This is a genomic window from Pseudomonas sp. UF-293 (assembly GCF_058245595.1).
This window is the reverse complement of sequence record NZ_JBSICA010000006.1, coordinates 56,578-114,248: the sequence shown is the minus strand read 5'-3', so window position 1 is coordinate 114,248 and position 57,671 is coordinate 56,578. Positions and strand designations below refer to the sequence as shown.

The 57,671-nt window shown below is 60.3% G+C and carries 49 protein-coding genes and 1 pseudogene (2 of these 50 only partly in view); 28 read left to right on the top strand and 22 right to left on the bottom strand.

Annotated features, from left to right (window positions below; translation table 11 throughout):
* The 7 genes from AC4IHP_RS09445 to tauD all read left to right on the top strand — a co-directional run.
* Positions 1-1,044: the final stretch of a Tex family protein gene (locus AC4IHP_RS09445; protein WP_460122899.1), read on the top strand. Its footprint begins 1,281 nt before the window's first position; 1,044 of the gene's 2,325 nt are visible here — the last part of the coding sequence; its start codon lies off the left edge, out of view; its stop codon occupies positions 1,042-1,044.
* Positions 1,044-1,427: a PaaI family thioesterase gene (locus AC4IHP_RS09440; RefSeq protein WP_024011182.1), complete on the top strand. Its 384-nt coding sequence runs from the start codon at positions 1,044-1,046 to the stop codon at positions 1,425-1,427. Before AC4IHP_RS09445 ends, AC4IHP_RS09440 begins: the two co-directional genes overlap by 1 nt.
* 245 nt (positions 1,428-1,672) lie before the next feature.
* A complete protein-coding gene (gshA, locus tag AC4IHP_RS09435; protein WP_460122895.1) occupies positions 1,673-3,256 on the top strand; it encodes a glutamate--cysteine ligase in 1,584 nt (527 codons plus the stop codon).
* A 208-nt stretch (positions 3,257-3,464) separates the two neighbouring features.
* The gene (tauA, locus tag AC4IHP_RS09430) at positions 3,465-4,442 is read left to right on the top strand and encodes a taurine ABC transporter substrate-binding protein (RefSeq protein WP_460122892.1); all 978 of its coding nucleotides are present in this window, start codon (positions 3,465-3,467) and stop codon (positions 4,440-4,442) included.
* A gap of 16 nt (positions 4,443-4,458) precedes the next feature.
* Complete coding sequence (gene tauB, locus AC4IHP_RS09425; protein ID WP_490831556.1) at positions 4,459-5,253, top strand: taurine ABC transporter ATP-binding subunit; 795 nt, start codon at positions 4,459-4,461, stop codon at positions 5,251-5,253.
* The gene (gene tauC, locus AC4IHP_RS09420; protein WP_490831555.1) at positions 5,250-6,083 is read left to right on the top strand and encodes a taurine ABC transporter permease TauC; all 834 of its coding nucleotides are present in this window, start codon (positions 5,250-5,252) and stop codon (positions 6,081-6,083) included. The genes tauB and tauC overlap by 4 nt, the downstream gene beginning before the upstream one ends.
* A 140-nt stretch (positions 6,084-6,223) precedes the next feature.
* Complete coding sequence (gene tauD, locus AC4IHP_RS09415; protein WP_490831554.1) at positions 6,224-7,066, top strand: taurine dioxygenase; 843 nt, start codon at positions 6,224-6,226, stop codon at positions 7,064-7,066.
* Positions 7,067-7,226: 160 nt separating this feature from the next.
* On the opposite strand, the gene mgrA is transcribed toward tauD, so the two are convergent.
* The 3 genes from mgrA to AC4IHP_RS09400 form a co-directional block, all read right to left on the bottom strand.
* Positions 7,227-8,264, bottom strand: a complete 1,038-nt coding sequence (mgrA, locus tag AC4IHP_RS09410; RefSeq protein WP_460122880.1) for an L-glyceraldehyde 3-phosphate reductase — start codon at positions 8,262-8,264, stop codon at positions 7,227-7,229.
* A 72-nt stretch (positions 8,265-8,336) separates the two neighbouring features.
* On the bottom strand, positions 8,337-9,656 hold the full coding sequence (locus AC4IHP_RS09405) for an LLM class flavin-dependent oxidoreductase (protein WP_490831553.1): 1,320 nt from the start codon (positions 9,654-9,656) through the stop codon (positions 8,337-8,339).
* A gap of 1 nt (position 9,657) precedes the next feature.
* Positions 9,658-11,883, bottom strand: a complete 2,226-nt coding sequence (locus tag AC4IHP_RS09400; RefSeq protein WP_490831552.1) for a TonB-dependent receptor — start codon at positions 11,881-11,883, stop codon at positions 9,658-9,660.
* A gap of 203 nt (positions 11,884-12,086) precedes the next feature.
* Between AC4IHP_RS09400 and AC4IHP_RS09395 the strand changes: the two genes are divergently transcribed.
* Positions 12,087-13,124, top strand: coding sequence for a LacI family DNA-binding transcriptional regulator (locus tag AC4IHP_RS09395; RefSeq protein ID WP_490831551.1), 1,038 nt, complete (start codon positions 12,087-12,089; stop codon positions 13,122-13,124).
* A gap of 38 nt (positions 13,125-13,162) precedes the next feature.
* Here AC4IHP_RS09395 and AC4IHP_RS09390 read toward each other — a convergent pair whose 3' ends face one another.
* The 4 genes from AC4IHP_RS09390 to epsC form a co-directional block, all read right to left on the bottom strand.
* Positions 13,163-13,564 (bottom strand): type II toxin-antitoxin system HicB family antitoxin, encoded by a 402-nt coding sequence (locus tag AC4IHP_RS09390; protein WP_039756416.1) that lies wholly within the window; start codon positions 13,562-13,564, stop codon positions 13,163-13,165.
* A gap of 59 nt (positions 13,565-13,623) precedes the next feature.
* Positions 13,624-13,806, bottom strand: a complete 183-nt coding sequence (locus tag AC4IHP_RS09385; protein ID WP_460122868.1) for a type II toxin-antitoxin system HicA family toxin — start codon at positions 13,804-13,806, stop codon at positions 13,624-13,626.
* Positions 13,807-14,035: 229 nt separating this feature from the next.
* Complete coding sequence (gene betT, locus AC4IHP_RS09380; protein WP_490831602.1) at positions 14,036-15,997, bottom strand: choline transporter BetT; 1,962 nt, start codon at positions 15,995-15,997, stop codon at positions 14,036-14,038.
* Positions 15,998-16,419: 422 nt separating this feature from the next.
* On the bottom strand, positions 16,420-17,346 hold the full coding sequence (epsC, locus tag AC4IHP_RS09375) for a serine O-acetyltransferase EpsC (RefSeq protein ID WP_024011175.1): 927 nt from the start codon (positions 17,344-17,346) through the stop codon (positions 16,420-16,422).
* Positions 17,347-17,536: 190 nt separating this feature from the next.
* Here epsC and AC4IHP_RS09370 point away from each other — a divergent pair, with 190 nt between their 5' ends.
* The 11 genes from AC4IHP_RS09370 to AC4IHP_RS09320 all read left to right on the top strand — a co-directional run bounded on the left by AC4IHP_RS09370 (position 17,537) and on the right by AC4IHP_RS09320 (position 29,024).
* Positions 17,537-18,529, top strand: a complete 993-nt coding sequence (locus AC4IHP_RS09370) for a D-cysteine desulfhydrase (RefSeq protein ID WP_490831550.1) — start codon at positions 17,537-17,539, stop codon at positions 18,527-18,529.
* A 283-nt stretch (positions 18,530-18,812) separates the two neighbouring features.
* Positions 18,813-19,613: a cystine ABC transporter substrate-binding protein gene (tcyJ, locus tag AC4IHP_RS09365; protein ID WP_016772199.1), complete on the top strand. Its 801-nt coding sequence runs from the start codon at positions 18,813-18,815 to the stop codon at positions 19,611-19,613.
* Positions 19,613-20,278 (top strand): cystine ABC transporter permease, encoded by a 666-nt coding sequence (gene tcyL / locus AC4IHP_RS09360; RefSeq protein ID WP_016772200.1) that lies wholly within the window; start codon positions 19,613-19,615, stop codon positions 20,276-20,278. The genes tcyJ and tcyL overlap by 1 nt, the downstream gene beginning before the upstream one ends.
* A gap of 4 nt (positions 20,279-20,282) precedes the next feature.
* Entirely contained in the window at positions 20,283-21,032 is a 750-nt protein-coding gene (gene tcyN / locus AC4IHP_RS09355) for an L-cystine ABC transporter ATP-binding protein TcyN (protein WP_460122863.1), read from the top strand.
* A 457-nt stretch (positions 21,033-21,489) separates the two neighbouring features.
* Entirely contained in the window at positions 21,490-22,254 is a 765-nt protein-coding gene (locus AC4IHP_RS09350) for a hypothetical protein (RefSeq protein WP_490831549.1), read from the top strand.
* Positions 22,255-22,518: 264 nt separating this feature from the next.
* The gene (locus AC4IHP_RS09345) at positions 22,519-23,760 is read left to right on the top strand and encodes an SfnB family sulfur acquisition oxidoreductase (RefSeq protein WP_460122857.1); all 1,242 of its coding nucleotides are present in this window, start codon (positions 22,519-22,521) and stop codon (positions 23,758-23,760) included.
* Positions 23,761-23,787: 27 nt separating this feature from the next.
* Positions 23,788-24,981 (top strand): SfnB family sulfur acquisition oxidoreductase, encoded by a 1,194-nt coding sequence (locus AC4IHP_RS09340; protein WP_490831548.1) that lies wholly within the window; start codon positions 23,788-23,790, stop codon positions 24,979-24,981.
* On the top strand, positions 24,981-26,372 hold the full coding sequence (locus tag AC4IHP_RS09335; protein WP_490831547.1) for an LLM class flavin-dependent oxidoreductase: 1,392 nt from the start codon (positions 24,981-24,983) through the stop codon (positions 26,370-26,372). The genes AC4IHP_RS09340 and AC4IHP_RS09335 overlap by 1 nt, the downstream gene beginning before the upstream one ends.
* A gap of 84 nt (positions 26,373-26,456) precedes the next feature.
* Entirely contained in the window at positions 26,457-27,266 is an 810-nt protein-coding gene (locus AC4IHP_RS09330; RefSeq protein ID WP_490831546.1) for a MetQ/NlpA family ABC transporter substrate-binding protein, read from the top strand.
* 2 nt (positions 27,267-27,268) lie between these two features.
* Positions 27,269-28,390 (top strand): methionine ABC transporter ATP-binding protein, encoded by a 1,122-nt coding sequence (locus AC4IHP_RS09325; protein WP_490831545.1) that lies wholly within the window; start codon positions 27,269-27,271, stop codon positions 28,388-28,390.
* The gene (locus AC4IHP_RS09320) at positions 28,380-29,024 is read left to right on the top strand and encodes a methionine ABC transporter permease (RefSeq protein ID WP_039756400.1); all 645 of its coding nucleotides are present in this window, start codon (positions 28,380-28,382) and stop codon (positions 29,022-29,024) included. Before AC4IHP_RS09325 ends, AC4IHP_RS09320 begins: the two co-directional genes overlap by 11 nt.
* A gap of 172 nt (positions 29,025-29,196) precedes the next feature.
* Here the strand turns inward: AC4IHP_RS09320 and AC4IHP_RS09315 are convergent, their stop codons facing one another.
* On the bottom strand, positions 29,197-31,956 hold the full coding sequence (locus tag AC4IHP_RS09315; protein ID WP_490831544.1) for an RHS repeat domain-containing protein: 2,760 nt from the start codon (positions 31,954-31,956) through the stop codon (positions 29,197-29,199).
* Positions 31,957-32,545: 589 nt separating this feature from the next.
* On the opposite strand from AC4IHP_RS09315, the gene AC4IHP_RS09310 reads away from it, so the two are divergent.
* On the top strand, positions 32,546-32,902 hold the full coding sequence (locus AC4IHP_RS09310; protein WP_434767353.1) for a DUF6124 family protein: 357 nt from the start codon (positions 32,546-32,548) through the stop codon (positions 32,900-32,902).
* Positions 32,903-33,006: 104 nt separating this feature from the next.
* Positions 33,007-33,636 carry a class I SAM-dependent methyltransferase gene (locus AC4IHP_RS09305; protein WP_490831543.1) on the top strand — a complete coding sequence of 210 codons (630 nt, stop codon included), beginning with the start codon at positions 33,007-33,009 and terminating at the stop codon, positions 33,634-33,636.
* 90 nt (positions 33,637-33,726) lie between these two features.
* Here the strand turns inward: AC4IHP_RS09305 and AC4IHP_RS09300 are convergent, their stop codons facing one another.
* From AC4IHP_RS09300 to AC4IHP_RS09290, 3 genes are read right to left on the bottom strand one after another with little or no spacing between them, the layout of a single operon-like run.
* Complete coding sequence (locus AC4IHP_RS09300; RefSeq protein WP_490831542.1) at positions 33,727-36,780, bottom strand: efflux RND transporter permease subunit; 3,054 nt, start codon at positions 36,778-36,780, stop codon at positions 33,727-33,729.
* Entirely contained in the window at positions 36,777-37,841 is a 1,065-nt protein-coding gene (locus AC4IHP_RS09295; protein ID WP_039756393.1) for an efflux RND transporter periplasmic adaptor subunit, read from the bottom strand. Before AC4IHP_RS09295 ends, AC4IHP_RS09300 begins: the two co-directional genes overlap by 4 nt.
* On the bottom strand, positions 37,838-38,941 hold the full coding sequence (locus tag AC4IHP_RS09290) for an efflux RND transporter periplasmic adaptor subunit (protein WP_423521718.1): 1,104 nt from the start codon (positions 38,939-38,941) through the stop codon (positions 37,838-37,840). The genes AC4IHP_RS09295 and AC4IHP_RS09290 overlap by 4 nt, the downstream gene beginning before the upstream one ends.
* 222 nt (positions 38,942-39,163) lie before the next feature.
* On the opposite strand from AC4IHP_RS09290, the gene AC4IHP_RS09285 reads away from it, so the two are divergent.
* On the top strand, positions 39,164-40,324 hold the full coding sequence (locus tag AC4IHP_RS09285) for an AAA family ATPase (protein WP_490831541.1): 1,161 nt from the start codon (positions 39,164-39,166) through the stop codon (positions 40,322-40,324).
* Positions 40,325-40,428: 104 nt separating this feature from the next.
* On the opposite strand, the pseudogene AC4IHP_RS09280 reads toward AC4IHP_RS09285, so the two are convergent.
* The 9 genes and pseudogenes from AC4IHP_RS09280 to AC4IHP_RS09240 form a co-directional block, all read right to left on the bottom strand.
* A pseudogene (locus tag AC4IHP_RS09280) lies at positions 40,429-40,544 on the bottom strand (glutamine ABC transporter substrate-binding protein); the annotation flags it as partial.
* A gap of 439 nt (positions 40,545-40,983) precedes the next feature.
* Positions 40,984-41,781, bottom strand: a complete 798-nt coding sequence (locus AC4IHP_RS09275) for a MetQ/NlpA family ABC transporter substrate-binding protein (protein WP_016772222.1) — start codon at positions 41,779-41,781, stop codon at positions 40,984-40,986.
* Between the two features lie 167 nt (positions 41,782-41,948).
* Positions 41,949-42,881: a sigma 54-interacting transcriptional regulator gene (locus AC4IHP_RS09270; RefSeq protein WP_460122811.1), complete on the bottom strand. Its 933-nt coding sequence runs from the start codon at positions 42,879-42,881 to the stop codon at positions 41,949-41,951.
* Between the two features lie 51 nt (positions 42,882-42,932).
* The gene (locus tag AC4IHP_RS09265; protein ID WP_007918704.1) at positions 42,933-43,514 is read right to left on the bottom strand and encodes an alpha/beta hydrolase; all 582 of its coding nucleotides are present in this window, start codon (positions 43,512-43,514) and stop codon (positions 42,933-42,935) included.
* A 286-nt stretch (positions 43,515-43,800) separates the two neighbouring features.
* Positions 43,801-44,202, bottom strand: a complete 402-nt coding sequence (locus AC4IHP_RS09260; RefSeq protein ID WP_003220570.1) for an ExbD/TolR family protein — start codon at positions 44,200-44,202, stop codon at positions 43,801-43,803.
* Between the two features lies 1 nt (position 44,203).
* The gene (locus AC4IHP_RS09255) at positions 44,204-44,929 is read right to left on the bottom strand and encodes a MotA/TolQ/ExbB proton channel family protein (protein ID WP_042608544.1); all 726 of its coding nucleotides are present in this window, start codon (positions 44,927-44,929) and stop codon (positions 44,204-44,206) included.
* A 45-nt stretch (positions 44,930-44,974) separates the two neighbouring features.
* Positions 44,975-45,784: an energy transducer TonB gene (locus AC4IHP_RS09250; RefSeq protein WP_490831540.1), complete on the bottom strand. Its 810-nt coding sequence runs from the start codon at positions 45,782-45,784 to the stop codon at positions 44,975-44,977.
* A 271-nt stretch (positions 45,785-46,055) separates the two neighbouring features.
* Complete coding sequence (locus AC4IHP_RS09245) at positions 46,056-46,211, bottom strand: hypothetical protein (RefSeq protein WP_490831539.1); 156 nt, start codon at positions 46,209-46,211, stop codon at positions 46,056-46,058.
* On the bottom strand, positions 46,212-48,572 hold the full coding sequence (locus AC4IHP_RS09240; protein WP_490831538.1) for a TonB-dependent receptor: 2,361 nt from the start codon (positions 48,570-48,572) through the stop codon (positions 46,212-46,214).
* Positions 48,573-48,737: 165 nt separating this feature from the next.
* On the opposite strand from AC4IHP_RS09240, the gene AC4IHP_RS09235 reads away from it, so the two are divergent.
* Positions 48,738-49,682: a LysR family transcriptional regulator gene (locus AC4IHP_RS09235; protein ID WP_490831537.1), complete on the top strand. Its 945-nt coding sequence runs from the start codon at positions 48,738-48,740 to the stop codon at positions 49,680-49,682.
* Positions 49,683-49,860: 178 nt separating this feature from the next.
* Positions 49,861-51,477, top strand: coding sequence for an alkaline phosphatase family protein (locus AC4IHP_RS09230; RefSeq protein WP_490831536.1), 1,617 nt, complete (start codon positions 49,861-49,863; stop codon positions 51,475-51,477).
* A 107-nt stretch (positions 51,478-51,584) separates the two neighbouring features.
* On the opposite strand, the gene AC4IHP_RS09225 is transcribed toward AC4IHP_RS09230, so the two are convergent.
* The gene (locus AC4IHP_RS09225; protein WP_490831535.1) at positions 51,585-52,505 is read right to left on the bottom strand and encodes a TauD/TfdA dioxygenase family protein; all 921 of its coding nucleotides are present in this window, start codon (positions 52,503-52,505) and stop codon (positions 51,585-51,587) included.
* 181 nt (positions 52,506-52,686) lie between these two features.
* Here AC4IHP_RS09225 and AC4IHP_RS09220 point away from each other — a divergent pair, with 181 nt between their 5' ends.
* A complete protein-coding gene (locus AC4IHP_RS09220) occupies positions 52,687-53,607 on the top strand; it encodes a LysR family transcriptional regulator (protein ID WP_038860809.1) in 921 nt (306 codons plus the stop codon).
* 100 nt (positions 53,608-53,707) lie between these two features.
* Here the strand turns inward: AC4IHP_RS09220 and AC4IHP_RS09215 are convergent, their stop codons facing one another.
* Positions 53,708-54,721, bottom strand: a complete 1,014-nt coding sequence (locus AC4IHP_RS09215) for an ABC transporter substrate-binding protein (RefSeq protein WP_490831534.1) — start codon at positions 54,719-54,721, stop codon at positions 53,708-53,710.
* Positions 54,722-55,117: 396 nt separating this feature from the next.
* Here AC4IHP_RS09215 and AC4IHP_RS09210 point away from each other — a divergent pair, with 396 nt between their 5' ends.
* The 3 genes in view from AC4IHP_RS09210 to AC4IHP_RS09200 are tightly spaced (at most 14 nt apart) and all read left to right on the top strand, a layout consistent with a single transcriptional unit that may run on beyond the window.
* Positions 55,118-56,716, top strand: coding sequence for an ABC transporter permease (locus AC4IHP_RS09210; RefSeq protein ID WP_490831533.1), 1,599 nt, complete (start codon positions 55,118-55,120; stop codon positions 56,714-56,716).
* The gene (locus tag AC4IHP_RS09205; RefSeq protein ID WP_460122781.1) at positions 56,713-57,528 is read left to right on the top strand and encodes an ABC transporter ATP-binding protein; all 816 of its coding nucleotides are present in this window, start codon (positions 56,713-56,715) and stop codon (positions 57,526-57,528) included. The genes AC4IHP_RS09210 and AC4IHP_RS09205 overlap by 4 nt, the downstream gene beginning before the upstream one ends.
* Before the next feature lie 14 nt (positions 57,529-57,542).
* On the top strand, positions 57,543-57,671 hold the 5' portion of the coding sequence (locus tag AC4IHP_RS09200; protein WP_490831532.1) for an arylsulfatase. Its footprint extends 1,482 nt past the window's final position; 129 of the gene's 1,611 nt are visible here — the first part of the coding sequence; it begins with the start codon at positions 57,543-57,545; its stop codon lies off the right edge, out of view.

The window sequence follows — 57,671 nt, the reverse complement described above, 5'->3', positions numbered from 1 at the left end:
GCCAAGGAATTCCCCGATCTGGACGTGTCGATCCGTGGCGCCGTGTCGATCGCCCGTCGCCTGCAGGACCCGCTGGCCGAGCTGGTAAAAATTGATCCGAAATCGATCGGTGTCGGCCAGTACCAGCACGACGTCTCGCAGCTGAAACTGGCGCGCGGTCTGGATGCCGTGGTCGAGGATTGCGTGAACGCCGTAGGCGTGGATGTGAACACCGCCTCCGTGGCCTTGCTGGCGCGGATCTCCGGTCTCAACGCAACGCTGGCGCAAAACATCGTTGCTCATCGTGACGAACACGGCGCGTTCAAAACCCGTGCAGCGCTGAAGAAAGTCGCGCGTCTGGGCGAAAAAACCTTCGAACAGGCCGCCGGTTTCTTGCGCGTGATGAACGGCGACAACCCGCTGGATTCGTCGGCGGTGCACCCGGAAGCCTATCCGCTGGTGCAGCGCATTGCCGCTGAAACCGACCGCGACATTCGCTCGCTGATCGGCGATGCCGCGTTTCTCAAGCGTCTGGATCCGAAGAAATTCACCGACGAAACTTTCGGTCTGCCGACTGTCACCGACATCCTGCAAGAACTGGAAAAACCCGGTCGTGATCCACGTCCGGAGTTCAAGACCGCCGAGTTCCAGGAAGGCGTCGAGGACCTCAAGGATCTGCAACTGGGGATGATCCTTGAAGGCGTGGTGACCAACGTTACCGCGTTCGGTGCGTTCGTCGACATCGGCGTGCATCAGGACGGTCTGGTGCACATCTCGGCGCTGTCGGAGAAGTTCATCAAGGACCCACGCGAAGCGGTCAAGGCCGGTGACGTGGTGAAAGTGAAGGTCATGGAAGTCGATATCCCGCGCAAACGCGTCGGCCTGTCGATGCGCATGAGCGACACTCCGGGCGAGAAGGTCGACGGCGCCCGTGGCTCGCGTCCGGGCTCGGCACCGCGCCAGTCTTCGGGCAACGCGCCGCGCAAGGAAACCGCCACCGCCGCGCCGGTGAACAACGCGATGGCCTCGCTGTTCGCCAACGCCAAACAGTTGAAGAAACGCTGATGGACATGCCGGCCGGGCTCGTCGAGAGCGCGTTTTTCAAGCTGTTGGGCTGTCGCCTGCACAGTCTCGAAACCGGGGTGGCGCAAGTCGCCCTGGCGCTTGAGCCCGAACTGCGCAACCGTGGCGGCAAGCTGCACGGTGGCGCGCTGTTCAGTCTGGTCGACATTGCCATGGGCCTGGCGTGTTCCAGCAGCCATGGCTTTGATCAGCAGAGCGCGACCATCGAATGCAAGATCAACTACATCCGCGCCGTCTCCGACGGCGAGGTGTTGTGCACGGCGCGGGTGATTCATCCGGGCCGGCGCACGCTGGTGGTCGAAGCCGAGGTGATGCAGGGCGACAAACTGGTCGCAAAAGCACAAGGCACCTTCGCTGTCCTGTAGATGTTGCTCATCATTTTGAGTTAATTTCGGCGCAACGAATCCTGTAGGAGCTGCCGCAGGCTGCGATCTTTTGATTTTGTTTTTCAACAGCAAGATCAAAAGATCGCAGCCTGCGGCAGCTCCTACAGGTATGTGTGCGGCTGACAGGCTAGAAAACCAGGCGATAACGCCAGTTTCAACTTCACCCTTGTAGACCGTCCTGCCCACCCCCATATTGGGGCGACTGACGCGTGAAGGAATCCAAATTGAGCGAACTTCTCAACCGCCGCCTGGCTCTGCTCGGCGAGCGCGCTAACCTCTCTCTGCTCAAGCAGTGCCTGCACGGTATCGAACGTGAATGCCTGCGCGTGACCAGTGAAGGTCGCCTGGCGCAAACGCCGCACCCCGAAGCCCTGGGTTCCGCGCTGACCAACGAACAGATCACCACCGACTACTCCGAGTCGCTGCTGGAATTCATCACGCCTGCCCTGCCGGATCCTGCCGACACGCTGGCGAGCCTGGACAAGATTCATCGTTTTGCCTACAGCAAACTCGGCAACGAGTACCTGTGGAGTCCATCGATGCCGTGCCCGTTGCCGGCCGAGGAAGACATCCCGATCGCCTATTACGGCACCTCCAACATCGGTCAGCTCAAGTACGTCTATCGCAAGGGTCTGGCCCTGCGTTACGGCAAGACCATGCAGTGCATCGCTGGGATTCATTACAACTTTTCCCTGCCGGAACAGCTCTGGCCATTGCTACGCGAAGCCGAAGGTTTCGTCGGCACTGACCGCGACTTCCAGTCGGTGTCCTACATCGCCCTGATCCGCAACTTCCGTCGCTACAGCTGGCTGCTGATGTACCTGTTCGGAGCCTCGCCGGCGCTGGACGCCGGCTTCCTGCGCGGGCGTTCGCACCAGCTCGAACAGCTCGATCCGGACACGCTGTATCTGCCGTACGCGACCAGCCTGCGCATGAGCGATCTCGGTTATCAGAGCAACGCCCAGGCCGGCCTGACACCGTGCTACAACGATCTGGCGAGCTACACCGACAGCCTGCGCGAAGCCGTGGCCACGCCGTACGCGCCGTACGTGGAAGTCGGCACGCACAAGGATGGCGAGTGGGTGCAACTCAACACCAACATCCTGCAGATCGAAAACGAGTACTACTCCAACATCCGCCCGAAACGCGTGACCTACACCGGCGAGCGGCCGATCCAGGCGCTGATGGCGCGCGGCATCCAGTACGTCGAAGTGCGCTGCCTGGACATCAACCCGTTTCTGCCGATGGGCATCGACCTCAGCGAATCGCGCTTCATCGACGCCTTCCTGCTGTACTGCGCGCTGAACGACAGCCCGCTGCTGACGAACACTTCGTGCGGCAACGCCACCTCGAACTTCCTCAGCGTGGTCAAGGAAGGTCGCCGTCCGGGCCTGCAATTGCAGCGTGACGGTCAGCCGGTCGAGATGAAACAGTGGGCGGCGGAGCTGCTGGAACAGATTGCTCCGCTGGCGGCCATGCTTGATCAGAGCGTTGGCGGTGATGCCCACAGCAAGGCGCTGGATGCGCAACTGGCCAAGGTCAACGACCCGTCGCTGACACCATCGGCGCAGGTGCTGGCCGCCATGGCCGAGCACAAGGAAAGCTTTGCGCAGTTCTCCCTGCGCCAGAGCCAGGCCCATGCCGAGTTCTTCCGCAGCGAGCCGTTGGCAGCTGACGAGCAAGCGAGGTTTGAAGAACTGGCGCGCGCGTCGCTGGCACAGCAGACCGAGCTTGAGCAGAACGAGGTCGGCGATTTCGATGTGTTTGTCGGCGCGTATCAGGCGAGCATCCTCGCCATTAGTAACTGATATAGAAGATCCTTCGGCCCTTTTCGCGAGCAGGCTCGCTCCCACAGAGGAATTCGTCTCCTGTGGCAGCGAGTCTGCTCGCGAACGGCCGCTGCGCTTAGATTTTTCCGCTCATAAGCTCATTCGAAAAAGTTATTTATTTCGCGATTCTTAGATCATTTAGTCTCCACTCATGCCGACATTCGGTCGCCTGATCTGGAGCTCTCAATTGAAACTGAATTTCCCGCTTCGCCTGCTCGCCGCCGCCTCGCTGGCCGCTGCAAGCTTCCTGGCCCAGGCGGCCGATCTCACCGTTGCCTACCAGACTACCGTCGACCCGGCCAAAGTCGCTCAGGCCGATGGTGCATACGAGAAAGCCACCAAGGCCGACATCAGCTGGCGCAAGTTCGATAACGGCGCCGACATCATCGCCGCCATCGCATCCGGCGATGTGCAGATCGGCTATCTCGGTTCGAGCCCGTTGACCGCTGCGATCACCCGCAAGGTACCGGTAGAAACCTTCCTGATTGCCACGCAGATCGGCGCCGCTGAAGCACTGGTCGCGCGCGACGGTTCCGGCATCAAGACTCCGCAGGATCTGATCGGCAAGAAAATCGCCGTGCCGTTCGTGTCCACCGGGCACTACAGCCTGCTCGCCGCGCTCAAGCACTGGAACATCGACCCGTCGAAAGTCACCGTGCTCAACCTCGCGCCGCCAGCGATCATCGCCGCGTGGAAGCGCGGTGACATCGACGCCACTTACGTATGGGATCCGGCACTGGGTGTGGCCAAGGAAAACGGCACAGTGCTGATCACCTCCGGCGAACTGGCCAAGTTCGGCGCGCCGACCTTCGACGCGTGGATCGTGCGCAAGGACTTCGCCGAGAAGCACCCGGAAATCGTCACCGCGTTCGCCAAGGTCACCCTCGACGCCTACGCCGATTACCGCAAAGACCCACAGGCCTGGCTGGCCAACCAGAGCAACGTCGACAAACTAGTGAAGCTGTCTGGCGCCAAGGCCAGCGACATTCCATTGCTGCTGCAGGGCAACGTCTACCCATTGGCGGCGGATCAGGTCAGTGACCTCGGCGCGCCAACCACCAAAGCCATCACCGACACCGCCGCGTTCCTCAAGGAACAAGGCAAGGTCGAAACCGTGCTGCCGGACTACGCGCCGTACGTCAGCGCCAAATACATCACCAATTGATCGGGAGATAACAGCGATGGCCTTGCTACAGCTGGAGCGCATCAGCGCACAGTACCCGGGCAGCCCGGAGCCGGTGCTGACGGATATTTCTCTGACCCTGGGGCCGCAGCAGTTGCTGGTCGCCCTCGGCCCGTCCGGCAGTGGCAAGACTTCGCTGTTGAACCTGATTGCCGGTTTCGTCGAACCGAGCGCCGGACGCATCACCCTCGACAGCGTGCCAGTCAAAGGCCCGAGCGCCGAACGTGGCGTGGTGTTCCAGGATGACGCTTTGCTGCCCTGGCAGGACGTATTGGCCAACGTCGCCTTCGGCCTCGAACTGGCCGGTGTCGCCAAGGACAAGCGGGAAAAGACCGCCCGGGAAATGCTCGCGCTGGTCGATCTCGCCGGTTTCGAAGACCGACGCATCTGGCAATTGTCCGGTGGCCAGAAACAACGCGTCGGCCTCGCCCGCGCCCTCGCCGCCGATCCGCGCGTGCTGCTGATGGATGAGCCGTTCGGTGCGCTTGATGCATTCACTCGCGAACAGATGCAGGAACTGTTGCTGCAAGTCTGGCAACGCACGGCCAAGCCGGTTTTCCTGATTACCCACGACATTGAAGAAGCGGTGTTCCTCGCCACGGACCTGATTCTGCTGGCACCGAATCCAGGGCAGATCGTCGAGCGCCTGCAATTGGATTTTGGTCAGCGTTACGCCGCTGGCGAGTCGGCCCGCGCGATCAAATCCGATCCACGCTTTATCGAAACCCGCGAGCACGTGCTGAGCAAAGTCTTCTCGCAACGCAGCGCCGTACCCCGGCAGGAGCGCGCATGAGCAGTTACGACGTAACCGCTGCGGCGGTGAAAACACCTTCGGTGAGCATCCCGGTGCGCCGCAGCCTCAGCACCCGCTGGATCAGCCTGCTGACCCTGTTCGGCCTCTTGGCGATCTGGTGGGCGGTGACCGCGGCCGGCCTGATCGAACCGTTGTTCTTGCCACCGCCTTCTGCCGTGCTGCAAAAAAGCTGGTTGCTGGCGACCTCGGGATACATGGATTCGACGCTGTGGCAGCACCTGGGCGCCAGCCTCAGCCGCATCGGTCTGGGTCTCGCTTTTGCGATTCTGACCGCCGTGCCGGTGGGCATTGCCATCGGCGCCAACCGCATCGCCCGTGGTGTGCTCGATCCGCTGATCGAGTTCTACCGCCCGATCCCACCGCTGGCATATCTGCCGCTGATCGTGATCTGGTGCGGGATCGGCGAGTTGTCGAAAGTGCTGCTCATCTATCTGGCGATTTTCGCGCCGATCGCCATCGCCACCGCGACGGGTGTGCGTACGGTTGATCCGGCAAAACTGCGCGCGGCGCAGTCGTTGGGCGCGACGCGCGTGCAGTTGATTCGTCATGTGATTTTGCCCAGCGCTCTGCCGGACATTCTCACAGGCGTGCGCATTGGTCTGGGGGTTGGCTGGTCGACGCTGGTCGCGGCTGAACTGATCGCGGCCACCAGTGGCCTGGGTTTCATGGTGCAGTCGGCCGCGCAATTTCTGGTCACCGACGTGGTGGTGCTGGGAATTCTGGTCATCGCCCTGATCGCCTTCGCCATGGAAATGGGCTTGCGTGCCCTGCAGCGCAAACTCGTGCCATGGCACGGCCAGGCGCACTAAAACATCTTTTGAATCCCCCCTGTAGAAGCTGCCGAAGGCTGCGATCTTTTGACTTTGATCTTTACCAAAACAAGATCAAAAGATCGCAGCATTCGGCAGCTCCTACAAATGGTGGTTTCACCGAATTGAAGAGAACGACCATGAGCACCCTCAACATCACCCCGTTAAGCTCGGCCCTCGGCGCGCAGATCAGTGGCGTCGAAATCAGTCAGCCGCTGAGCCTGGAGCACCGCGACGCCATCGAACAGGCGCTGCTCAAATACCAGGTGCTGTTCTTCCGCAACCAGCCGATCGAGCCGGCGCAACAGGCACGTTTCGCGCATTATTTCGGCGACCTGCACGTTCACCCGATCTACCCAAACGTACCGGAACAACCGGAAGTACTGATCCTCGACACCGCCGTCACCGACGTGCGCGACAACGCGATCTGGCACACCGACGTGACCTTCCTGCCGACCCCGGCAATGGGCGCGGTGCTCAGCGCCAAGTTGCTGCCGGAGTTCGGTGGCGACACGTTGTGGGCCAGCGGGATTGCTGCGTATGAAGCGTTGTCGGCGCCGCTGAAAGGCTTGCTCGAAGGGCTGACTGCAACCCACGATTTCACTCGCTCGTTTCCACTCGAGCGCTACGGCAATACACCTGAGGCGCTGGCTCAGTGGGAAGAGGCCCGACGCAAGAATCCGCCGCTGTCGCACCCGGTGATTCGTACGCATCCGGTGAGCGGCCGCCGATCGCTGTTCGTCAGTGAGGGGTTCACCTCGAAGATCAACGAGCTTTCGGAAACCGAAAGTGAGGCAATCCTGAAGTTTCTGTTCGCCCACGCGACCCGGCCGGAATTCACCATCCGCTGGCGCTGGCGGAAAGACGACATCGCCTTCTGGGATAACCGCGTGACCCAGCATTACGCGGTGGATGATTACCGTCCGGCGCGGCGGGTGATGCAGCGGGCGACGGTGTTGGGGGATGTGCCGTTCTTTAAGTGATTGCTGATTTCTTCGCTGTCTGAACTGGCCCCTTCGCGGGCAAGCCCGCTCCCACAGCTAACTGTGCCGTTCACACATTCTGCGAACGACTCGACCCCTGTGGGAGCGGGCTTGCCCGCGAAGGCGTCAGAGCAGGCGCCGAGTAACCTAGCGCGTGCCGTTACTCCGCCGTCGAAGGCTTCTCCCAAAGATTGATCCCGCCCTCCTGAGCAAACCGATCAATCTCCGCCAGCTCTTCAGCACTGAAATCCAGATTCTTCAACGCGCCGACGTTTTCGATGATCTGCTCCGGCCGGCTCGCGCCGATCAGTGCCGAGGTCACTCGTGGATCACGCAGCGTCCACGCCAGTGCCAGTTGCGCCAGACTCTGGCCGCGACGCTGAGCGATCTCGTTCAGCGCCCGCACGTGAGCGATGTTGGCCTCGGACAAGTGCGAAGCCTGCAGCGAGCCGCCGCCCGGGCGATTGACTCGCGCATCGGCCGGCACACCGTTGAGGTATTTGTCGGTAAGCAAGCCTTGCGCCAAAGGGGTGAAGGCGATGACGCCCGTGCCGAGTTCATCGGTGGTATCGAGCAGATCCTTTTCCACCCAGCGATTGAGCAGGTTGTACGCCGGTTGATGGATCAACAGCGGCACTTTCCACTCTTTCAGCAGCGCGGCCATTTCGCGGGTTTTCACTCCGGAATAGGACGAGATCCCGATGTACAGCGCCTTGCCCTGCTGCACAGCGGTGGCGAGGGCGCTGGCGGTTTCTTCCAGCGGGGTATCCGGGTCGAAGCGGTGCGAATAGAAGATATCCACATAGTCGAGGCCGAGGCGTTGCAGGCTCTGGTCGAGGCTGGCCAGCACGTATTTGCGCGAACCGCCGCCCTGGCCGTAAGGGCCGGGCCACATGTCCCAACCGGCCTTGCTGGAGATGATCAGCTCGTCGCGATACTGCTTGAAGTCTTCGCGCAGCAGGCGACCGAAATTGGTCTCGGCGCTGCCGTAGGGCGGGCCGTAGTTATTGGCCAGATCGAAATGGTTGATGCCCAGATCGAACGCGGTGCGCAGCAAGGCACGCTGGGTCTCGATCGGTGTGCTGTCGCCGAAGTTGTGCCACAGCCCCAGCGACAAGGCCGGCAGCACCAGACCGCTGCGGCCAACGCGGCGGTAGGGAATGGAGTCGTAGCGGTTTTCGGCAGCGGTGTAAGTCATCGAATCCTCTCTTGTCTGTCTTGAAATGGGTGTCGATTGCTCCCGTGGGAGCGAGCCTGCTCGCGAAGGCTGTTACGCAAATCTATTGCCGGGTCGAGCCAGGCCAAGGTTCTGCCGCAACGTCCGGCCTTCATATCCAGTTCTGAACAGGCCACGCCGTTGCAGTTCCGGCACCACACCGTTGGCGAAATCTTCAAGCCCGCCGGGCAGGTGCGGCACGAGCACGTTGAAGCCATCCGCCGCGCCCTGTTCGAACCACTCTTGCAGGCGATCGGCAATCTGCGCCGGCGTCCCGACCAGGCTGTAATGCCCGCGCCCGCCGGCGATCCTGCGACCGAGTTCGGCGAGGGTCAGGTTCTCTCGCCCCGCCAGCTCGGTCAGCAGTTTCTGTCGGCTCTGCTGGCCGCTGTCAGTCAGCGGCAACGGCGGCAGCGGCCCGTCCAGCGGGTACTTCGATAAATCGAAGTTGCCCAGCATACGCCCAAGCAGCGCGACGCCCACCTCCGGTTCGACCAATTGCTGAAACGTTTCACATTTTTCTCGCGCTTCGGCTTCGCTGGCACCAACCACAACAAACACACCGGGCATGATTTTCAGCGAATCGGTACTGCGCCCGAACCTGGCCAAGCGTCCCTTGATATCGGCATAAAACGCTTGAGCGGCGGCTAGCGAGGTCTGCGCGGTGAACACCACTTCAGCGGTTTGCGCGGCCAACTCACGCCCGGCCTCGGAAGATCCGGCCTGAACAATCACCGGTTGTCCCTGTGGCGAGCGCGCGACATTCAGCGGGCCTTTGACCCGGAAATGTTCACCGACATGGTCGAGCACATGCAGCTTCTGCGGGTCGTAATAGGCGCCGCTGGCCTTGTCGCGGTGGAAGGCATCGTCCTCCCAACTGTCCCAGAGCCCGGTAACCACCTGATGAAATTCGCGGGCACGGCTGTAGCGTTCGGCATGGCCGATGTGAGCGTCGCGGCCGAAATTCAGCGCCTCGGCGGCGTTGTCCGAAGTCACCAGATTCCATCCGGCACGTCCGCCCGACAAATGATCGAGCGAGGCGAACTTGCGCGCCACGTGGTACGGCTCGTTGTAACTGGTGGTGGCTGTGGCAATCAGGCCGATGTGCTCGGTCACTGCGCTCAGCGCCGAGAGCAAGGTCAGCGGCTCGAAGTGATCGGAGCGCGCCATGCGGCTGGCGATGTCCTGGGTCGGTGCAGCGACGCTGTCGGCGACAAACAGTGCATCGAACTTTGCCGCTTCGGCAATCTGCGCCAGCCGTTTGTAATGGGTGAAATCCAGTCCCGCATCCGCCGGTACATCGGGATGCCGCCATGCCGCTACGTGATGCCCGGTGGCCATGAGAAACGCACCGAGTTTCATCTGCTTGCTCATCTCAGAAATCCTTGCGCAGTTGCACGCCGAAGTAGCGTTCGTCATCCCGTGGCACGGCGCGATAGATGTAGCTACCGCCACTGGCCAGCAACGGCGAATAGGACTTGTCGGCGAGATTCTTGCCAAGCAGCGCGACGCGCCAGCCATTGCTGTAATCGGCCAGGGCGACGCTGGCGTTCCACAGCCCGTAAGCGCCCTGTTTGGTATCGGGGTTCTGGCTGATGTCGTACTGCACTTCGCTTTGCCAGCTGTAATCGGTGCCCAGTTCGATATCGAGACCATTGTCGAGCGGGATGGCGTAGTCGGCGCGCACGTAGCTTTTCCAGTCCGGGCTGAACGGCAATGGTTTGCCGTTGACGTTGCACGACGCCGCCGCGCCGGTGGGGCAGGCGAACTCGTCGATGCGTGCGCGGGTGTAGGCCAGAGCGCCGGAGAACTTCAGTTGCTGGGTGGCTTGCAGGGCGTAATCGAGTTCGACGCCTTCGCTGGTCACGCTGCCGGCGTTGATCAGACGCGTCACTACTTGCCCGGCGACGGTGTCGAAAAAGTTCGCCTGATAGTTGTCGTACTTGCTATGGAAGATCGCCAGATTGGTGGTCAGGCGATTGTTCCAGGAGGTGGCTTTGATCCCCGCTTCCCATGTGTTGGAAGTCTCCGGTTTCAGCGCTTCGGTGTCGCGCGGCTGCATATTGAAGAACACGTTGTAGGCCGGGCCTTTGTAGCCGCGTGAATAGGTCAGGTAACTGGTGACGGTATCGCTCAGGTCGTACTGCAAACCGAGGCGACCGGACCAGCCATCTTCGTCCACCGAGCCGGAGCTGCTGGTCGCCGGTTGGATGCCGCTGACGGTGGTTGCTGATGTTGAAACGCGGCGGTGATCGTATTCCAGATCATCGTGGGTGTAGCGCAGGCCGGCGATGCCGCGAAAGTCCGAAGTGAAGTTCAGCGTGCTCTCGCCGAACACCGCGTAGCTGTCGCTGGTGGTGCTGTAATCGGCAACGCCACGGTCGGTGCGATTAGTCGTGGTGAGGGTGCGTTGATAGGTCTCGTCGTCCTTGCCGTGCATATAGAACAGGCCGCCGACATACTCGAGAAACTCGCCTTTCGGCGAAGCCAGACGCAACTCTTGCGAGTATTGGTCGAAAGCCAGATCGCCCTTGTCCGCCGTGCCGGGAAACGCGGCGGTCACGCTGCCGAGGCGATCACCATCCTGATACTGGGTGTTGTCCCAGCCGCGCCACGCAGTGATTGACGTCAGCGTGTAATCGCCCAGTTGCCAGTCGAGCTGGCCGGACAGGCCTTTGTTGATGTCTTCTATGTGAGAGCGGGTGTCGGTGTTGATGTCGCGGTTGTGGCTGGTCGCATTCACCGGACTGAGCGCGTTGGCGAAGGCCGGCGTCAGCGCTTGGCTGACGACGCCATTGGGCGCGTCGTCGTGGGACTGCATGTAGTCAGCGATCAGGGTGAAGGTGACGTCGTCGTTCGGGGTGAATTCGAGTTTGCCGCGCACGCCGCGATGGTTGTACCCGTTGACCTCATGGCCGTTGTGCTGGTTGTCGACGTTGCCGTCGTAAGTGCCGAACAAGGTGCTGATCGAGCCCTTCAGCGTATCCGGAATGAGGCTGCCGCCGAGGCCGAAACGGGTGCGGCTTTCGTTACCGCTGTAGTACGACTGATCGATGTAGCCGTGGGTTTCGGCGGTCGGTGCTTTGCTGATGATGTTGAGTACGCCGGCCGAGGCGTTCTTGCCGAACAGCGTGCCTTGCGGGCCACGCAACACTTCGACGCGCTCCAGATCGAGCAGATCCAGCGTGGCTTGCCCTGGCCGCGCATACACCACGCCGTCGATTACCGTGGCCACGGTCGGCTCGACGCCGGGCGAGGTGGAAATCGTGCCGACACCGCGCACGAATAACGAGGTGTCCTTGTTCGAAGCGCCGGTACGGAAATTCAGCGACGGCACTTGCTGAACGATGCTCGCCACGCCGTTGCGGTTGTCGCGTTCAAGCTGTTCACCGTCGAGCACCGATACCGCCACGGGTACTTTCTGCAGCGATTCTTCACGGCGAGTCGCAGTCACCGTGACGGATTTCAGGGTCGGCTCCTGATCGCTGCTGTCAGCGGCAAATACCGTGGGCAGCGGCAGCGCCGCCAGCCCGGTGAAAATCCAGCCCGCCGCGCGAATAGACTGCGTGAGTGTGTGTAATGCTCCAGGAAAATTACGCATAGGTGTTCGCTCGAAAATGGCCCTGAACCGCTGCCGTTCTGCGACGACAGCGCCTGAATCTGTCTTGGGCATTCGCTCGAGCGAGTAGCAGACAATGCGCTTTGTTAGCGCTAACATCGCAAGTATTGGCGTCCTAGGCATAGAGCGTCCAATACTGAAAAATTACTTTTATATGCAATTTGGTTTTTAAGAAGGATGGCATCTTGAGCGATGAAAAACCGCGTAAACGCCGGGGCGCCGGCCGTGTCACGTTGAATGCGGTGGCACGCGCAGCCGGTGTGTCGGCGATTACCGTGTCGCGGTATTTCAATCAGCCCGAACAGGTCTCGCCCGAGCGTCGCGAGCGCATTGCGGCAGTGGTCGCCGAGTTGGGCTACGTGCCGAATCTGGTGGCGGGCGGACTGGCCTCGGCGCGCGGAAGAATCGTTGGCATGGTCATTCCGAACATCTCCGGGCCGATTTTCGCCAACACCATTCAAGGCTTCAGCGACACTCTCAGTCGTCACGGTTATCAACTGTTGCTGGCGTCGAGTTATTTCGATATCGAGCAGGAAGAAAATGCCGTGCGCGCATTTCTCGGCTGGTCGCCGGCAGCGCTGGTGCTGACCAGCCACTTCCACAGCGCAGGCACCGAGAAGATGCTCGCCGAGGCGGATATTCCAGTGATCGAAACCTGGGATTACCAGCCGGGACGCAGGCCGATGCAGATCGGCTTTTCACATTTCGAAGTGGGCGTGACAGCGGCAAGGCACCTGCTGGAGAAAGGCTATCAACGCATTGCCTTCGTACAGAACAGCGCGCCGGGGGACCTCAGCGCACTGGAACGTCGCGATGGTTACGCGGCGACTTTAAAAGAATCCGGTTTGGAACCCTGGGTCTTCGCCCCCGACGCCAATCGCGAACCATTCGAGGCCGGCAAACAGGCAATGGACACCCTGATGAACACCACACCGCGCCCCGACGCGATCATCTTCGCCAACGACAACCTCGCCGCCGGCGGCTTGCTTGCCGGGCAACGCGCGGGTTTGAAAATCCCCGAAGACTGCGCCGTTCTCGGCTTCGGCGACTACCCGTTCGCCGAGATGCTGCTACCAAGCCTGAGCACGATCAAACCGCCAGCGCTGGAGATCGGTGTACTCGCCGCAACACGCGTGCTGGAAAGCCTTGGGGTATTGCCGAGCGACGCAGTGCAGCGGCTGAATCTGCTGCGATGCCAAGTGATCGAACGCGAAAGCACCTGACTGTGGGAGTGAGCAGGATAGCTCCCACAGAATTTCTGTCATACCGACAATTCACGTAGCGCAGCCGCCGCCAGAAATCCGGAGCGGGAACGGTAGCGCCGGTCTCGCCGGACAGTCTGGTCAATACGCTCCAGCAACTGCTCGGGCAATGTGGCATTGAAGCGCACTGATTTGCCGAAGTAAGGCGTGATGTCAAAGTCGACCACGCCCCAGATACCGCCCGCGTAATCCGGGTTATCAAGATGAGCATCAATGTCGCGCACCTGCGGCAGTGGCGCGCCATCGGCGACCAGCCCCTCGTAGTGCAGCGCCAGCGCTTCCTGCGTGTTTTCGAAAGCTTCGGCTACCGTGGCGCCTGCGGAATAACACCCCGGTACGTCCGGAATGATCACGCCATAGTCCGAGTCGGCATCCTTGTGCAGAACGACAGGGAATTTCATAAAGGTGAACCCTTCCTCTGGCAAGTTCATGATGGGCATTTCGTCTTCGTATACGGGCCTCATTTCAATCCCGCCTGTTTCAAAATGCTGTTGATCGTACCCTTGGGCAGATCCGAATCAGGGTGCTTGATTGTCACCCTTCCCTGTTTGAACGAATGCTTGTACTGGTGATGACTGCCTTTTACCGCAACCAGGTACCAACCATCGTTCTCGATCATCCTGATCATTTCCCGACTGCGCATGTCCTTCGCCCTTTTCTACAGCAAGAGCTGCAACTCTAGGGGATAAAGCGCGCATCGATACACACCATACACACCTGGATAAATAATAGTCTGTTTCGGGATCATCACAGAGGGACGGATCAACGGCGGGGCCCATTGGCAGTGCGATATTCGGCGTGCAGGCGGGGCAAAGGTGTTGTTCATGCTGCTGAGCGCCGAGTCCTGAGCAGACCCGGCACTCAGCCGTCGATCAACGCACCAGATGCAGAAACTGCATGTGCCGTTCGTACTGGTCGAGGATGTCGTTGATGATCTGCTCTTTGGTGTAGCCGACCAGATCGTAGTCCTGACTGCCCTCGCTCAAATGCACTTCGGCGCGGTAGTAGCGGCGATTGTTGAGTTGCTTGGAGCCCATGCCGCCGCGCGCGAACGATGGCGTGAAGTAGCCGCGCATCTGTACCTGATAGATGAACGGATGCTGCTCGCCATGACCGATTTCCAGGCTGACGTTGTCATGCGCCGGATCTGGCTGGGTGACCACGTGCAGGCCTTTTTCGACGAACACGGCGGTCACTTCCTCGATCGCCGGACGCACCGTGCTTTCCATGAAGCGGTACACCTCGTCGCGGGACGGGAAGTGCACGGCCTGACTCAGGCGCTGGCGCCAACCGCCGGTGCCACGCCTTGAACCGGAGACCGGCGCCAACGAATGCAACTGCGCGATCTGCTTTTGCGACTCCAGATAGAACGCCTTGTGCAGCCCCCACATCATCAGCAAGAGAATCAACGAGAACGGCAACGAGGTCAGCACCACCGCCGACTTCAGCGCATCGATGCTGCCGGAGAAGAGCAGCGCACTGGTGACCAGCGCGGTCATCGCGCCCCAGAACACCCGCAGCCATTTCGGCCCGTCTTCATCCGGGTTGCCGCCCTTGGCCGACAGGGTCGAGAGTACGACGGTGCCGGAGTCGGCGGAAGTGACGAAGAACACGAAGCTGATGAACACCGTCACAGCGATAACAGTCTTGCTCCACGGGTAGGTTTCGAGCAGCAGGTAGATACTCATCGACGGATTGTCGATGGCCGACATGCCCAACGCGCTCATGCCGTGATTGAGCACCTGGTCCAAGGCGCTGTTGCCGAAGATCGACATCCACGCCAGGGTGAAACCGAGCGGAATCAACAGCACGCCGAAGACGAATTCACGGATGGTGCGACCACGGGAGATGCGCGCGATGAACAGGCCCACGAACGGCGACCAGGCGATCCACCAGGCCCAGTAGAACACGGTCCAGCCACCCAGCCAGTCGCTCGGTTTATCGTAGGCGTAGAGGTCGAAACTCTTCATCGGCAGAGCACCGAGGTAGTCGCCGACGTTCTGGATCAGGGTGTTGAGCAGGTGTTGCGTCGGTCCGGCGAACAGCACGAACAGCAGCAGCCCGCAGGCCAACAGCATGTTGATATCCGACATCACCCGTACGCCTTTATCGACGCCGGAGACCGCAACGATGATCGCAGCCCCCATCATCAGCGTGATCAGGCCGACCTGGATCCACTGGGTGTGGGCGATGCCGAAAAGATAATCCAGGCCCGAGTTGAGGTGCAGCACACCGAAGCCCATGTCCGCACCGAGGCCGAACACCGTGGCGATAATGCCGAAGCCGTCCACCGCGTAGCCGATCGGGCCGTTGATGCGTTTGCCGATCAGCGGATACAACGCCGAGCGCAGGGCCAGCGGCAGGTTGTGTCGATAGGCGAAATAGGCCAGCGCCATGCCGACAAAGGCGAACACGCCCCATCCATGCAGGCCCCAGTGCAGAAACAGAACCTGCATCGCCTGACGCGCCGCATCGGCGGTACCAGCCTCGCCCTGCGGCGGCTGCAGCATGTGCGTCAGCGGTTCGGAAACGCAGAAGAAGAACAGCGTGATGCTGATCCCGGCGGCGAACAGCATGCCGGCCCAGGACAGGTAACTGAATTCGGGCTCGTCGTGGTCGGCACCGAGTTTTATCTTGCCGTAGCCGGATAAGGCGGTGACCACCACGAAGACCAGATACAGGGTCATCGCGAGCATGTAGTACCAGCCGACCGTATTGGCCGCCCAGTTTTGCGCTTCCAGCAACCAGGCACCGGCCTGCTCCGGCATGGCAATGACAACGAGACCAAACAGCAGAATGACCGTCGCGGCGAAATAGAACACCGGCGGATTCATGCGCACCAGACCGCTGGCGGGGGTAGACGATGCACTCATGGAACGTGCACCTCGAGGGGTTGAAACGTGGCTGAAATGATCGGACTCAGCAAAGGCTAGCCTCCTGTTGTGAGCGGGCAGCGAACCACCGGTTTAACTTGAATGAACGTTCAAGTTAAACATGAATGCGGTGGTAAGGACTAATCGCAGGGCTGGGCGGTAGGTTTCCTACAGCGCCCGAGGAGGTGTATGACGCGGGATTGAAGGCATTCGTTCAAAAGTGCAATACCCTCATGGCTCACTCCTGTAGGAGCTGCCGAAGGCTCGGGCCGCGTTCGGACGATCTTTTGATCTTGATGTTTAAAAAGCAAAGATCAAAAGATCGCAGCCTCGTTTCACTCGTCAGCTCCTACAGGTCGGCGATGTTGAAGTCTCGACCAGACTTACTTCTGCGTCCCGTCATCATGCTGCAGATTCGCCTGGGTCAGATTCGCCCCCGCCGGCACACTGCGCGTCAGCCACACGTTGCCGCCAATGGTCGAACCCTTGCCGATGGTGATCCGTCCGAGAATCGTCGCCCCGGCATAGATCACTACGTCATCCTCAACGATGGGATGACGCGGATGCCCCTTCTGCAACTGGCCGTCCTCATCCGCCGGGAAACGCTTGGCCCCCAGGGTCACTGCCTGATAAATCCGCACCCGCTCACCAATGATCGCGGTTTCGCCAATCACTACACCGGTGCCGTGATCGATGAAGAAGCTGCGGCCGATCTGCGCGCCGGGGTGGATATCGATGCCCGTCGCCGAATGCGCGATTTCCGCGCTGATCCGCGCCAGCAGCGGCAGCCCGGCACGGTATAAATGGTGCGCCAGGCGATGGTGAATCACCGCGAGAATGCCCGGATAGCAGAGCAGCACTTCATCGACGCTGCGTGCCGCCGGGTCGCCGTGATAGGCCGCCAGCACATCGGTGTCGAGCAGCGTGCGCAGCCCCGGCAAGGCCAAAGCGAAATCCTGCACGATCTGGATGGCGCGGGTCTCGACTTCACTGTCGTCCTGCGCGCTGTGGCGAGCGACGTAACGCAGCTCCAGGCGTGTCTGCGCCAGCAATGCATTGAGCGCTACATCAAGCGTGTGGCCGACGTAGAAATCTTCACTTTCTTCACGCAGATCGACCGGCCCGAGGCGCATCGGGAACAGCGCGCCACACAGCGCCTCGAGGATTTCCGCCATCGCCGCTCGCGATGGCAATTCGCGCCCGCCCTGCTCCCCTGAAGCCCGACCATTCTGTGCACGCCACTGATCCCGCGCGCTGCGCAGCTGGCTGACGATGGTCTGCAATTGCCAATGGCTGGAACGCTCGCTCACGGTAAAGACTCCTAACGGGCGGCCGGACTGTCTGGCCGCGTCAACGGCGCCTACTTTACGGCATGCCTTTGCCGACGAATTAAGAACCGATAGTGCTGGCGTCAGTTCATTTGGCTATAAGCGATTGGCGGTTGCCCGAGCAAAAGCGCGTGCCTATAGTCCTTTCATTCTTCTGCGCCAGTACGGACTCATGATCAAACAACAGCTGCAACGCTTTTCCCGTCTCGAACTGCTGAGCCATCCCACGCCGCTGGAAAAACTCGAACGCTTGTCCGCCTGGCTTGGTCGCGAGGTGTACATCAAGCGCGATGACCTGACGCCGCTGGCGATGGGCGGCAACAAGCTGCGCAAACTCGAATACCTCGCCGCCGACGCGCTCGCGCAAGGCGCTGACACGCTGATCACGGCAGGGGCGTTGCAATCGAACCACGTGCGCCAGACCGCCGCGCTGGCCGCGAAACTCGGCCTGGGCTGTGTGGCGCTGCTGGAAAATCCGCTGGGCACTGATGACGGCAATTACACCGGCAACGGCAACCGCTTGCTGCTGGATCTGTTCGACACCAGGGTCGAGCTGGTCGATAACCTCGACAATGCCGACGAACAACTGGCCGCCCTCGCCGTGCGCCTGCGCAGCAACGGCAAAAAACCGTATCTGGTGCCGATTGGCGGCTCCAACGCGCTCGGTGCCTTAGGCTACGTGCGCGCCGGGCTGGAGCTGGCTGAGCAGATCAAGGACAGCGGCCTCGATTTCGCCGCTGTGGTGCTGGCGTCGGGCAGTGCCGGGACTCACAGTGGTTTGGGGCTGGCACTGAGTGAGGCGCTGCCGCAACTGCCGGTGATCGGCGTGACCGTTTCGCGCAGTGACGAAGATCAGCGGCCGAAGGTTCAGGGTTTGGCCGAGCGCACCGCTGAGCTGCTGGGTGTCGAGTTGCCGACCAGCTTCAAGGTCGAGCTGTGGGACGAATATTTCGGCCCGCGTTATGGCGAGCCGAATGCCGGCACGCTGGCGGCGGTGAAACTGTTGGCGGGTCAGGAAGGTCTGTTGCTTGACCCGGTCTATACCGGCAAGGCCATGGCCGGTCTGCTCGACGGGATTGGCCGGCAGCGCTTCGATGACGGTCCGATCATCTTCCTGCACACCGGTGGCGCGCCGGCGTTGTTTGCCTACAAGGATTTTCTATAAGAGCAGATCCAAGAGATCGCAGCTTCGGCAGCTCCAACATGAGATCACCTGTAGGAGCTGCCGAAGGCTGCGATCTTTTAAGAATTCGCTGATATTCCTTAAATGAATAAAAGATTCCATATTAGGTATTTTCAAGTCTAAAAAAGACATCTTATAGTCTCGCCGCAGGCGAATTTCGGGCGAGACGCTTACGCTGCTTTAAGGCAGGATAGCGCTGTCGTTCAAATCACCAATTTGCCTACATTCCTTAAGCGTCTTCCATAAGAAAACACAGGGGCTTGTCATGAATTTTTCCGCACTACGTCGCACTCTGCTGGTCGGTTCGCTGGGTCTTGCGCTGAGCGCCGGCCTGATCGGTCAGGCAGTGGCCGGTGAGCAGCTGCAACAGATCAAGGACAAAGGCGTTCTCAACGTCGGCCTGGAAGGCACTTACCCACCGTTCAGCTACGTCGACGAGAACGGCAAGCTGTCGGGTTTTGAAGTCGAGCTGTCCGAAGCGCTGGCGCAGAAGCTCGGCGTCAAGGCAAAGATCCAGCCAACAAAGTGGGACGGTATCCTCGCAGCCCTGGAATCCAAGCGTCTGGACCTGGTGGTCAATCAAGTGACCATCTCCGACGAGCGCAAGAAGAAGTATGACTTCTCCGAACCCTATACCGTCTCCGGCATCCAGGCCCTCGTGCTGAAAAGCAAAGAGTCGGCCCTGAATATCAAGACTGCCGCTGACCTGTCCGGCAAGAAAGTCGGTGTCGGCCTGGGCACCAACTACGAGCAGTGGGTTCGCGCCAACGTGCCGGGTGCTGACGTGCGCACCTACGATGATGATCCGACCAAGTTTGCCGACCTCAACAATGGTCGTACCGATGCCATCCTGATCGACCGTCTGGCTGCCCTCGAATACGCCAAGAAAGCCCCGAAAACCGTGGCCGCCGGTGAGGCCTTCTCGCGTCAGGAATCCGGTATCGCCCTGCGCAAAGGCGAGCCTGAACTGCTGGCTGCGGTGAACAAGGCGCTCGACGAACTGCGTGCCGACGGCACTCTTGAGAAACTGTCGAAGAAATACTTCAACGCAGACGTCACCAAATAATGGAAGAGGCTTTCCAACTCGCGCTGGATTCCGCGCCCTTTCTGTTGAAGGGCGCGTACTACACGGTAGTCCTCAGCCTCGGCGGGATGTTTTTCGGTCTGCTGCTGGGCTTCGGCCTCGCGCTGATGCGCCTGTCGCGCTTCAAATCGGTCAGTTGGCTGGCACGCATCTACGTGTCGTTCTTTCGCGGCACGCCGTTGCTGGTGCAGCTGTTCGTGATCTATTACGGCTTGCCGCAACTGGGCATGGAGCTTGATCCGCTACCGGCAGCACTGATCGGCTTTTCGCTGAACATGGCCGCCTACGCCTGTGAAATCCTCCGTGCCGCGATCGGTTCGATCGAGCGCGGTCAGTGGGAGGCTGCTGCGAGTATCGGCATGACCCGCGCGCAGACCCTGCGCCGGGCGATCCTGCCGCAAGCGATGCGCACGGCATTGCCGCCGCTGGGCAACAGCTTCATTTCGCTGGTCAAGGACACCGCCCTCGCTGCGACCATTCAGGTACCGGAGCTGTTCCGTCAGGCGCAGCTGATTACCGCCCGGACTTTCGAAGTCTTCACCATGTATCTTGCCGCCGCACTGATCTACTGGATTCTGGCCACGGTGCTTTCGCACTTGCAGAACAAGTTGGAAGAGCGGGTCAATCGGCACGACCAGGAGTCCTGACGCGATGATTGTCGTGGAAAAACTGACCAAGCAATTCAAGAGTCAGGTCGTGCTCAACGGCATCGACCTTGAGGTAAAGGAAGGCGAAGTCGTCGCGATCATCGGCCCCAGCGGCTCGGGGAAAACGACGTTCCTGCGCTGCCTGAATTTCCTTGAAGAACCCACCAGCGGCCGGATCAAGGTCGGCGATATCGAAATCGATACCAGCCGCCCGCTGAACCAGCAGCAGAGTCTGGTGCGCAACCTGCGCCAGCACGTCGGCTTCGTGTTCCAGAACTTCAACCTGTTCCCCCATCGCACCGCCTTGGAAAACGTCATCGAAGGCCCGATCGTGGTCAAGAAGATGCCGCGCGAACAAGCGATTGCCCTGGGCAAAAAGCTGCTGACCAAAGTGGGGCTTGCCGGCAAGGAGGACGCGTATCCACGTCGTCTCTCCGGTGGTCAGCAACAGCGCGTGGCGATCGCCCGGGCGCTGGCGATGGAGCCGGAAGTGATTCTGTTCGACGAACCGACCTCCGCTCTCGACCCGGAACTGGTCGGCGAAGTGCTGGCGACCATTCGCGGTCTTGCCGAAGAAAATCGCACCATGGTGATTGTCACCCACGAAATGGGTTTTGCCCGTGACGTGGCCAATCGCGTGGTGTTTTTCGACAAGGGCGTAATTGTCGAACAGGGTGAAGCCAAGGCACTGTTTGCCAATCCGAAAGAAGAACGCACCCAACAGTTTCTCAGCAAGTTTCTGAATCACGCCTGAGAACGATTTCCGCAATCCCCGCCAACTTCCACGGACGGAAGTTGCGTCTTCGCGGCAGTTAAATCTTTCAATTATTTATTACTCAAGTGTGAAGATAAACATTGCGCAATGGTTGCTCTCATTCTGGAATCGTCACATCCGCATACCTCTGCCCGCGCACAAACACGCAAAAAACGCAGCGAAATCGGCGTTTTTCTGTAGCCGAACTTACTACATAACTTAGTCTTAATGCCTCAACGACGTAGGAAGTTTCTGATTAACTTGTAATTCATGGATTAACTAACCTCTTCTATTGACACTCCTCTCCGCAGACTTTTATCTAGTCGACAACCGGCGCCACTTAGTTCAAAAAAACTAACTAATACTGAGCAAATACTCGTCGCTTCTATTGCCAGTTGATTCGCGCCTTTGTTTTCCAGAAACGGATTTCGCTGCAAGACTTCAAGGAGAGAAACCGATGACCCGCACTTCGCACACCCCCGAACTTGCAGCGCCAACGCTGGCATGCGCACAAAGAACCGGCGTCAACCTGGCGACAGCCGCTCACCTGCTGGTCGATGTGCCGCCCTACCTTGGCATGGACGATGGTGACCTGATCGAGCTGTTCTGGAACAAGTGTTATGTCGCTTCAAAAGTCCTCGGCGCCACCGATGTCGGCGAGTCCGTCAGCCTGCGGGTGCCGGAGAGTTTCATCACCAATGGCACCGCGCGTATTCACTACCGCGTGATGCAGGTCGGCCAAGGTCCGGCGTTATCGGCAGCCACCCGAGTGCAGGTCAAACTCGATTGCCCAGGTGGCCAGCCCACCGGGCAGTGCGAAGACGAAAATCAGCAACTGGCACCGGTGATCATCCCTGAAACGATTCGCCGTCAGGGTGTAAATCCCAACCAGATCAAACGCGGCGTGCCGCTGACTATCGAGCCCTACCTGAACATGGCCGAAGACGACGCCATCACCCTGCGCTGGGGTGATGTGCGCATGGATCTGGCGCCAGTCACGGCAGCGGATGTCGGCCTGCCGATTCAGGTCTGGATACCACCGGCAGTCATCGTCGAAGCAGGCGAGGATCTGCGGCTGGACGTGACGTATTGCATCCTCGACCGGGTCGGCAATAACTCGCGCTGGGCACCGCCGCGCACGTTGAAAATCGGTTGCGTGAATCCGTATGTGAAAGTCCCCTCGAAGCCCGAATTCAAGGCCGCCGAATCACGTACCCAGTGAGCCGTGCTCAGGGGTGAGAGGGTGCGCTCCCTCTCACCTGCAAGGCGCCGCCCAACGCGAACATCCCCCTTCTATGCATATTCCTAAAAGTTAGTTTATTTAATTTTTATACACGCTTAGGGTATATGCACCGGACCACCGGACATTCTTTCAATCGTCGCACTTCGCGGCGTTTTTCATGAAATGTGAGGTAGGTATGGTCCGGAACACAATCACCCCAGTGCAGATCGCCAGGGCATTGCGTGCAGCCAGGGAGCGGCACTGATGTCCAGTCTTGCAGATGCAAACGTGCAGTCCGACCTGGACATCGCCCCGCTGTTGTTGCCCGCGCAAGTCTTGCGCAACGATGCTCAAGCCATCAAGGCCGCTCAGGATCTGGCGCAAGTCGCCCGGGTGCAGGCGGCCAAACGCGACCGCCAACGCAAGCTGCCATGGTCGGAAATCGAACAGTTCACCCGCAGCGGCCTCGGCAGCATTGCCATCCCGCGTGAGTACGGTGGCCCGCAGGTTTCCTTCGTCACGCTGGCTGAAGTCTTTGCGATCATTTCCGCCGCCGACCCGGCGCTCGGGCAGATTCCGCAGAACCAGTTCGGCATCATCAATCTTGTGCTCGGCAGCGCCACCGAAGCGCAGAAAAAGCAGTTGTTCCAGAGTGTTCTGGAAGGCTGGCGCATCGGTAACGCCGGCCCGGAACGCGGCACCAAAAACACCCTGGAACTGAAGGCGCGAATCAGCGCCGACGGCGCCGATTTCGTGATCAACGGCGAGAAGTTCTACTCCACCGGCGCGCTGTTTGCGCATTGGGTCGCGGTGAAAGCGCTCAATGATGATGGCAGGCAAGTACTGGCCTTCGTCCGTCGTGGGACGCCGGGTCTGCGCATCGTCGATGACTGGTCGGGCTTCGGCCAGCGCACCACCGCCAGCGGCACGATCCTGCTGAACAACGTGCGCGTCGAGTCGAGCCTGGTCATCGACAACTGGAAGATCAACGATAAGCCGAACACCCAGGGCGCAGTGTCGCAGCTGATACAGGCGGCGATCGACGCTGGCATCGCCCGTGGTGCTATCGACGACGCCATCGACTTCGTCAAAACCCGCGCGCGGCCATGGATCGACGCCAAGGTCGAGCGCGCCAGCGATGACCTCTACGTGATCGCCGATATCGGCAAACTGAAAATCGAACTGCACGCCGCCGAAGCGCTGCTGCGCAAGGCCGGCCAAGTACTCGATGAAGTCCACGCCGCGCCGCTGACTGCCGAATCCGCCGCACGCGCTTCGATCGCCGTGGCCGAAGCGAAAGTGCTGACCACCGAGGTTTCGCTGCTGGCCAGCGAAAAGCTCTTCGAACTCGCCGGCAGCCGCGCGACCCTCGCCGAATTCAATCTCGACCGCCACTGGCGCAACGCCCGCGTGCACACCCTGCACGACCCGGTGCGCTGGAAATATCACGCGGTCGGCGCCTATCGCCTGAACGGCACTTTGCCGGCTCGCCATTCCTGGATCTGAGACGACCAGTCATCTGGAGAACCCCCTATGACGCTTTCCCATCACGTCGCGCTCATCACCAGCGATGAGCAAGCCCTGATCGTCGCCAGCGACCTGGCCGAAGATTTCAAACGCGACAGCGCCCTGCGCGACCGCGAACGCCGCCTGCCATTGGCCGAGCTCGAAGTGTTTTCCCGCTCCGGCCTGTGGGGCATCAGCGTGCCAAAAAAATACGGCGGCGCGGGCGTATCCAACGTCACCCTGGCCAAAGTCATCGCGCTCATCGCTCAGGCCGACGGTTCACTCGGGCAGATTCCGCAGAACCATTTCTACGCACTGGAAGTGCTGCGTGTGAATGGCAGCGACGAACAGAAACAGCGCCTGTACGCCGAGGTCCTCGCCGGCCAGCGCTTCGGCAATGCGCTGGCGGAACTGGGCACCAGAACCGCTCATGACCGCGTCACCAGTCTCAAACGCGACGGCGCTGGCTATCGCATCAACGGGCGCAAGTTTTACTCGACCGGGGCGATTTACGCGCAGCGCATTCCGACGTCAGTGGTCGATGAAAACGGCGTGCAGCAACTGGCCTTCGTCCCGCGTGAGAGCAAAGGCCTGGCGGTGATCGACGACTGGAGCGGCTTCGGCCAGCGCACCACCGGCAGCGGCTCGGTGGTGTTCGAAGATGTGCATGTAGCGGCCGAAGATGTGCTGCAGTTCCAGAGCGCTTTCGAACGCCCGACCACGGTCGGCCCGCTGGCGCAGATTCTCCACGCCGCCATCGACACCGGCATCGCCCGCGCCGCTTACGAAGATGCCTTGCATTTCGTGCGCAGCAAGACCCGCCCGTGGATCGATTCCGGCAACGACAAGGCCACCGAAGATCCGCTGACGCTGAAGAGCTTCGGCCATTTGAGCATCCGGCTGCACGCCACCGAAGCCTTGCTGGAACGTGCCGGCGAAATCCTCGATGCCGCGCAAGCGGAAACCAACGCCGAAACCGTCGCCGCCGCCTCGATTGCAGTTGCCGAAGCGCGGGCGATCAGTACGGAAATTTCCCTCGCCGCCGGCAGCACCTTGTTCGAACTGGCCGGCAGCCAGGCGACGCTGAGTGAACACGGCCTCGACCGCCACTGGCGCAACGCTCGCGTGCACACCCTGCACGACCCGGTGCGCTGGAAGTATCACGCAGTAGGCAATTATTACCTCAACGATGAGAACCCTCCGCTGCGAGGGACGATCTGATGACTGCTGCGAAAAAGAAGATTTTGCTCAACGCGTTCAACATGAACTGCATCGGCCATATCAATCACGGCCTGTGGACGCATCCGCGCGACACCTCGACCCGCTACAACACGATCGAGTACTGGACCGAACTGGCGCAGTTACTTGAACGCGGTCTGTTCGATGGCTTGTTCATCGCTGATATCGTCGGCGTCTACGACGTCTACCAGAACTCGGTGGACGTCACGCTGAAAGAGTCGATCCAGTTGCCGGTCAACGATCCGCTGCTGCTGGTTTCAGCGATGGCCGCCGTCACCAAGAACCTCGGCTTCGGCCTCACCGCCAATCTCACTTACGAGCCGCCGTATCTGTTTGCCCGACGCATGTCGACGCTCGATCATCTGAGTCGCGGCCGCGTTGGCTGGAACATCGTCACCGGTTATCTGGACAGCGCCGCCAAAGCCATGGGCCTGCGCGAACAGGTCGAACATGACCGGCGCTACGACCAGGCCGAAGAATATCTGCAGGTGTTGTACAAGCTTTGGGAAGGCAGCTGGGAGAACGGCGCGGTGCTCAACGACCGCGAGGAGCGTATCTACGCCAACCCGGAAAAAGTGCACAAGGTCGAGCACAAGGGCGAGTTCTATCAGGTCGAGGGTTATCACCTCTGCGAGCCGTCCCCGCAGCGCACGCCGGTATTGTTCCAGGCCGGCAGCTCCGATCGCGGCTTGCTGTTTGCCGGGCGTCACGCCGAGTGCGTATTCATCAGCGGCCAGAACAAGCCGTCGACCAAATTGCAGGTCGACAAGGTCCGCGCCAGTGCCGTCGAATCCGGGCGCAATCCTCAAGACATCAAAGTGTTCATGGGCCTCAATGTAATCGTCGGCGCCACCGAAGAAGCGGCGTGGGCCAAGCATGCCGAGTACCTGAGTTACGCCAGCGCCGAGGCCGGCGTGGCGCATTTTTCCGCCTCCACCGGCATCGACTTTGCCCAATACGAAATCGATGAGCCGATCCAGTACGTGAAGAGCAACGCCATTCAATCGGCGACGAAAAACCTGCAGAACAACGACTGGACCCGGCGCAAATTGCTCGACCAGCACGCCCTCGGTGGCCGCTACATCACGGTGATCGGTTCGCCTGAAAAAGTCGCAGATGAGCTGGAATCGTGGATCGCCGAAACCGGTCTGGACGGCTTCAACCTCACGCGCATCGTCACCCCGGAAAGCTATGTCGATTTCATCGAACTGGTGATTCCCGAGTTGCAGCGGCGCGGCTCGTACAAGACCGCGTATGACAGCGGCACCTTGCGCGAGAAGTTGTTTCACGGTGAGGCGCAGCTGCCTGAACAACACAGCGGATCTTCGTACAGGCATCAGAAGCTTCGCGAGCAGGCTCGCTCCCACATTTGAAATGTATACCCCTGTGGGAGCGAGCCTGCTCGCGAAGAGGCCCTCCCCGACAGCAAAATTCATGCACTGACTGGAAAAACCACCATGACCAAAAAAATCCTGACCCACCCAGTCAAAGCACTGGCCCTGGCCTTCGGCCTGTTCAGCCCGGCGGTATTCGCTGCCGATGCGCCGCTGAAAATCGGCACCACCGCCGCCTTCGCCATTCCCCTGGAAGCCGCCGTCGAGGAAGCCTCCAAACAAGGCCTGAAAGTCGAGCTGGTGGAGTTCACCGACTGGATCGCCCCCAACGTCAGCCTCGCTGCTGGCGACATCGATGTGAATTACTTCCAGCACATTCCGTTTCTGGAAAATGCCAAGGCCGCGTCCGGTTTCGATCTGGTGCCGTTCGCACCGGGGATCATCAACAACGTCGGCCTGTATTCGAAGAAATACAAAAGCTTCGATGAGCTGCCGGAAGGCGCCAGCGTGGCCATCGCCAATGACCCGATCAACAGCGGACGTGGTTTGCAATTGCTCGCCAAGGCCGGGTTGATCACCCTGAAACCGGGCGTCGGCTACAAGGCCACCGAGGACGACATCGTCGCCAATCCGAAGAAGATCAGGATCCTTCAGGTCGAAGCCGTGCAACTGGTGCGCGCGTATGACGACGCCGATCTGGTCCAGGGTTATCCAGCCTATATCCGCTTGGCGAAGACCTTCGATGCCGGCTCGGCGCTGCTGTTCGACGGTCTCGATCACAAGGAATACGTTATCCAGTTCGTCATCCAGCCGAAGAGCAAAGCCGACCCGCGCCTGATCAAGTTCGTCGACATCTATCAGCATTCGCCAGCCGTCCGCGCGGCGCTGGACAAGGCCCACGGCAAGCTCTATCAGGCCGGTTGGGAAAGCTGAACATGACTGCCGCGATCCAACGGCGACTGGAGCTTCCAGAGCCACACAATGCTGAAAAAACCGAGCTGCACCCCGAGTTGAATCGCGCCCACGTACGCTTTATCGGCGTGGGCAAAACCTACAACGGCCGACAAGGTCCGGTCGCCGCCTTGCAGGGCATCGACCTGGCGATTCAGCGCGGCGAAGTGTTCGGCATCATCGGCCGCAGCGGCGCTGGCAAGTCGTCGCTGATCCGCACGATCAATCGCCTGGAGCAGCCAACGTCGGGGCGGGTGCTGATCGATCAGGTCAATATCGGCGAGTTCGATGAAGACCGCCTCGTCGCTCTGCGCCGGCGTATCGGCATGATCTTCCAGCACTTCAATCTGATGTCGGCCAAGACCGTCTGGCAGAACGTCGAGTTGCCACTGAAAGTCGCCGGTGTGCCGAAGGAGCAGCGCGACAACAAGGTCCGCGAACTGCTCGAACTGGTCGGCCTGCAGAGCAAGCACAAGGCCTACCCGGCGCAACTCTCCGGCGGGCAGAAACAGCGTGTCGGCATTGCCCGCGCGCTGGTGCATGACCCGGACATTCTGCTCTGCGATGAAGCGACATCGGCGCTGGATCCGGAGACCACGCAGTCGATCCTCGGCCTGTTGCGCGAGATCAACAAACGCCTCGGCCTGACCATTGTGCTGATCACTCACGAAATGGCAGTGATCCGCGAGATCTGCGATCGCGTCGTCGTGCTTGAGCATGGCCATGTGGTCGAGCAAGGGCCGGTGTGGCAAGTGTTCGGCAATCCGCAACACGAGGTCAGCCAGACCTTGCTCGCGCCGCTGCAACACGCCTTGCCGGAAGAATTGCAAAGCCGTTTGCAGGCGGCATCCACGGCGTCTGATGCAGCGGTGGTGTTGCGTTTGCAGTTCACCGGCAGTGCCGCTGATGAGCCAGATCTGGCCGCGTTGTTTGCGGCGTTGGGTGGCCAAGTGAAGCTGCTTCAGGGCGGCGTGGAAAGGATTCAGGGTCACGCGCTGGGGCAGCTGTTGCTGGCCGTCAGCGGCTCGGCGTACAGCGCCGAACAATTGCGCGAACGCGCCGGGCAATGGGCGCAACGAGTGGAGGTATTGGGCTATGTGGTTTGATCGCTTGCTGCAGGGTTTTATCGACACTTTCCTGATGGTCGGCGTGTCGTCGCTGATCGCGCTGCTGGTGGGCATTCCCATGGCGGTCATTCTGGTCACCAGCGACAAGGGCGGGATCTATGAGGCACCGCTGTTGAACCGTGCGCTGGGCGCCTTCGTCAATCTGTTCCGCTCGATTCCGTTCCTGATCCTGATGGTCGCGCTGATTCCGTTCACCCGCCTGATCGTCGGCACTACCTATGGCGTGTGGGCCGCTGTGGTGCCGCTGACAATCGCGGCAACGCCGTTCTTCGCGCGGATCGCCGAAGTCAGTTTGCGCGAGGTCGATCATGGCCTGATCGAAGCCGCGCAGGCCATGGGTTGCCGGCGTTGGCATATCGTCTGGCATGTGCTGCTGCCCGAGGCGCTGCCGGGGATTGTCGGAGGGTTCACCATCACCCTGGTGACAATGATCAATTCGTCGGCCATGGCTGGGGCAATTGGCGCTGGTGGGCTGGGGGATATCGCTTATCGGTACGGCTATCAGCGCTTCGATAGCCAGATCATGTTGACGGTGATTGTCTTGCTGGTGGCGCTGGTAGCGGTGATTCAGTTGGGTGGGGATCGGTTGGCGCGGGGGCTCAACAAACGCTGAGTACAGGGTTAGTTTCCTTCACCGATGGGACCGATCTTTCATCTGTGCCGCCCCCCCGGGGCGGACTTCCGCTGCATTTCGTCAATTAGAAGCTTGAGTCAATAGCGGTTTTAGCCATTAATCAAGTTGTAAAACAAATTGCTGTTTTCCTGCCTCGCCCGATAAAGCTGACTCATACTTTTTGCCGCAAAAAAACAATGCTGTCCGCGTTATTGAGTGCCATTTGCGCGCGCATATGAGGAGCCTCATTAAACATGGAAATCGAAGTTTCAAGATCCAGCATACCTGGAAGCCCCATATAATTCTCAACGGACGTAATGAAGTCACGATGGGACGCCGGATACCTTTCTGAAAACTCTAAATTTAAACCACCATTCATAATAGCTTCTGAAACCCCTCTAGCCGGGAGTTCGTACTGCATCACTGGATAGTTCAAGATTTCCGGACTTCTGGAGTTCAAATAGAAATTATCCACCGCATTCGGCCCAACAGCGCCAATTCTGTTAACCCTGTTCAAATGCAGTAATTCGTGCCCCAAAACCATTTCAAAATCACCATCGACCCTAGATAAGTTAATAGCAATTCGTCCATAAAAATCGTCTGGTCTGACCTCCGCGTTTGAGTGCCTCTCAGGTCCCGGACCGCCTACAAAACCTAAAAACTTCCCTCTTGCTGCCTGTCCGCCATAAGCATTTGTCATATCTAACCCACGCATCCAAACGTGTGAAAGCTGATTTTCTACTGCCCTGTATTCAGGGCCAAAATAACTTTGTAAAACTGCTGGAGATTCTGTAAAGCCTTGGGTTAATGCATAAATCGCTTCAGAAAAAACTTGTCCCATTTCGGGTAGCTGGGAGCTTATGATGGCTGAAAGATGCATAGGAAACTGATCAAGTCCGCGTGACACAATCCGCTTACCTGATTGAATGAGAGATGTTTCAATAAAATCATTTTCACCTTCATAAAACCACCTCCCATCCAGATCATTATTAACGACAGGCGTATTCGCAACAAAACAAAATAAATTCAACCCATTAACTGCTCCTGCAGGATCGCCACTTATCCAGCGCTGCAACCACGGCGCGTAATAACGATATCCATAATAGTAAAGACCGGTCGCATCCCGCTCTTTGCCTGAGTAGCGAATCGTTTTGTTTTTCGCCGCCAATGCATTTTTACCCGCCCAGCACGCCGTGCCACCAAACGGGTAATAGTGCTCCTGAGTCAAAATCCCCGCACCATCATCCAATTCCAGCGTGCTGGAACCGAGATGATCACTGAGGCTGTAACGCAGTTGGTCGCCTTCCACCCCGCTTGGCCAGTGCAGCAGTCGTACCCGATTGCGCCCGGTATCGACACTGACGACATGTCGCTCGACACCATCGACTTCGCGATAAATCTCGAGCCCCGGCAGATAACGAACTTCTGCCGTCAGCGTCTGACCGGACGCGTGGCTGACAGTGGTTTTACGCAACCGATGGCCCGGCTCGTCGTAGCCATAACATTCGTAGTCATCGCTTTCATTCGCACGCTTCACCAACACAACCCGGCTTAACTCATTGCGTACGTTCCAGTACATGGCCTGACCGCGTTGCAACTCCAACTGATTGCCCGCCGCATCAAATCCCAGCGCTATCTCCGATTCCCCGGGCAAAGAACCATCGGCGTGCTGCGCCAGGCTTCGGTTGCTGTAAGCCGAAGTAAACATCGAAAATCCCGGCGCACCGCTGTGGTGGCGAGTGACCAGGTTGCCCGCTGCGTCGTAGTCGAATTTCTGCGTGTAGTTGCGCCGTTGATTGGGATCGAGCGGCGTTGGCAGCAGCTCCGGCAAGGCCGGACCGTGGCTGGGCTGGCTGACTTCCCAGCCGCTGGCCTCGACCAGTTGATAAAGGCTGTCGTAGCGATACCGACTGACCGGATCGATGCGCTGATTGTTGAACCAGGACACGGATTGAGTCTTGTCTTCCAGGCTGATGACGTTGCCCACCGGATCGTAGACGTAATTCAGATCCTGCAACGGAGGGCGCGTGCCGACACTGGCGAGCAGTCTGAGCAACCGGCCGTCATCGCGGGTGTATTCGGCACGGGCGATGACGCCGTTGCCGGCCGTTTCACTTTCGATCTGACCCTGCGCGTTGTAGCGAATGGCGCTGACCAGGCACTTCGGCTGCCGGCCCTCGCCGGCCTGTAACAACCAGATCGCGCAAGCTTGCCCGGCGATGTTGTAATGCTGGGTCCGGAGGTTGCCTACCGCGTCGGTGTGATGCTGCAAGTCGCCGGTTGCAGTGAAAGTCTGTCGGCTGACGTAGGTGGTTTCCTCGAGATAGTCATCCCGCCGGTCGGGTTCGAGCGGCCAGTCAGGCGTCTCGAGCTCGATCAAAAAGCGTCGCGACTCCACCACCACTGCGCCAGCGAGGCCATAGCCATCGAAATGCCGATTGCCGGCCGGGTCGTCGTGGCGGATCGGTCGACCGCACTGGTTGTGCAGCGCGCGTTCATCGGTGGCTTTTGCATAGGTCCAGCGCTCGACCACGCGAGGCGGCCCGGCGTGCGCCTGCTCGGTGAGGGCTAGCGGTCGCTGCAGATCATCGTATTGGCGGTGACTCTGACTGCCCCGCGCATCCCAGCCAGAACACATCGAACCCGCTTCATTCAACAGCCGCACCTGCCAACCGGCGTCGACGCTGTCGGCGAGTAACGCTTGACCGCTCAATGCGTAGAGTGTGGCCAGATTCGGCTTGGGCGCAACGCCGTACAAACGCGGATCCCACGACGCTACCTGACGCCCCGCCTCATCAAAGATCTGCCGGATGATGCGCGATTCGATGTCGGCTTTATCCGGGTGTCGGCAATAGGCAACGCTGCGAACCGCCAGTGCGCGCGGGTCAATGACCGACAAGGTCGGAGTGGCGGTATCAGCGTGGGTGTTCACGGCTAGGCGAGCCCCTGGTGTCAATACTCCAAGCCTGAACCCGTTTCCTCTGGCGCGATACTGTAAGAACTACCAGTTGCTTTTTGGTCTGCGCGCCCAGACAGCGTATTCATTCGCCAAGGCTTGCCGATCAGTTGCGCTAGTACAGACTGGCGCGAGGGCTGAATAAGCGCTAAGGTCGATGGCGGCAGGTGGCCATCAACCTAGCCCATGTGATCGCAAAATTTTCGGCATTGCCCTTAGTGAAAATCAGATGTCTCCTACACGGTTTTTAGCGTTTCGCCAGCCCGAACCACATGGGTTTGCAGGACGATTCCTAGAATAATTTGCCCGCTTGTACCCGAAATATCCGGTAGCTAATCTCCGGTCGTCACTGTTTTGCGGTGACCGGATTCAGTTGTCCGGATTCGCTGGGCGTGCAGTCAGGCCTGACCTCGGCAGAGGCTTTTAGCTGTCTGATGTTGGCTGTACGCAGGGCACTTTCGGGTGCGTCGATAACCGGCGGCCGACGACTGATCTGCGTGCAGCCGCCGTCCTGCTCGTTTAGTCGCGAAATGGTTGGCTCCCACTTGATGTCAGGAGTTTACCCATGGAAAAAAATCTCACCGATCCGCCACTCAGCCTTACTTCCAGCAAGCGGTTCACCGAGGATTTGCTCAAGGATCGCTCTGCATTGTGCCGCGCCGTTGACTCGCATCTGGCTGGCACTCAGGTCACGTTGGCGGGACAGAAACGCGTCTACAGCATCAGCGAAGATGTGACGCTGGAGGATGCTCAATTGTATGTTGCCGATCTGCTGCGCTGCGCTTCGGTGACCGTCCATCAATGCGGTGACCACCTCGGGGGCGCGGATCGAGCCATGGTGTTCTCGGTCTGGCATTTGCTGGAAATGGCCAAAGCGATGATGGACCGTTCGATCGATTGCCTGGGCGCAAAGCAGCTTTAAAGCCTGCACCCATCGCCGCCTGCGCTGGCACCAGCGCAGGCGGCGTTTTTTTGCCGGCGAAAAAGCTTATAGTCCGCTCTCTCTTCGCCCATACAGCACCGATCATGAAGCAAACGCCCAGTGACCTCGAACAGATCACCGCCACAACCCTCAGTCACTACAACTCGGTGGCCGAGGATTTCCGCGAAGGCACTCGCGACCACGATGTCAGTCAGAATATCGAAGCCCTGTTGCGCCATATTCAGGCTGAGTCACCGTTGACGATTCTCGATTTCGGCTGCGGTCCGGGACGGGATTTGCAGACCTTCACGCGCATGGGCCACATGGCGATCGGCCTCGATGGCTCGCAGGAGTTCGCACGCATGGCCCGCGAGGACAGCGGTTGCGAAGTCTGGCAGCAGGATTTTCTCAAACTTGATCTGCCGGCCGAGCGCTTCGACGGCGTCTTCGCCAATGCCGTGCTGTTTCATGTGCCGTTGCAGGTATTGCCGCAAGTGCTACGGCAACTGCACGGCACCCTGAAACCGGGCGGCGTGCTGTTCAGCTCCAATCCGCGCGGGGACAACCGCGAAGGCTGGAACGGCCCGCGCTACGGCTCGTATCACGACCTCGAGGCTTGGCGCGGGTTGCTGAAGACGGCGGGCTTTGTCGAGCTTGAGCACTATTACCGGCCGGCCGGCTTGCCGCGCGAACAGCAACCGTGGCTGGCGAGCGTGTGGCGTCGAGTTGATTGAATATCAAAAGATCGCAGCCTTCGGCAGCTCCTACGTGGGAATGCGTTTCCCTGTAGGCGCTGCCGAAGGCTACGATCTTTTGCTTTTGCTTCAGGAAGATTCTTTTTCAGGCTCGCGAATCCTGTACCAGGCCACATACAGCGCCGGCAGGAATAGCAGCGTCAGCAGGGTCGCCACGACGATGCCGCCAATCATCGCGTAGGCCATCGGCCCCCAGAACACTTCGCGGGCGATCGGGATCATGCCCATGCTCGCCGCCGCAGCGGTGAGCAGGATCGGTCGGCGCCGGTGTTCGGTCGCTTCCACGACCGCGTCCCACGGTGCGTAGCCTTTCTGCTCGAACTCATCGATCTGCGTCACCAGAATCACCGAGTTACGGATGATGATGCCGATCAGCGCGAGAATCCCGAGGATCGCCACGAAGCCCATCGGCGTGCCGGTCGGCACCAGCGCCAGGACCACGCCGATCAGCCCCAGCGGCGCGACACTGGCGACCAGGAACATCTTCTGCACGCTGTGCAACTGGATCATCAGGAACGTCGCCATGAGGAACAGCATCAGCGGCAGCACTTTGGCAATCGGCCCCTGGGCCTTGCCACTTTCCTCGACCGTACCGCCGGTGGCGACCTTGTAGCCGACCGGCAATTTGGATGCGAAAGCGTCAATCGACGGCTTGAGCAGTTTCACCAGATCGGTCGGCTGAATCTCATCACGCACCGAGGCCTTGATGGTGATGGTCGGCAAGCGATCGCGACGCCACACCAGTGGCTGCTCCAGTTCATAACGCACGGTGGCGAACGCCAGCAGCGGAATCGAGGTGCCGCTCGGCGTGACGATCTGCAGGTTCTGCAGGGTTTCCGGGGTACCGCGCTCGGAATCCACGGCACGACCGACCACGTTGATCAGGTAGATGTCGTCATCGACCTGAGTCAACGGCGAGCCGCTGACGATGCTGTTCATCAGGTTGGCGACGTCTTCGGAGGACAGCCCGAGCTGCCGCGCCTTGTCCTGGGCGATGTCGATGCGCAGGACTTTGCCCGGCTCGTTCCAGTCGTAAATGATCTCGCCGATGTGCGGATTCTTGTCCAGCTCGGTGGCCAGGTCGATGGCGTGCTTGCGCACCTGATCGACGTCTTTGCCGCTGACTCGATACTGAATCGGACGCCCCACCGGCGGGCCCATTTCCAGGGCCTGCACATAGCTGCCGATACCGACGAAGTCTTTGTGCAGCCGCTCGCGCAGGCGCTGACTCAGGGCCTCGCGGGCTTCGAAATCCTTGCTGACGATCACCAGCTGCGCGTAGTACGGGTTCTGCAATTGCTGATCCAGCGGCAGATAGAAACGGATCGCGCCCTGACCGATGTAAGTGCTCCAGCGCACGATGTCCGGGTCACCCTTGAGGGTCGCTTCGAGCTTGTCCACGGCTTTGCGGGTTTCATCAATGGAAGCGTTTTGCGGCAGGTTCAGGTCAACGAGAATTTCCGGGCGGTCGGATGCCGGGAAGAACTGGTTCTGCACGAAACGCATGCAGAACACCGCCAGCACGAACAACAGCACGGTGATGCCGATCGCCCACCAGCGATTGCGCATGGCCCACAACAGACCACCGTTGAATGCCCGGCCGACGCGACCCGGCTCGGCGTCATGGGCCTTCACCTTGTCACTGAGGATATGCACGCCGATCACTGGCGCGAAGAACACCGCCACCACCCACGAGACGATCATCGCCACGGCAATCACCGCAAACAGCGTAAACGTGTACTCCCCAGCAGAACTGGCGTTGAGGCCAATGGGCACGAAACCGGCGACGGTCACCAGGGTACCGGTGAGCATCGGGAACGCCGTCGAGGTGTAGGCGAACGTCGCCGCCTCCTCCCTGCTTTCGCCCATTTCCAGGCGCGTGACCATCATTTCCACGGTGATCATCGCGTCGTCCACCAGCAGACCGAGGGCAATGATCAGCGCGCCGAGGGAAATCCGCTGCATGGTGATGCCGCTGTATTCCATGAACACAAACACCATCGCCAGCACCAGCGGAATCGAGCAGGCCACCACCAGACCGGCGCGCACGCCGAGGCTGATGAAGCTCACCACCAGCACGATGATGACTGCTTCGAACAGGGCGCTGGTGAAACCGCCGACGGCCTCTTCCACCACCACCGCCTGATCGGAAACCGTGTGCACGCCGACGCCGACCGGCAAGTCAGCGGTGAGCTGGTCGATGCGCTCGTGCAGCGCCTTACCGAACTCCTGAACGTTGCCGCCCTTCTGCATGGCGATCGCCAGGCCGATAGCCGGTTTGCCGTCGAAGCGGAATTGCGGTGTCGCCGGATCGACATAGCCACGGCTGATCTCGGCGATGTCGGCCAGACGATAGAAACGGTCGTTGAGCTTGAGGTTGACCTCGGCCAGATCTTTCTCCGATTCGAACTGACCCGAAGTGCGCACGGAGATCCGCTCCGGCCCCGCCTCGATCACCCCGGCCGGAGTCACTGCGTTCTGCGATTGCAGGCTCTGCACCACCTGACGCTGGTCGATACCCAGTGCGGCGAGTTTGCGCGTGGAGAAATTCAGGTAAATCGTTTCGTCCTGCTGGCCGACCATTTCGATCTTGCCCAGCCCCGGCACGTTGCGGATTTCTGCGCGCGCCTGCTCCACGTAATCGCGCAACTGGCGCATGGTCAGGCCATCGGCGGTGAAGGCGTAGACCGAGCCGTACACGTCACCGAATTCATCGTTGAATCCCGGCCCCTGAATACCCTGGGGAAACTGGCCGCGAATGTCGTCGATCTTCTTGCGCACCTGATACCAGATTTCCGGGATGTCCTTGGCGCTGGTGGTGTCGCGCAGGTACACGTACACCGTCGATTCGCCGGGGCGCGTGTAGCTTTTCACGTAGTCGAGGGAATCGAGCTCTTCGAGTTTTTTCTCGATGCGGTCGGTGACCTGCTTGAGGGTTTCCTCTTGGGTCGCACCCGGCCATTTGGTCTGGATCACCATGGTCTTGATGGTGAAGGACGGGTCTTCTTCGCGGCCCAGATTGAAGTACGAGAACACCCCCATCAGCAGCCCGACGAACATCAGGTACCACACGAAAGACTGGTGCTTGAGGGCCCATTCGGAGAGGTTGAAAGAGCCTTTCATTGACTGTCCTCGTCAAGTTTTACCGATTGTCCGGGTTTGAGACTGTTGACGCCGGCGCTGACCACGCGCTCGCCGTTTTGTACACCACCGGCCAGCACCACGCTGTTGTCGCCACGGCTGACCACGCTGACGTCGCGCGGATTGACGGTTTTGTTTTGCGTGTCGATCACCCAGATCCGGGTTTTGCCATCGACTTCCTGCAACGCGGTCAGCGGCAGTTCAATGCGCGGCTTGATCGCCGAGCTGAGGGTCACGCTGATCGCGGTGCCGAGGCGGAAACCGTCCGGCGTATCCGACAGGGTCAGGCGCGCGCGGCGGGTGCGCGTGGCGCTTTGTGCCTGCGGTTCGATCTCGCGGATGATCGCCGTGGTGTTGATGCTCGGGTCGAGTTGCGCAGCCACCGAGAACACCACGTCGCTGGGCAACTGATCGACCAGCGTATCGGGCAAATCGATCACCGCTTCCTTGATATCCGGTTGCGCCAGTGTCACCACCTGTTGCCCGGCAGTCACCACTTGCCCGGCTTCGGCGTTCCACGCGGTGACCACGGCTTTGTGATCGGAGCGCAGCTCGGTGTAGCTCAACTGATCCTTGCTCTGGCTGACCGCCGCCCGCGCCTGATCGAGCGAGGCCTGGGTGGTTTTCAGGTCGGTATTGGCGACGTCCAGTTGCGCCTGCGCACCGACGCCGCGATCGAACAGCGCTTGCTGACGGCGTGCATTGGCCTGGGCATTGATCAGTTGCGCCTGAATCCGCGCCAAGTCGCCTTGGGCCGAACGCAACTGGTTCTGCTGATCGGACGGATCGAGGGTGGCGAGCAAGGTACCCTTCTGCACTTCGGCACCGACATCGACGTTACGACTGGCGATGCGGCCGCCGACGCGAAAACCGGTGTTGCTTTCATAGCGCGCCTGAATGCTCCCGGCAAAGCGCCCGAGGCTTTCTTCGTTCAGCGCTTTGACCGTGACCGACAGCACCGGACGTACCGGTTCCGGCGGTGTTTCCTTTTCCGAGCAGGCGCCCAACAGCAGCGCCATGCACAACAGACCGAGGCGCTTCATGGCTGCGCTCCCGGTTGCAGATCCTTGTAGGTGTTTTCGGCGATCTCGACTTTCATGCCGGGGTGCAGCAACTGGCCGCCGGCGACAATGACTTTCTCGCCGCCCTTGAGGCCTTCGCTGATGATCACTTTGCCGGTCAGGTAACGACCGACCGTGACCGTGTGCAACTGCGCTTCACCCTTGTCATCGACCAGCCACACCGCCGGATCGCTGATGTTTTTCGTCAGCGCCGACCAGGGCAGTTCTACCGCCGACTTGCCGGTGCCTTTGGCGGTGGCGCTCACGACCGAACCGAGTTGCATGCCCGGCGGCAGCTTGTCGAGGCTGACCTTGACCTGCACGGTGCCAGACTGCGCCGACACCGAGGGGGTGATTTCGCGCACGGTGCCGGTGGTTTTGATCTCGGGGTTGTCGAGCAGGCTGACCACGATCGAACGATCGGACGGCCGCTCGGCCAGCAGCGATTCGTAGACATTGAACACCGCGTCGCGGTCGCCATCACGGGCGAGGCTGAAAATCGGCGCGGTGGCCTGCACCACCTGGCCGACTTCGGCCTGGCGCTCGGTGATCACGCCGGGCGCATCGGCGATCAGCGCGGTGTAACTGAGCTGGTCCTTGGCGTTGGCCAGCTGCGCCTGCGCCGCGCTCAACGCGCTCTGGCTGCTGCGCAGAGCGGCTTGTGCCGAATCGTATTCGCTCTGGCTGGTGTAGCCCTTGGGCAGGAGTTTTTGCTGACGCACGAAAGCGGCCGCCGCTTGCTTCACGCGGGCCTGTTCGGCGACGACTTGGGCCTGAGCGGAATCGACGTTGGTCTGCAGATCTTTCGGATCGAGTTTGGCCAGCACCTGCCTGGCGGTGACGCGGTCGCCGACATCAACCATGCGCTGGATGATTTTGCCGCCGACGCGAAATGACAGCTGGGTCTGCACCCGCGCCTGCACATCACCGGTGAGGGTCACCGCTGCGGCGTAGTTGGCCGGTTCGACTTCTTGCACAAAGACCCGTGGCAGATATTCCTGAGCAGGTTTCTTGTCGCCGCAAGCGGTGAGTAACGCCATGGCGCTCACGGCCATCAGCACTTTCAATCCGGGACCCGCCATGCACACTCCTTGGCCTTAAATGCTGCTGTCGAGACGATACGACTTCAGAGCTTAGAACAGGGTTCCACGCTTGACCGTCAGAACAACAGATTTATACCTGCAGGAGCTGCCCAAGGCTGCGATCTTTTGATCCTATTGAAAACAACGTCAAAAGATCGCAGCCTGCGGCAGCTCCTACACGGGTATCGTGTGGCAGATCCAGCGTATGCGGAGAAGGATTTCATGCTCAACACCCTGGCGGTGGCCAATTACCGCTCGATCAACAAACTGGTGATTCCGCTCGGGCGTCTGAACCTCATTACGGGACCCAATGGCAGCGGCAAGTCCAACCTCTACCGCGCCTTGCGCCTGCTGGCCGAAACCGCGCAAGGCGGCGTGGTCAATGCGCTGGCGCGTGAAGGCGGGCTGGACTCGACGTTCTGGGCCGGGCCGGAAACCATCAGCCGGCGCATGCGCAACGGTGAAGTGGCGATCGAACCGACGGTGCGCCAAGGGGTGAAGCGGCTGCGCCTGGGATTCGCCGGCGAGGATTTCAGTTACGCCATCAGCCTGGGCCTGCCGGAGCCAAGCACCTCATGCTTTTCCCTCGACCCGGAAATCAAACGTGAATGCATTTGGGCCGGCGCGGTGTTTCGCCCGGCGAGCCTGCTGGTCGACCGCAACGGCCCGATGATCCGCGCCCGCGAAGGTCGCGCCTGGGACGTGCTGGCGCAACACACACCGAACTTCGACAGCCTGTTCGATCAGGTCGGTAATCTGCGCAGCTCGCCGGAAGTGTTCCAGATGCGCGAGTTCATCCGGCGCTGGCGTTTTTATGATCACTTTCGCAGCGATGCCGACGCACCGGTACGCCAGCCGCAACTCGGCACGCGCACGCCGGTGCTGCACCACGACGGTCGCGACCTGGCGGCAGCCTTGCAGACGATTATCGAGATTGGCGATCCGCAGGCGTTAACAGCGGCGATCAGCGATGCGTTTCCCGGTGCGCGGCTGAATATTGCGCCGTTGACCGGTGGCCGTTTCGCTATCGAGTTCTATCAAGAGGGTTTGTTGCGGCCGTTGTCGGCGGCAGAACTGTCGGACGGCACCTTGCGTTATCTGCTGCTGGTTGCGGCGTTGCTGACCCCACGACCGCCATCACTGATGGTGCTCAACGAACCGGAAACCAGCCTGCACCCGGACCTGCTGCCGGCGCTGGCAAGGCTGATCATTCGCGCTTCGGAGCAGTGTCAGGTGTGGGTGGTGTCCCACGCACGACGGTTGATCTCGGCGTTGCAGGAAGATCCGGAATGCAATTGCATCGTGCTGGAGAAGACGCTGGGGCAGACCGGGATTGTCGGGCAGCGGGTGCTGGATGAACCGGCGTGGCATTGGCCGGATTGAGCGGTGACTGAAGAATTCGCGAGCAGGCTCGCTGCCACAATCGTACGCGATCAAATGTGGGAGCGAGCCTGCTCGCGAAAGCGATTCAAGCGTCACCGCTGAATCTCCTCGCCCAACCTGGCCAATTCGCTGTTGACCCAGTCACGCAACTCGAGATTGCCCTTCTTCACTGCCGGCGCAATCGGCTTTTGGACGCGTCGCCCGAATTTTGCTTAGCCCATTTGGGCTGCCCACATTCATGTCGCTTAAACATTGTTCTGCAGGTTTGCCGGGAAGGAATAAGAAGGCTATTTTTCTTTGCGCTGTAGGACGGATCTTTATTTCACGAAAGACCTCCAAGGACCCGCAGCTTTTGGCCAGACTCTCCGGCTCATTCATCACAAGGAAGAAAGACATGGACGTAAAAGTGCCGCAGCGGCTGGATCCGCAGGACATTGTGAAATTGCTCAGGGCGTTGCGCCGGGCGTTGAAGACGCAGGTGGCCTGAAGCAAGGGCCAGATCAAAAGATCGCAGCCTGCGGCAGCTCCTGCAGGAGACCGCATTCCCGTGTAGGAGCTGCCGCAGGCTGCGATCTTTTCTCTGTACGCACAAAAACGCCGATGACCATCACTGGCCATCGGCGTTTTCACGTCTGAAGCGGATTTACTCAAGCGTCAGATCAGAACGCCGGCAATACCGCGCCGCTGTACTTCTTCTCGATGAACGCTTTGACTTCCGGGCTGGTCAGGGCCTTGGCCAGTTTCTGGATCGCGTCGCTGTTCTTGTTGTCCTCACGGGCCACCAGGAAGTTCACGTACGGCGAGTCAGCGCCTTCGATCACCAGCGCATCTTTCTGCGGGTTCAGCTTGGCTTCAAGCGCGTAGTTGGTGTTGATCATGTCCAGATCAACTTCCTTCAGCACGCGCGGCAGCAGGGCCGATTCCAGTTCCTTGAACTTGAAGTTGTGCGGGTTCTTGGCGATGTCTTTCGGCGTTGCCAAAGCGTTTTTCGGATCTTTCAGTTCGATCAGACCGGCCTTCTGCAGCAGGATCAGTGCACGGCCGCTGTTGCTGCCTTCGTTGGGGATGGCGATGGTGGCGCCGTCCGGCAACTCAGCCAGCGTCTTGTACTTGCTCGAGTAACCACCGAACGGTTCAACGTGAACGCCCTGCACGGTCACCAGGTACTTGGATTTGTCATCCTTGTATTTACCCTGGTTGAAGCTGTTCAGGTACGGCAGGGTCTGGAAGTAGTTGGCGTCCAGACGCTTTTCGCCAACCTGTACGTTCGGCTGCACGTAGTCGGTGAAGACTTTGATTTCCAGATCCACGCCTTCTTTGGCCAGGGTCGGTTTGATCAGCTCAAGGATTTCAGCGTGGGGCACCGGCGTTGCGGCAACCACCAGTTTCTCGCCGGCGTTGGCGAAAGAAGCCGTCAGCGCAGCCGCCAATGCGGTAAACAACAGAACCTTTTTCATGCAGTGTCCTTATCGAAAATCACGGTCGTCATCGACGACGGCATTTAATACGTGTGCCAGTGAAGTGATATCGCTGGCGTGAGGCGGACAATACCCGGATTTTTTATTCCAGGACAATAACGTTTATTCAGCTTCATATTCCATTTTGTTCATGCTGAAGAAAATGCTTATACCGCCTCGCTCAAGCGAATCAGCCAATCTTTCAAGGCCTTACGCTCTGCACTGCTACCGCCGATGTGGGTCTGCCTCACCAGACGTTCGATCTGAACCTGCGGCGCAGACGCGTCAGGCAGGTTCAGATGTTCCGGCAGGATCTCGTCGCCGGTGCTGACCAGCAGAGCGAAGTGGATGACGTTTTCCAGTTCGCGGGTGTTGCCCGGCCAGCTGTGTTGTTCGAGCACATGTTGCGCGGCTTCGCTGATCAGCGGCACGGGCAGGTCCAGACGCTGGCTGTAGATGCCAAGGAAATACTCGGCCAGCGAGAGGATGTCGCCGGTCCGCGCGCGCAACGCCGGCAGCTCCAGATGGCCCTCGCTGAGGTAGTGATAGAGCCGCTCGTGGAATTTCCCGGCATCCACGGCCTGGGCCAGATCAATGCTGGTGGCGGCAACCAGACGCACATCCACCGGGCTCGGCTGATGCGCACCGACGCGGGTGACTTCGTGGTTTTCCAGTGCCGCGAGCAGCTTGATCTGGATCGGCAGGGGCAGGTCGCCAATCTCATCCAGGTACAGGGTGCCGCCGTTGGCCGAACCGAACCAGCCGGCGCGGCTGCTGGCCGAACCGCTGTAGCTGCCGGCGGCGTAGCCGAACAGTTCGGCATCGGCGTAGGTCGGGCTGATCGCGCCGCAGTTCACCGAAACGAACAGCCCGCTGCGGTCACTGGCTCGGTGGATATGCCGGGCGAGCAGCTCTTTACCGGTGCCAGTCTCACCGCGAATCAGCACTGAAATCGCACGTGGAGCCAACTGCTCCAACTCCTCGCGCAATTGCCGCGAGCGTGGATCAACGAACACCAACGCCTTGGCGCGAATGCTCAGAGGGCTTTTTTCCGCATCGGGAAAGGTCAGCAATGGCTGACCGAAAGTTTCGAAACTCATGGCAGGCTCCCGCCCAAAACCGCCAGCCGACGGGGGCGTTGAATAATGAGGTCAGGCGCGACGGCGGGCGTGATGTTCCAGGCGATTTTGCAGGCGATAGAGGTAGGCAAACCCCTGCTCCCAACGCTGATGCCCGGACTTGACGTTGATGTGCCCGGCACCGGCGAGAATCCCCGCCTCCGCGCCCCAGTTGCGCGCCAGTTCCAGCGCGCGCGGGGCACTGACGGCGGCGTCGTTGTCGGAACTGACGACCTGACTGGGGAACGGCAACAGATCCGTCGGAATCGGTGCGAAGTTACGCAGCGCTGGCGCGCAGGCTGGACGCTCGACATCGGCCGGCGCGACCAGCAACGCCCCGCGCACCTGACGCAGGTACTGCAACGGCGCAGTCGCCGCCCAATGGGCGACGGTGATGCAGCCGAGGCTGTGAGCGATGAGAATGACCGGCGTGCTGTCGGCGGCAATCGCTTCGGCCAGCGCGGCGACCCAGTCTTCACGGCGCGGCGTCAGCCAATCGGCCTGCTCGACCCGTGCGCTGTTCGGCAGGCTGTTCTGCCAATGGCTTTGCCAATGATCTTCTGGCGATCCTTGCCAGCCCGGCACAATCAGATAGCGGATTGATTCATTGCGCATGGGGGCTCTCCTGCGTCGTGTCTGTTGTGGATCGAGTATAGGGAGAGGAGTTATATTCGTTAAGGAATAAGAAGCTATTTATTAATACCCATAATGCATATGAGTCGCGAATCCTGTGGGAGCGAGCCTGCTCGCGAATACGGTGCATCAGTCGACGCTGATGTTGTGGCCAATGGCGCCTTCGCGAGCAGGCTCGCTCCCACAGGGTGAGTGTGTTGTGGCAATAACGCGGAATAAAAAAAGGGCCGCACCCTGCCAAGGAGACGGCCCCGGAAAACAAAATCTGTCACCGCGCGGTGATCACCGACAACTTGGTAATCCCCGCCCGTTCGATCGAAGCCATGGCTCGCGCCACTTCGCCGTAATTCACCCCGTCATCGGCCTGCAATTGCACGCGCACTTCCGGGTCTTTGGCTTTGGCCGACTTGAGATTGAATTCGAGCAAGTCGGGCTGAATCTCGTCCTTGTTGATAAACAGCTTGCCGGCGCCGTCGATGCTCACCACCAGCGGATCCTTCTGCTCGACTGGCGCCACCGCTTCGGTCTTCGGCAGGTTGATCGGTATTGCGTTGGTCAGCAGCGGCGCGGTGACGATAAACACCACCAGCAGCACCAGCATCACGTCCACCAGCGGCGTCACGTTGATCTCGCTGAGCACCTCATCCGAGTCTTGCGTGGAGAAGGCCATATCAGGACGCCTCCTTCACTTTTGCCGCGTTGCCCGGCGTTGCCACCTTGTGCGCGGTCGGGTGTATCAGCACGCGGAACGCGCTTTTCTGCGCCAGGCTGTAGAAGTCGTGGGCAAAGTCGTCGAGATCCGCCGCCGTCAGTTTCAGACGGCGTAAAAAGTAGTTGTAAACCAGCACCGCCGGCACCGCGACGGCGATCCCCACGCCGGTTGCGACCAGTGCCGCACCGATCGGCCCGGCCACGGTTTCCAGGCTTGCCGAACCGGCGGCGCTGATGCCTTTCAAGGCTTCCATGATTCCCCACACCGTGCCGAACAGACCAATGAACGGCGAGGTGCTGCCAATACTCGCAACTACCGCCAGACCGGTCTCCAGCGAACGCCGTTCGCGGACGATCTGCTGGCGCAAGGCACGCTCGAGGCGATCCTGATGGTTGATCGCCTGGCTCAGATCATTCGCCTGCGGCGCCTCGCCCACCTGGATCGCCGCGTAACCGGCCTGCGCCACCCGCGCTGCGGCGCCGGGCTGGGTTTCGCTCAACTCGGCGGCGGCATCCAGGCTCGACGCCGCCCAGAAACGTTTATGAAAGCGCCGATCCTGCGCTTTCAGACGACCGAACTGCACAGCCTTGAGCAAAGCCAGGCCCCAAGTGGCAACGGAAAAAACCACCAGCAGCCAGATCACCGCGCTTTCGATGGATTCCAGTGGAGATGCCAGTAACGTCATGATGTGTTCCCTCGTGTAAACATTTCGCGCGAATTTGGTTTCGGTTTAATGAATCTTGAAATCGATGGGCACGCTGACCCAGCCGTCCTGGGCGACATCACCCTGCTTGGCCGGGACGAAACTCCAGCGCTTGACGGCGTTCAGCGCAGCGTCGTCGAGCTGCTGCCGGCCACTGCTTTTGGCAATCTGAATCTCGCCTGGCTTGCCGCTGGCCAACACATGCACCCGTAACAACACCGTGCCTTCCCAGCCGCGACGCTGAGCCAGCGACGGATATTCCGGCGCCGGATTTTTAAGGTATGCGGCGTTGGCTGAAGCCGGAGTAACGGGCGCCGGTGCCGGTGGCGCAGCCGGTGCTGGAGCGGCGACCGGGGCTGCCGGTTTCGCTGGCGCTGGCGGTTGCTCTACTGCCTTCGGCGCCGGTTTGGGCGGCGGTTTCACCACTGGCTTGGGTTTCGCGATCGGCTTGGGCGGCGGCGGTTTGACCGCCAATTCCTCTTCCACCGGCGGTGGCGGTTCGATCACCGGCGCCGGTGGTGGCGGCGCAACAACCGGCGGCGCTGGCGGAGCCGGACGCGAAAACTCAATGGTCATCGGCGGAATTTCCGGCGGCACCACCGGCAGCGCTGGCGTCGGTTTCTGGCTGACCCAGTAAATCACCGCGCCATGCACGACCAACGCGAGCACACCGAGCAGAAGAATTTCGCGCCGACTCAAAATGCCCTTGGGCGCACGCTGCAGACGCAACTGCCCCAACGGCACTCGGTGCGGCCGGCCAAGATCGACCAGTTCGCCACTCGGCGTATGCCGCCACAGCAACTCCCCTGCACCGGCGGCGGTCTGGACATTGCCCATTGTTCAACTCCCTGCGGTCTCTTTCGTTCTACGAGCCAAAGCGATCGACCCGCCAATCCTGACGCCCCCACGGCGTAGTCGATGGGGCAATCATTGGCTGTGGTCGCTTATCACCGAAAGTAATCTTTAACGTTATGCATAGACCTTAAAGAAATATACAAATCGTCCGTTTTCACCGAAGCCGCGCACCACAAGGGCTGCAGCGATCTGCCATAAACCCCATGCTTTCGCGGCATGAAAAGTATTCGCCCACGGCATCCGTCAACGCCTGTTAACGGCTGGTATTGCTTTGCTGAACGGCGACGATAGGCGTGGTTTCCGCCGTCACTGAGCCGTTCATGTCGATCAGTTGCGTCTGCTTGCCAGCGCCGCTGAAGATCGTATTGGTTGAACGGCCCTTGTCCGGGTCAGCGCCTTGAAAGCCCAATCAGAAATCGTAGCGACCTGTAACTCCCAGGGTCCGTGGCGTGCCGAGGAGGCCTTCATAGCCGCCGTTACCGCCGGTCCACAGAGTTGTGTAGTAGGTTTTGTCGAAGGCGTTTTTCAGCCACAGCGAGACGTCCCACTGGCCCTGACTGAAATCACCACGCAAGCCAGTGGATAGGTTGACCACCGCGTAACTGGGGATCTGCCCGTAATCGGAGTCCTCGACCGTGCCCACCGCTTTGGAGCGGAACGCGTAGCTGCCGGTGACGTAGGGTTCGAAGCCGTTAGCCAGATTCCATTTGTATTCGCCGTTGGCGTTGCCGATCCATTTCGACGCGCCGACCACCTGATGGCCGCTGAGGTCGCACGAGGCCGGTGCACCCGGGGCCTGGCTGATTTCCGGCGGGCACGGCGCATCCTTGTACGAGAGGTAGCTGACGTCGTTGTACGAGCCATTGAAATTCAGAGTCAGGCCACGCAACGGCACCACGGTGCTTTCGAACTCGATGCCGCGCGAGCGCACCGAACCTGCGTTGGTCAGGTATTGCACGCGGTTGGCGGCGTCATAGGCGTTGGTCTGGTAGGCGTTGACCTGGGTCCAGAACACATTGGCGTTGAGTTGCAGGCGGCGATCCCACAGGGTGCTTTTGAAACCGAGTTCGGCGTTGTTGGCACGCTCGGTGCCGATCAATAGCGAGTCGGCGCCGGCGGTAGGTGCGGAGCCGACCGCGAGGTTGACCCCGCCGGATTTCTCGCCGTGGGACAGCGTCGCGTAACCGAGCACATCGTCGGTGATGCGATAGCTCAGGTTGAGCAGTCCCGAGGGGCTGGAGCTGTACTGATTCAAGTCTCCGGAATCGTAGACGCCGGCACGGCCGCGACGCGCATTGGCTGCCGCGCCGGCCACAGCTACACCGCCGAGCGGCGCGTTGCGGCCGACCGAGGCGTTTTTCTCTTCGTAGGTGCCACGTACCCCGGCAGTGAAATCGAGGCGCTCGCTCAGGTGCCAGGTGCCTTGGGCAAACAGGGCGAAACTGTCGGTCTTGATATGGCCGTTGCCGACGCTGGTGACGTTGGCCAGGGCGCCGGCCGGCGTGCCGTTCCAGATGTCCGCCTGTGGGCCGTAATAGGAGAAGGATTTGTTGTCCAGATCCGAGCCGAAATAGTAGGCGCCGACTACATAATCGAAGAACTCGCCCTTGGGCGAGGCCAAGCGAAATTCCTGCGAATACTGTTTGTCTTCCACCGACACGCCAGCGTTGTAACTGGCCGGCACGTTGAGGCCGTCGTCGTTGCGCGGGGTGAAATTCCAGAAGCGGTACGAGCTGACCGAGGTCAGGGTGAAGTCGCTCGGCAACGTCCAATTGGCTTCCACCGACGTGCCGCCCTGATGCACGGTGACGTGCTGATCGTTGTCGAGATTGACCTTGCGATGCCGGCCGTTGACCAGCGTCGCTCCGGCCGCGCTGGCCCGCGATTCATACAGATTGACGCCGTTGATGGTCGGCCCGGCGTTGTACAGCACGCGGGTGCCGGCGCTGGAATCTTCTTCGTTGTAATCGCCGATCCAGCGCAGATTGAAATCTTCGTTGGGCTTGAACAACAGCTGCGCGCGGAAGCCCTCGCGGGAGCCGCCGTTGAGGTCGTGGCCGTCGTATTCATTCTTGATGTCGCCGTCGCTGCGCGTGCGATAAGCGGAAAAGCGCCCGGCGAGTTGATCGTTGAGCGGCCCGGAAATCGTGCCTTTGGTCTGGAAGTAACCGTCCTCGCCGACCGAGGTTTCGATGCTGCGTTCCGGCGTGAAACTCGGGGCGCGGGTGCTGATGTTGATGACCCCGGCGGTGGTGTTCTTGCCGAACAGCGTGCCCTGCGGACCGCGCAAGACTTCGAGCTGCTCGATGTCCATCAGATCGAACACCGCCATCCCCGGACGGCCCAGATAAACGTTGTCGATGTACAGGCCAACGCTGCCCTCCAGACCATCACTGGCCGGGTTGTTGCCCAAGCCACGGATGGACACGCTGGACTGGCGCGCATGCATGTAGGCGACGTTGACGCTGGGCACCAGTTGCTGCAAATCCTGAATCCGGTAAACCCGCTGCGTCTCCAGATTCTGCCCACTGACCACACTCATCGGCGTCGGCACATCTTGCGAACTTTCTTCGCGGCGGCGGGTGGTGACGGTCACGGTTTCCAGTTGCGAACCGTTGGCCGTCGCTGTGCCTGCCGAGACCGGTGGCGAAGTGTCGGTTTCTGCAGCATAACCGTGAGTCCAGCTGGCGCTGCCCGCCAGCAACAGCGCCAAAGGCAGGCGTTTGAGCCGTCGGGGTGATGGGGGTAACGCAAGATTCAACGGGCTCATGGCGCGGCTCCTGGTCAAAAAACACACAGACATCTACAACTCTGCATATTCTTTAAAGTTATTTATTTATGGATTTACAAATATTTACTGCATAAGAGATTGCCTTTATAAGGAGTCGACCTAATGCATATCCAATGCATTTCCCGGATATTTTTTATGTGAAAAATGCATATCGACTTGCGCCAACTGCGTCACTTCATTGCTTTGGCTGAACAACGCAGCTTCGTCGCCGGCGCGCAGGCAGTGAACCTGTCGCAGTCGGCATTCAGCCGTAGCATCCAGGCGCTGGAACACAGCGTCGGCTGCCAGTTGATCGACCGTGGGCGCAGGGAATTGCCGCCGACCAAACAGGGTCAGGTGCTGCTCGAACATGCACGACGATTGGTCAGCGGTGCGCAGCAGATGGCCAACGAGATCAGCCAGTTCAACGGCCTCGAAGCCGGGGAATTGCGCTTTGGTTGCGGGCCGGCGCCAGCCGCTGGATTGATCCCGCGCGCGATCGGCGCATTCATCGGCCGCTACCCGAAAGCGCGGGTGCAGTTTCAGGTCGATGACTGGCAGAGTCTGAGCAAACGCCTGCTCAGCGAAGAGTTCGAATTCTTCGTCGCCGATACCCGGCAATTCGAGGCCGACCCGGATTACCAGACCCACCGCCTGCGAGCGCGCAAATGGCATTTCTGCTGCCGCGCCGGGCATCCACTGACGGCGTTCGAACGCATCACCGCCGAGCAGTTGCTGAGTTATCCACTGGCGGTCAGCATCCGCCCGCCGAACCTGCGCAAGGTCATCGTCGACCTCAGCGGCCGTCCGGATTTCGCCCCTAATGTGGAATGCGAAAACGGTTCGACGCTGTTGAGTGTGGTGTTGCGCTCGGAGGCGATCGGGATTGTCGGCGCGTATTCCGATGCGCTGCATCTGGCCAAGGGTGAGCTGGTCTGTTTGAAGATTGAAGGCCTGCCCGATGATTTGGAGGAGCTGTACACCCGCTATAGGATTGTCAGCCGAGCGGGGTATCGGTTGTCGCCATTGGCCGAAGCGATGATCGAACAGATCAAGGCGATTGATGCGGAGGATGAGGAGGTGTGCTCGCTGGAGAATTTCGCGGTCTGAGCTGGCCCCTTCGCGAGCAGGCTCGCTCCCACAGGAATACGCATTTCAAATGTGGGAGCGAGCCTGCTCGCGAAGAGGCTGATGCATTCCCTGCATAAAAACCATTCCCCAAATGCACTTGCCGAACACCCCTACCGACAGCGAAAACCCTCACCTGTCCCACTGACCGGTGAACCCCATGCCTGCCCCATCCAACCCCGTGCGCAACGTGCTGTACATCATGTGCGATCAACTGCGCCGCGATTACCTGTCCTGCTACGGACACCCGCATCTGCACACGCCAAACATCGATCGCCTCGCTGCCCAGGGCGTGCGTTTCAGCCGCGCCTACACCCAAGGCACGATCTGCGGCCCGTCGCGGATGTCGGCCTATACCGGGCGCTATGTCAGCAGCCATCAAGTGGCCTGGAACGCCGTGCCGTTGCCGCTGGACGAGCTGACGATCGGCGATTACTTGCGACCTCACGGCATCCGCACCGCGCTGGTCGGCAAGACCCATGCGACGGCCAATGTCGACGCCTTGCAGCGCTTGGCGATCAACCCGGAAAGCGCGCAAGCCGAGTTGCTCAATGAGGTCGGCTTCGAACCGTACCTGCGCCACGACGGCATCTACCCCGACGATCCTTTATTCGACGACAAGCGCGAATCCGCGCCCTACACCCACTATCTGCGCGAACACGGTTTCGAGGGGCGCAATCCCTGGCACGACTGGGCGAATGCCGCCGAAGGCGAGAACGGTGAAATCCTCAGCGGCTGGAAAATGCGTCATGCGAATTTGCCAGCACGAATTCCCGAGCAACACTCAGAGACTGTCTACACTACAAATCGCGCCATCGACTTCATCGCTGAGCAAGGCGAGAAATCCTGGTGTTTACACCTCTCGTACATCAAACCACACTGGCCCTACATCGTACCGGCGCCATACCACGCTTTTTACAGTACGAAATCGATCCTGCAACCGGTCCGCGCGACGCCCTCTGAAGCCAGCAAACACCCCGTATACAATGCCTTTCGTCAACATGAGGAAAGCCTCAACTTCTCCCGCGATTCAGTACGATTGAATGTAATCCCCACCTACATGGGCCTGATCAAGCAAGTGGATGATCAGTTGGGGCGGCTGTTCGATTTTCTGCAGAGCAACGAGCGTTGGGATGACACGTTGATCGTGTTCACCAGCGATCACGGCGATTTCCTCGGCGATCATTGGCTCGGTGAGAAAGAGTTTTTGCTCGAGCAGGCGGTGGGCGTGCCGTTGATCGTTCGCGATCCTCGGGCGGCGGCGGATGTCACTCGCGGCACTGTCGATGAGCGGCTGGCGGAAACCATTGATGCGTTGCCGACGTTTCTTCAAGCGTTGGGATTACCGGGGGCGGAACACCGGCTGGAAGGACGCTCATTGATCCCGCTGCTGCACGGGGAAAATCCCGATTGGCGCCGCTATGCAATCAGCGAATACGACTACGCCTTTCAGGCCCCGGCGCGGCAACGACTGGGCCAGCCGATCGACCGTTGCCGCATGACCATGGTGCGTAGCGAGCGCTGGAAATACCTGGCGTACGACGGATTTAGACCGCAGTTGTTTGATCTGTTGAATGATCCTCAGGAACTGCGTGATCTGGGTGAGGACCCGGCGTACGCGGCGGTGCGCGAGGAGCATGCGGGGTATCTGTTTGAGTGGGTGCGCGGTCTGAAGCGGCGGACGACGATCAGCCATGAGGAGATCGACTTGCGCGGGCAGCGGTTTCGCTATGGTGAGCCGGAAACCGAGAAGGTCGTTCAGATTGGAGTGTGGTGAAAGCCCGTCGCGAGCAGGCTCGCTCTCATAGGGATTGGCGTCGATCACATCCGTTGTGCCCGGCACTAATCCATTGTGGGAGCGAGCCTGCTCGCGAAGAGGCCCGATCAGACGCCGACGATATCCGCGCCCTTAATGGTCTGACTCCGCTGCCCATTCACCCCCACCGGCACCTCGCCCTTGAGCGTCACCCGGCGCACCACGCGATCCTGGGTGCCGTAATCATCAATCGCGTAATGCTGCGTCGAGCGGTTATCCCAGATCGCCACATCACCGGCCTGCCAACGCCAGCGCACGGTGTTTTCCTGGCGGATCACATGGCTTTGCAGCAAGCCGAACAGATGCGCCGAATCCGCCTGCGAGTAACCTTTGATGCGTTTGACGAAATGCCCCAGGAGCAGGCTTTTCTCGCCGCTGATCGGGTGCACACGCACCACTGGGTGCTCGGTCTCGTAAACAGTGGAGGTAAAGACTTTGCGATAGCGCTCCAGCTTCTCTGCCGAGACGTCCGGCTTCGCACCGGCGTAGTCGTACTCGTTGCTGTGCACAGCGGTCAGTTTGTCGGCGAGTTCACGCAGCTCGCTCGGCAAGCCGCTGTATGCCGTTGCGGTATTGGCCCACAGCGTATCGCCGCCGAAGGCCGGCGCGACCACCGAGCGCAGGATCGAGGCTTTCGGATAGGCATCGACGAAGGTCACGTCGGTGTGCCAGGAGTTGGCGCGCTGGCCCTCGGCGCCGTCCAGCTCCAGCAGGTAGCGAGTGCCTTCGCGCACCGGCACGGTCGGATGTGCCACCGGTTCGCCGAGCAGATGCGCGAACGCTTCCTGGCGCTGATCATCGAGTTGAGTCTGTTCGCGGAAAAAAACCACTTTGTATTCCACCAGCGCCTGCTGAATGGCTTCGACGGTGGCAGCGTCCAGCTCACCGGACAGGTGCACGCCCCGGATTTCAGCACCAATACGTCCGGCCACTGGATGAATTTCCAGCGCGTGGGCAACGGGTTTTACGGCGAGTGCGGCATTGCTCATGGGTAGACCCTCATCGACTGCTTGCGGTTGAACGGCAGCGAAACAACGCTCTATCTATATTCCTTTTACATCTAATAGATATTCACATGCTTCGTTGACGGAATAAGAGCTTGCATTTAAAACCTCAAGCAACCCTCGTCGCAAATGCCTTCGAGCTATTTTTAGGATGCCGGAAAAGCATATGGATCTTCGCCAGTTGCGCTACTTCATCGCCCTTAACGAACACCGCAGTTTTGTCCGTGCGGCCGACGCCATGGGCATCACTCAACCGGCGTTCAGCCGCAGCATTCAGGGGCTGGAGCAGGAGTTCGGTTGCGTGCTGGTCGATCGCGGCAACAAGGATTTGCGCCCGACGCCCGAGGGCCAGGTGGTGCTGCAACACGCCCTGAGCCTGGTGCAGGGCGCAGCTTTGCTCAGCGCCGAAGTGACGCAAATGACCAAGCTCGACGCCGGCGAAGTGCACTTCGGCTGCGGCCCGGCGCCGGCGGTGAAACTGGTGCCGGATGCGGTGGCGCAATTCATCAATGCGCACCCGAAAGTGCGCACCTGTTTTCAGGTGGATAACTGGGAAAAACTCAGCCGTGCGCTGAGCCGCGAAGAGATCGAATTCTTTATCGCCGACATCCGCCATTTCGAGTCCGACCCGAATTTCCAGACGCAACCGCTGACGCCCAAGCGCGGCGTATTTTTCTGCCGCCCGGGGCATCCGTTGCTGGCCAAGGAAAGCCTGTCGACCAACGACATGTTCGACTACCCGCTGGCCGCGACGCTGATTCCACCAGGCATTCGCAAGCTGCTGGCGAACCTCAGCGGGCGCATCGATTTCTCGCCGACCATCGAAACCGAGCACTTTCCGGCGCTGGTCAAAGTGGTGCTGCAATCCAACGCGATCGGCGTCGGCACGGAGGAGGCGTTTATTGAGGATGTCGCCAAGGGTTCGCTGGTGCTGTTGCACTGGCGCAACCTGCCGCAGAACCTTGAAAGCATGAACGCCCGCTGCGGCATCGTCAGCCGCACCGGGTTTCGGCTGTCGCCAGCGGCGAGGGCAATGATCGAGACGTTGGTCGCGGTGGATCGGCAGGACGTCAGCGTCGCTGTCTGAACCTTTTCGCGAGCAGGCTCGCTCCCACATTTGGCTATGAACCCGGTTCCAGTGTGGGAGCGAGCCTGCTCGCGAAGCGGTCAGTGCAGACGCTGGAGATCTAAAGCCTGGCTGCAGAAAGCTCTGGCGCCACCCAATCACTGACCTTGAACGGCTTGCGGATCAGCTTCTGCTGCGCCGCCAGATCGACCTTGTCCTGCAGGCCGCTCAAGAACACCGGATCCAGCGTCGACGGGAAAATCTCGCTTAAGTTCTGGTCCTTCAGATCCTGAGCCAGGATCACCGGCGGATAACTTGCCAGCCCAGACACCAGCTGCACATAGGCATCCTTGTTACTGTCCTGAGTCAGCCACTCGACCGCCTGCTGCTGCGCGTTGAGCAGTTTGGCAATGACCTCAGGATGGGCATCGACAAACTTGCCATTGCCGAGCAACACAGCCTGCACGCTACCGGCGCCGCCGAGGTCCTTGGTGTTGAGCGGCAATTCCGCCAGGCCTTTGGCTTGCAACGCACTCAGCGCGGAGCTGCCCCACGAGGCATCGATCTGCCTGGCCGCGAGTGCCGAGACCGCTGCGTTGAAATCCAGATTGATGACCTTCACGTCCTTCTCGCTGAGGCCCTGACTGGCCAGCGCCGCATCGAACGACAGCTGCGTCGCCGTACCGCGGAAGATTGCCACGCGTTTGCCCTTGAGATCCTGCAAGGTCTTGATCCCCGAGCCGGGCACCACGCCGAGGTATTGCTTGACCCCACGCGCCGTCGCGCTGAGCAGGCGCGTGTCCAGACCGTTGGACTTGCCGATGATCGCGGCGAGGTCGCCCAGATAGGCCAGATCAACCTGGCCGTTGGCAAACGCCTCATTGATCACCGGCCCGGCGCCCTTGAAGAAACTCCACTGGATCTTGATGCCTTGCTCGGCGAAGGCCTTTTCAAAGATCTGCTGATTGCGCAGCACATCAACGATGCCGCCGCCGCTGTGTTGAGTGCCGGCGCTGAGGTCGGGCACCGCGATGCGGATTTCCTTGAGCTCCTCGGCCTGGGCGCTGAGCGAGATGAATCCTGCAAGCGCCGGGGCGGCCAGCAGGCTGATGATTCGTTTGAAGGGAAGGTTCATGGGCACGGCTCCTTGATCGCTGATGAGCCGAAAGTAGGCTGAATAGGCACCTTCACTTAAATACTATAAATGCACATTTTTATATCCATATGAGCTAAGCGCGGGCGTGTGCGGTTTGCAGCGCGATATGCATTAACAGCATCGAAAATATTCTTCGAATGCATTGGATGCGCGTAAGCAGGCAAGCCTTAAATGGATTCGCTTATCTCCCGATGGCATCTAACGCAAATTCGTTAGATCAGTTTCATATATGACGAAACCCAATGTGGGAGCGAGCCTGCTCGCGAAGAGGCCATGCCAGCCGCCATCAATGCCGCTTGAAACAGCCATTTCGCGAGCAGGCTCGCTCCCACATGAAAAGCGGTTCGCCATGCAACCCGACAACGGAGGTCACCCATGGCCCGTCAATCTCTGCTCAGCCTGCCGCTGGCCGCACCGCCGCTGAAAAGCCGTGGCACCTGGCCGAGCCTGAATCAACGCCTGTTGCCTTGGCTGCTGCCCGTCAGCCTCTTTGCCCTGTGGTGGCTGGCCGCGCGCAATCAGTGGATGAGCGAGCAGATCCTGCCGGCGCCATCGCTGGTGTGGAGCAGCGCTGTGGAACTGGCCCAAGGCGAGCTGTGGAGTCATTTGTGGATCAGCCTGCAACGGTGGTTCTGGGGCTTGTTGGCAGGCGTTTCGACCGGCGCGGTGCTTGGCGCCGCAATGGGCTTCAGTCGACGCCTGGAGCGCCTGGTTTTTCCGACATTCGCCGGATTGGCGCAGGTGCCGACGCTGGCGTGGATTCCGCTGTTCATGGTGTTCTTCGGCATCGGTGAAGTGCTGAAACTGGTGGTGCTGATCAAGGCCATTGTGGTGCCGGTGACCTTGCACACACTGGTTGGCGTGCGCGATGCGCAACCGAAATTGCGCGAGGCCGCCGCCGTATTGCGCCTACCGCCGCGTCTGCTGATTTGGCGCCTGGTGCTTCCCGCTGCGCTGCCGGCGTTCATGGCCGGCGTGCGGCTGGCCTTGGCCGCTGGCTGGACCTCTTTGCTGGCGGTCGAGCTGCTGGCCTCCAGCGAAGGCATCGGCTATCTGATGGTCTGGGCGCGGCAGTTGTTCATGCTCGACATCGTGTTCGTGTGCATCGTGGTCATCGGTCTGATCGGTGTGGCGATGGATCGCGGCATCGGGCTGCTCGACCGCAAGCTGGTGCACTGGCCGCACCCGGCCACCGCACACATTACTCGCGGCCCGCGCTATCAGGGCTGGCAGCGCCTGCAACCGTGGCTGTTGCCGCTGGGCTTGTTGGCGCTTTGGCAATTGGCCAATGATCAGCAGTGGGTCGACGCGAATATTCTGGTCAGCCCTGCGGCTGTGCTGAGCACGACGTGGGACGGACTGCTCGACGGCACGCTGGTCAACGGCATGGCGCTGAGCCTGAGCCGCACCCTCGGCGGCTTGCTGATCGGTGGCGGACTCGGTTTCGCATTGGGCTTGCTGCTGGGCCTGTCGCGTTTCAGCGAACGCCTGCTCGGCCCGACACTCGCCGCACTGCGGCAGATTGCGATTTTCGCCTGGGTGCCGCTGCTCACCGCGTGGTTCGGCCTCGGCGAACCGGCCAAGTGGGTGTTCGTCGCTCTCGCTGCATTCTTTCCGCTGTTCGTCGCCACCCAGCGCAGCGTCGCCAACCTCTCGCCGCAACTCAACGAAGCCGCGCAAGTGCTGCGCCTCGGCCTCGGCCAACGCCTGCGTCGACTGGTCCTGCCCGGCGCTGCGCCGGGGATTTTCGCCGGGCTGCGATTGAGCCTGATCTACGCCTGGCTCGGCACCATCGGCGCTGAATATTTCATGCCGTCCAATGGCGGCATCGGCAGCCAGATGATCGGCGCGCAGCAGCTGCTGCGCATGGATCTGATCATGGCCGGCATGCTGCTGGTCGGCCTCACCGGCGCCCTGCTCAACCTGATCGGCCAACGCCTGGAAATTCGCGCGACCCGCTGGAGACACGCATGAACGCACCGATTGTCAGCTTCAACCACGTAGGCAAATCCTTCGCCGTCAACGGTTTCGAACTGGAGGCGATTCGCGAATTCAACCTGGACATTGCCGAGGGCGAATTCGTCGCCATCGTCGGATCCAGCGGCTGCGGCAAATCCACTTTGCTGCGTTTGCTGGTCGGCCTCGACACCGAGTTTCGCGGGCAGATCAGTGTCGATGGCAAGGCCGTCAGCGGCATCGGCGGCGAGCGCGGCATCGTCTTTCAGGAACATCGTCTGTTTCCGTGGCTGACAGTCGCCGACAACATCGGCCTGGGCCTGGTCAATGAACCGCTGAGCGGGGCGCAGAAACAACAACGCATCAAGGATTTCATCGAACTGGTCGGCCTCAGTGATTTCACCCAGGCCTATCCGCATCAACTCTCCGGCGGCATGGCGCAGCGCGTGGCGATTGCTCGCGGCCTCGTCGCCAGCCCGCGAATCCTGTTGCTCGACGAACCCTTCGGTGCCCTCGATGCGCTGACTCGCCAGCAAATGCAGGACGAACTGCTGGCTATCCGCGAGCGAGCACAGATCACCACGATTCTGGTGACCCACGATGTCGAGGAAGCGATTTTTCTGGCCGACCGCGTGGTGGTGATGGAGCCGCGTCCGGGGCGGATCAAGCAAGTGGTCGACATCGCCCTGCCGCACCCGCGCCAGCGCAGCAGTTACGACTTCCATCAGTTGCGTGAAGAACTGCTGCACGAGTTGACCAGTGACGACCATTACCAACCGAGCGCAGCGGTGCAGATCCGCGATCTGCCGCTGACGTTCATTGCCTGCTGAACAGGAGTTTCGCGATGCCGCAACGTCCCAACTTTCTAGTGATCCTGGCCGATGACCTAGGCTTTTCCGACATCGGCGCGTTCGGCGGCGAAATTGCCACGCCGAACCTCGATGCGCTGGCCAACAACGGCCTGCGCCTGACC

Excerpts from the sequence above, each read along its gene's own strand:
- AC4IHP_RS09440 (WP_024011182.1), top strand. The coding sequence starts at position 1,044 with ATGGACATGCCGGCCGGGCTCGTCGAGAGCGCGTTTTTCAAGCTGTTG.
- tauB (WP_490831556.1), top strand. The coding sequence starts at position 4,459 with ATGGCCTTGCTACAGCTGGAGCGCATCAGCGCACAGTACCCGGGCAGC.
- tauC (WP_490831555.1), top strand. The coding sequence starts at position 5,250 with ATGAGCAGTTACGACGTAACCGCTGCGGCGGTGAAAACACCTTCGGTG.
- tauD (WP_490831554.1), top strand. The coding sequence starts at position 6,224 with ATGAGCACCCTCAACATCACCCCGTTAAGCTCGGCCCTCGGCGCGCAG.
- mgrA (WP_460122880.1), bottom strand. The coding sequence starts at position 8,264 with ATGACTTACACCGCTGCCGAAAACCGCTACGACTCCATTCCCTACCGC.
- AC4IHP_RS09405 (WP_490831553.1), bottom strand. The coding sequence starts at position 9,656 with ATGAGCAAGCAGATGAAACTCGGTGCGTTTCTCATGGCCACCGGGCAT.
- AC4IHP_RS09400 (WP_490831552.1), bottom strand. The coding sequence starts at position 11,883 with ATGCGTAATTTTCCTGGAGCATTACACACACTCACGCAGTCTATTCGC.
- AC4IHP_RS09390 (WP_039756416.1), bottom strand. The coding sequence starts at position 13,564 with ATGAAATTCCCTGTCGTTCTGCACAAGGATGCCGACTCGGACTATGGC.
- AC4IHP_RS09385 (WP_460122868.1), bottom strand. The coding sequence starts at position 13,806 with ATGCGCAGTCGGGAAATGATCAGGATGATCGAGAACGATGGTTGGTAC.
- betT (WP_490831602.1), bottom strand. The coding sequence starts at position 15,997 with ATGAATCCGCCGGTGTTCTATTTCGCCGCGACGGTCATTCTGCTGTTT.
- AC4IHP_RS09370 (WP_490831550.1), top strand. The coding sequence starts at position 17,537 with ATGATCAAACAACAGCTGCAACGCTTTTCCCGTCTCGAACTGCTGAGC.
- tcyJ (WP_016772199.1), top strand. The coding sequence starts at position 18,813 with ATGAATTTTTCCGCACTACGTCGCACTCTGCTGGTCGGTTCGCTGGGT.
- tcyL (WP_016772200.1), top strand. The coding sequence starts at position 19,613 with ATGGAAGAGGCTTTCCAACTCGCGCTGGATTCCGCGCCCTTTCTGTTG.
- tcyN (WP_460122863.1), top strand. The coding sequence starts at position 20,283 with ATGATTGTCGTGGAAAAACTGACCAAGCAATTCAAGAGTCAGGTCGTG.
- AC4IHP_RS09350 (WP_490831549.1), top strand. The coding sequence starts at position 21,490 with ATGACCCGCACTTCGCACACCCCCGAACTTGCAGCGCCAACGCTGGCA.
- AC4IHP_RS09345 (WP_460122857.1), top strand. The coding sequence starts at position 22,519 with ATGTCCAGTCTTGCAGATGCAAACGTGCAGTCCGACCTGGACATCGCC.
- AC4IHP_RS09340 (WP_490831548.1), top strand. The coding sequence starts at position 23,788 with ATGACGCTTTCCCATCACGTCGCGCTCATCACCAGCGATGAGCAAGCC.
- AC4IHP_RS09335 (WP_490831547.1), top strand. The coding sequence starts at position 24,981 with ATGACTGCTGCGAAAAAGAAGATTTTGCTCAACGCGTTCAACATGAAC.
- AC4IHP_RS09330 (WP_490831546.1), top strand. The coding sequence starts at position 26,457 with ATGACCAAAAAAATCCTGACCCACCCAGTCAAAGCACTGGCCCTGGCC.
- AC4IHP_RS09325 (WP_490831545.1), top strand. The coding sequence starts at position 27,269 with ATGACTGCCGCGATCCAACGGCGACTGGAGCTTCCAGAGCCACACAAT.
- AC4IHP_RS09320 (WP_039756400.1), top strand. The coding sequence starts at position 28,380 with ATGTGGTTTGATCGCTTGCTGCAGGGTTTTATCGACACTTTCCTGATG.
- AC4IHP_RS09310 (WP_434767353.1), top strand. The coding sequence starts at position 32,546 with ATGGAAAAAAATCTCACCGATCCGCCACTCAGCCTTACTTCCAGCAAG.
- AC4IHP_RS09305 (WP_490831543.1), top strand. The coding sequence starts at position 33,007 with ATGAAGCAAACGCCCAGTGACCTCGAACAGATCACCGCCACAACCCTC.
- AC4IHP_RS09300 (WP_490831542.1), bottom strand. The coding sequence starts at position 36,780 with ATGAAAGGCTCTTTCAACCTCTCCGAATGGGCCCTCAAGCACCAGTCT.
- AC4IHP_RS09295 (WP_039756393.1), bottom strand. The coding sequence starts at position 37,841 with ATGAAGCGCCTCGGTCTGTTGTGCATGGCGCTGCTGTTGGGCGCCTGC.
- AC4IHP_RS09290 (WP_423521718.1), bottom strand. The coding sequence starts at position 38,941 with ATGGCGGGTCCCGGATTGAAAGTGCTGATGGCCGTGAGCGCCATGGCG.
- AC4IHP_RS09285 (WP_490831541.1), top strand. The coding sequence starts at position 39,164 with ATGCTCAACACCCTGGCGGTGGCCAATTACCGCTCGATCAACAAACTG.
- AC4IHP_RS09275 (WP_016772222.1), bottom strand. The coding sequence starts at position 41,781 with ATGAAAAAGGTTCTGTTGTTTACCGCATTGGCGGCTGCGCTGACGGCT.
- AC4IHP_RS09270 (WP_460122811.1), bottom strand. The coding sequence starts at position 42,881 with ATGAGTTTCGAAACTTTCGGTCAGCCATTGCTGACCTTTCCCGATGCG.
- AC4IHP_RS09265 (WP_007918704.1), bottom strand. The coding sequence starts at position 43,514 with ATGCGCAATGAATCAATCCGCTATCTGATTGTGCCGGGCTGGCAAGGA.
- AC4IHP_RS09260 (WP_003220570.1), bottom strand. The coding sequence starts at position 44,202 with ATGGCCTTCTCCACGCAAGACTCGGATGAGGTGCTCAGCGAGATCAAC.
- AC4IHP_RS09255 (WP_042608544.1), bottom strand. The coding sequence starts at position 44,929 with ATGACGTTACTGGCATCTCCACTGGAATCCATCGAAAGCGCGGTGATC.
- AC4IHP_RS09250 (WP_490831540.1), bottom strand. The coding sequence starts at position 45,784 with ATGGGCAATGTCCAGACCGCCGCCGGTGCAGGGGAGTTGCTGTGGCGG.
- AC4IHP_RS09240 (WP_490831538.1), bottom strand. The coding sequence starts at position 48,572 with ATGAGCCCGTTGAATCTTGCGTTACCCCCATCACCCCGACGGCTCAAA.
- AC4IHP_RS09235 (WP_490831537.1), top strand. The coding sequence starts at position 48,738 with ATGCATATCGACTTGCGCCAACTGCGTCACTTCATTGCTTTGGCTGAA.
- AC4IHP_RS09230 (WP_490831536.1), top strand. The coding sequence starts at position 49,861 with ATGCCTGCCCCATCCAACCCCGTGCGCAACGTGCTGTACATCATGTGC.
- AC4IHP_RS09225 (WP_490831535.1), bottom strand. The coding sequence starts at position 52,505 with ATGAGCAATGCCGCACTCGCCGTAAAACCCGTTGCCCACGCGCTGGAA.
- AC4IHP_RS09220 (WP_038860809.1), top strand. The coding sequence starts at position 52,687 with ATGGATCTTCGCCAGTTGCGCTACTTCATCGCCCTTAACGAACACCGC.
- AC4IHP_RS09215 (WP_490831534.1), bottom strand. The coding sequence starts at position 54,721 with ATGAACCTTCCCTTCAAACGAATCATCAGCCTGCTGGCCGCCCCGGCG.
- AC4IHP_RS09210 (WP_490831533.1), top strand. The coding sequence starts at position 55,118 with ATGGCCCGTCAATCTCTGCTCAGCCTGCCGCTGGCCGCACCGCCGCTG.
- AC4IHP_RS09205 (WP_460122781.1), top strand. The coding sequence starts at position 56,713 with ATGAACGCACCGATTGTCAGCTTCAACCACGTAGGCAAATCCTTCGCC.